Below are 57,132 nucleotides of genomic sequence, written 5' to 3'. Positions count from 1 at the left end.
CCGCCCACGGCATCCGTCCGGCCGGGCGGCCGTCGCACCGACCGCTCCCCGTGTCCCGGAAGGCCCGCCCCCATGCGCACGTCCCCCCGCCCCCGGCGCCGCCGCGTCCTGACCGCCGCGGCCGTCGCCACCCTCGCCCTGGCGACCGCCTGCGGCGGCGGCTCCGCCCCCGAGGCCGTGGTGCAGCCGCTGCGGGTGCTCGCGCAGACCGGTACCGGGCAGGCGTCGCAGCTCACCTACGACCTCGGCGACCGCGCGTACGCGCCGCCGGGCCTGTCCGGGCAGCTCACCGAGCTGCGGGCGGAGGTCACCGCGCCGCGCCGGCTGACCGGGGCCAAGCACCCCCTGGTGATGGTCCTGCACGGCTGGGGCGACGTCTGCGCCGCCGGTGACCGGCCCGACCGCCCCGCCTCCTGGCCGTGTACGAAGGGCTCCCGGCCGGTCGACAACTACCTGGGGTACGGGTACCTCGCCCAGGCCCTGGCCGCCCGGGGCTACATCGTGGTGTCCGTCTCGGCCGACGGCATCCAGGCACAGGAGAAGGACCGGGGCAACGTCGCCCGGGCCGCGCTCCTCGACAAGCACCTGGAGATGTGGCGTGACCTGGCGCAGGGCAAGGGACCCCTGAAGGCCCTGAAGCAGTTCACCGGGCACGTGGACCTGACCAGGGTCGGCACCGTCGGCCACTCCCGGGGCGGCGGCGGAGTCCTGACCCAGGCTCTGGACGGCCATAAGGGCGTCCCGGGCGTGACCCTGCGCGGCACGCTGGCGCTCGCCCCGGCCATGAACGGCATCGACACCGCGAAGGAGCACCTGACCCGGGTCCCGCTCGCCGTGCTCGCCGGGACCTGCGACGCCATGTGGGAGGACAGCAAGGTCGCGCTCACCCTGGCCGCCGGGAACCCGCACGCCGAACACCAGGACGTGACCGGCGGCAACCACAACGCCTTCAACACGGTCTGGACCCCCGGCACCGGCCCCGCCTTCGCCACCGACGACGTCGCGGTCGAACACCGCGACCGCCCCGGCGGCCGCTGCGAGAGCACCAACGGCACCGGCACCCCGAAGCGGCTGACCCCGGCCGAGCAGCAGGCCTTGGCGGTCCGGTACGCGACGCGGTTCTTCGACCGGTACCTCCGCTGACGCGGCGCCGGCCGTCGAGCGCACGGACCGCGCGCACACGGCGAATCCGGTGTGATCTCATGCCTGGTGACCATCCGTCATGAGCCGCCGACCGGGAGCCCGCCGCCGTATGAGCACGTCCTCGCCCCGCACCCCGACCGCGCCGGACTGGCCGCACTGCGGCGAGGGAGCCGATCCGGCCGGCGACCCCATAGGGTGCACCGGCATTCGTGTCCTCGGGTTCGCGGCCTGCCTGGCCCACCTGGCCGAGGGCGAACGCCGGAGGTACCTGAGGAGCCTGGCGCCGGGGGCCGCGGTCGACCACCGCGGCACACGGGTCAGTGGCCTGCTCCTGACCGGGATCCTCGATGCCCTGACGGATCCGGCCACGGGGAACGCGCGGTTCGGCGCCGCCCGGTTCGAGGAGGCCGTCTTCCCCGAAGAGGCACGCTTCTGCGATGTCCGCTTCTCGGGACGGGCCGATTTCAGCGGCGCGCAGTTCGCCGGCGCCGCCCAGTTCGACCAGGCGCAGTTCGAAGGGAGGGCGGGCTTCCGGGACACCCGGTTCGGCGGCCAGGCGGTGTTCCGGTCCGCACGGTTCCATGACGGCCTGTGGTGCGACGGGGCGGCGTTCTCCCGGCAGGCCCTGTTCGACCGGGCGGAGGTCTCGGGACCGGCCGTGTTCCGGAGCACGGAGTTCGCCCACGACGTCCGCTTCCAGGGAGCGCGCTTCTCGGACGGCGCCTACTTCGAGCGGGCCGTGTTCACCGGCGGCGACGCGAGTTTCGCCGATGCCGTGTTCGACGGCGAGGCCCTGTTCCAGCAGGCGCGCCTGGCCGACGTGGCGTTCGACAGGACGCGGTTCGGTGCCGAGGTCCGCTTCAGCCAGGCACGGTTCGAGGGGGACGCCCAGTTCGACCGGGTGCGGTTCGCCGGCGAGGCCTGGTTCGACAAGGCGCGCTTCGGTCACGCCGGTTCCTTCCTGTGGACCCGCTTCGAGGACGAAGCGTGGTTCCCTGAAACGCATTTCACCGGCCACGCCCAGTTCCACGAGACCCGGTTCGCCGGCCGGACCTCCTTCCGGGGCGTGCGCTTCGGCTCCGACGCCTGGCTCGACCGCGCCGTGTTCGCCGAGGAGGCGACTTTCGAGGAGGTGTACTTCGCGTCCTCCGGGTCGCTCGCCGAGGCCCGCTTCGCCCTGCTGCCGCGGTTCGGTCCGGTGGTGTGCCGGCAGGACCTCGACCTGTCCGGCGCGCTGTTCGAGGTACCGCTGACGCTCGAGGTCGCGGCGCGGGAGGTGCGCTGCCTGCGGACGCGGTGGGAGGCGACGGCGACGCTGCGGCTGCGGTGCGCCACCCTCGACCTGGGCCAGGCGGTGCTGTCGGCGCCGGTCGCGGTCATCGCGCACCCCGCGCCCTTCGCGGTGCGCGGCAGGACCCTGCCCGAGGGCCCGCTCGCCGGGTCGCCGGAGGTCCGGGTGGCCTCGGTCCAGGGCGTGGACGCCGCGCACCTGGTGCTCACCGACACGGACCTGACCGACTGCCTGTTCACCGGCGCCTTCCACCTCGACCAGCTCCGTCTGGAGGGCCGCTGCACCTTCGCCGGCGTCCCCACCGGCTGGCACCGGCGCGGTGCCTGGCCGGCCCGCTGGACGCGCCGCCGGACGCTGGCCGAGGAACACCACTGGCGGGCGCACCGGGCGGGCGCGCCGGTCCCGGCCGCGGGCGAGGCCCCGTCGCCCGCCGCCTGGCGCACCGGGCCCCACCACGCCGACGCCGGTCTCACCCCGGACCCGGAGGACGTGGTCGCCACCTACCGGCAGCTGCGGAAGGCGTTCGAGGACGGCAAGAACGAGCCGGGGGCGGCCGACTTCTACTACGGCGAGATGGAGATGCGCCGCCACGACCGGGCCGGCACCCCGGCCGGCGAGCGCGGTCTGCTGCACGGCTACTGGCTGCTCTCCGGCTACGGCCTGCGCGCCTCGCGCGCCCTGGGCTGGCTGGCCGCCGCGATGCTGACGACGGTCGTGCTCCTGATGGGCTTCGGCATACCGGGGGACTCCCCGAAACAGCGGGCGACCGGCACCCTCCCGGCCGCCGGGGGCCGGCTTGCCCTGACCGTCGACACGGCGGATCCGCGGAATCCGACCGGGGCGCGCTTCACCGGCAAGCGGTTCGACAAGGCCCTCGGGATCACCCTCAACTCGGTGGTGTTCCGCTCCAGCGGACAGGACCTGACCACCGCCGGCGGCTATATCGAGATGACCTCCCGGCTCCTCGAACCCACGCTCCTGGCCCTGGCGGTCCTCGCGGTCCGAGGGCGCGTCAAACGCTGACCACCGCCCGCCGCAGACCGGTCCAACGGCGTTGTCAGTGGCGGCTCGTAGCGTCTGGGGCATGACGCGAACCGCACACACCTTCGCCTACGCGGGGGCCTCCGCGCTGTCCGGGACCGGCTCCGAGCGGCTGCTCGGGCTGGAGACGGCCGGCGGCCTGACCCCGGCGGGCGCCGAGGCGCACCCGCAGTTCTTCGCCGGCTTCCTGAGCGAGCCCCAGGCCGCCGCGCGGGGGCTGCTGGCCGTCGCGGACGTCGCCGCGGCGCGCTACGTCCGGCGCACCCGGCCGAGCTCCCTCGACCCGGTGGTCACCGGCAACGGCGACCGGCTGCGCTTTGAGTCGTTCTCCGGGTGCTGCGGGGTCTACGCCCGGCTCGACGTCCTGCCCGAGGGGCTGCTCGGCGCCGACACCGGGCACGGCACCACCAACGTGGACGTCAACCACCCGCTGCGCGAGGCCCTTTCCCGGCTCACCGGCGACGACCCGCTGCACCTCCGGGTCGGCCCCGACGAGCTGGCGGTCACCACCCTCGAGGGTCCGGTCGTGGAGAAGAAGGTGCCGCTGCCCGACCGCTGGCTGCGCGGCTTCGCCGAATCCCAGGCCATCACCGCCGGGTTCGACCAGCGCGCCGAACTGCCCGCCGCCGAGGCGGTCCGCTTCCTGCGGTCGCTGCCGCGCGCCGGCGCCGGCGGAGCGGTCGGCGGCCCCCTGTGGGTGGTCCCGGCGGGCCGGACCCTGCGGCCCGCCACCCGCCCGGTGCCCGGCGCGGTCTGCCTGCCCGGCCCGGAGCGGCTGGCCGCCCTCCAGCGGGTGCTGCGGCAGGCCACCGGCCTGCGGGTGTACGGCCCGCTGCCCGACGGTCCGGCCCCCACCGCCTCCGCCTGGGAGGTCACCCTGCCCGGGATGCGGCTGACGCTGACCCTCTCCCCGGAGGCCGACCGCGGCTTCTCCGGCGAGGGCGCCGTGCTGGAGGCCCTGGCCGGTGACACCGCGGGCGAGGACGCCGAGCTGGTCGCCGTCCTGCTGGCCTGGGAGCCGCGCATCGACCCGGCCGACCTGGCCGAGCAGTCGGGCCTGCCGGTGGCCCGGGTCCGCGCCGCCCTCACCCGCCTGGGTACGGCCGGCCGGGTCGGGTACGACCTCGCCGAGGCGGCGTACTTCCACCGCGAACTGCCCTACGACGCCCGGCGCGCGGAGCGGCACAACCCGCGCCTGGCCGGCGCCCGCACCCTCCTGGCGGCGGGCGCCGTCACCTTCGACGGCCCCGCCACCGCCGTCGTCGCCTCGGGCGAACGGCACTACCGGGTACGTGAGTCGGGCGGCGCCGCCAGCTGCACCTGCCAGTGGTGGGCCGACTACCGGGGCCGCCGGGGCCCCTGCAAGCACGCCCTCGCCACCCGCATGGCCCGCCGGGCCGCAGCCCTGACCACCGCCGGCGCGCACAGCGCCACCAGCACGGGAGACGCCCGATGAGCACCGCACCCGACATCCTGGCCGTGGTCCGCACCGGCCGTACCAAGGAACTGCCCGTGCTGCTCGACCCGTTGGACCGGGCCGGTCGCCGGGAACTGCTCACCGGCCTGAAGGAGCTGCGCGCCGAGCTGCGCCGCGGCGGCTGGGAGCGCTGGCGGGAGCGCGAGCGGGCCACCCCGGCGCTGCTGGTGGCCGGCGCCGCCTGCCAGACCGGGGCCGCGGCGGTGGCGTCCTGGATCGGGGCGCGCGGCGAGAGCCGCTGGCAGCGCCGGCCGTACGACGTCCTCCTGGGCATCCTCGCGGACCGGGACCCGGCCTGGCTGGGGGACCTCGCCCACCGGCTCGCGGCCCGGCCGTCCGGTGCGGCGGTGGACTACCCGCTGATCCTGGCGCTGGTCGAGCGGGCCGGGTGCCCGATGCCCACCCCCGACGGCTGCGTCGAGGGCTGGGCGACGGCCGTGGAGGGCGCCGGCCTCCCCCTGACCGAGGCGCTGCGCCGGGCCCCGCACCTCACCGCCTTCGTCCCGAGGCTGTTCGAGACGCCCGCACCGGTGGCCGGCCTGTCCTGGCGCTGCGGTACCGAGGACCCCGACCACTGGCCCGCGGCGCTGGCGACCCTCGCCGCCGAGGGCCTGCTCGACCGCGCGGCGCTGCTGGACGGGTGCACGGCCCGCCTGGTGCGCGGCGGCGTCGCCAACCACCTCAAGCCGTACCGGGCCGTGCTGGCGGCGCTGCGGCCGACGGGGGAGGAGGAGCGGGCGCGGACCGCCGACTGGATCGCCATGACCGCCGACGCGCCGCCCGGCCTGGCCGGGTACGCCCAGCAGGTCGTGGCCCGGCTCGCCGCGGCCGGCCACCTCGCGCCCGGGCAGCTGGCCGAGATGTCCGCCGCCGTGCTCTTCCGCCCCGAGCGGAAGCTGGTGCGGGACCAACTGACCCTGCTCCGCAAGGAGCTGGCGCGGGACCCGGCCGCCGCCCCCGGGCTGCTGCCGGTCCTGGGCGAGGCCTTCGGCCACCCCGACACCGACATCCAGGAGCGCGCCCTCGAACTCGCCGCCGCCCACCTGGGCGAGGACGCGGCGCTCCGCGCCGAGCTGGCCGACCGCGCGCACCTGCTCAGCCCGGGCCACCGGGCGCGGGCCGTCGCCGTCCTCGGCGCCGACGCCGCCCCCGCGGCGGACGACGCCCCCTACCAGGAGCTGCTGCCCCCGCCCCCGCTCCCGGCCCCGCTCGCCCCCGCCCCGGCGACGGTCGAGGAGACCGTCGAGCTGGTCGCGGCCGTGGTCAACTCCCGCACCGAGAGCGCCGAGGAGTTCGAGCGGGCCCTGGACGGCCTGGTCCGGCACGCCCACCGGGACCGCGCCGCGCTGGCCGCGGCGCTGGCGCCGGCCATGGCCGGCCGGTACTGGCTCGACCCGGAGCGCCGGCACTTCCACGACGGCGACCTGCCGGGCCTGGAGCACATCGCCGCCGCCGTCCTGGACGTCCGCCCCTCCGGGCGGCGCCAACCGGCCCTGGTGACCTGGCGCAGCGACTGCCACCACAGCGACGCGGCCGAGGCCCGGCACGCCCGGCTGGTGGAGGCCGCGTGGTACATCCGCACCCGCCCGCTGCCCTTCCTGCTCGCCACGCCCACCCTGGCCTCCGGCAGCCTCGACCCGCAGGTGCTGGTGGCCCGGCTGGCCGAGTACGCCCGCCTCGGCGTCCGGCGGGCCGGCCCCGCGGACTTCGCCCAGGCCCTGCTCCGGGTCCGGCGCGATGCGGCGGCCGTGCCCGCCGCGATCGCGCTGGGCACCCCCGAGGGGGAGCGGCTGGCGGCCTGGCTCGGTGCGGCCGGCCGGCCCGCCGCGATCACCCGCCGGACCCTGTCCGCCGACGACGGGGTGTACGGCGGCGCGCCCGGCCGGGTGGTCCTGGACACCGGCGAGCGCACCGTCCTGCGCACCGGCTTCCCGCAGGTCTTCCGGTCCCTGGGCCGGGCCCGCCCGGCGGGCGGGCGCTGCTGGGACGGCCTGCCGGAGGAGGAGACGCTGCTCGCGATGTTCCCCGAGGACCGGGAGCTGCTGGCCGCCTGGGTGCTGCCGGTCCTCACCTCCTGCGCGGTGGCGGGCGCCCGGCGGGGGACCGGGGTCCTGCCGGGGCTGGCGGCCGCCGGGGGGCCGGCCGGGGAGGCCCTGCACCTCGCCGTGGCCACCGGGCTCGGTGCCCGGCACGCCGAGGACCGGCTCCAGGCGGTCGACGCGCTGCTGACCCTCGCCGCCCGCGGCGAGTTGGACACCGGGCGGCTGGGGGCCGACCTCGGCGCGCTGCTGGCGGAGGGCACCGTCAAGCCCGGCCGGCTGGCCGACGCGTTGCGCACCGCCGCCGACACCGGCGCCCATGCGACGACCTGGGCGGTGCTGGCCGGGCTGCTGCCCACGGTGCTCACCGGCGGAGCCGACCCCCGCGGCACCGGCGAGCTGCTGGCCACGGCGGCCGAGTGCGTGGAGCAGTGCGGGTCCGACGCGCCGCTGCCCGCCGGCCTCACCGAGACCGCCGCCCGCCCCGGCCGCTCCCGCCTGGCCACCCAGGCGGCCCGGCTCCGTGACGCCCTCCAGCGCTCCCAGGCCTGCTGAGACCGCCCCGTACCCAGTGGCCGCCGAACAGGCGGTTTGCGGATCGCCGTCACCTCGCCTTTAATAAATGAACAGGCATTCATTAACGCGAGGTGGCGACGATGGCACGTCCCCGAGGGGTGGACGATGCGGCGATCCTGCGGGCCGCGGCCGAGGTGATGGGACGGGTGGGCCCGGCCGGGCTCACCCTGGCCGCGGTGGCGAGCGAGGTCGGGCTGGTGCCGGGGACCCTGGCGCAGCGCTTCGGCTCCAAGCGGGGCCTGCTGCTGGCGCTCGCCGACCGGTCCGTCCAGGACGCCGGAGAGCTGATCGACCGGGTCCGGCAGGCCCACACCTCCTCGCTCGGCGCGCTGCGCGCCCTGGTGGCGGAGCTGACCGCGCCCATGACCACGCCCCGGGCCTTCGCCAACCACCTGGCGTTCCTGTGCGCGGACCTCGCCGACCCCGAGCTGTACGAGCGCGCCCTGGCCGTCCACCACGCCCAGGCGCAGGCCATCGGGGACCTCCTCGCCCAGGCCGTCGACACCGGCGAACTGCGACCCGGTACCGACCCGCCGGCGCTGACCCGCACCCTCCAGACCGTCATCGCCGGCACCGGCCTGACCTGGGCCCTGGACCGCGAGGGAGACCTCGGCCACCGGCTCGGCCGGGAACTCGACGCCGCGCTCTCCCCCCACCTGCCCACCCGCCCTGCCCACGCCCCGGAGGAATCATGACCACCGACCCCCGCCCGCTCGTCGGTCAGGTCGCCCTCGTCGCCGGAGGCACCCGGGGCGGCGGCCGGGGCATCGCCCTCGCGCTCGGCGCCGCCGGCGCGACGGTGTACGTGACCGGTCGCAGCAGCGCCGCCGGCCGCTCCGACCTGGACCGCCCCGAGACGATCGAGGAGACCGCCCGCCGGGTCACCGAGGCCGGCGGGCACGGCATCGCCGCCCGGGTCGACCACAGCCGGCCCGCCGAGGTCGAAGCGCTCGTGGCGCGGATCGCCGCCGAGCAGGACGGCCGGCTCGACGTCCTGGTCAACTCGGTCTGGGGCGGGGACCCCCTCACCGACTGGGCGCACCCCCTGTGGGAACAGGACCTCGACACCGGCTTCCGGCTGCTGCGGCAGGCCGTCGACACCCACGTCATCACCAGCCGGTACGCGCTGCCCCTGATGGTCGCGCGCCGCAGCGGGCTGGTCGTCGAGGTCACCGACGGCAACACCGCCCGCTACCGAGGCTCCTTCTTCTACGACCTCGCCAAGTCCTCGGTGATCCGCCTCGCGGTCGCCCAGGCGGCCGAACTGCGGCCGTACGGCGTCGCCGCCGTGGCCCTCACCCCCGGCTTCCTGCGCTCGGAGGCGATGCTGGACCACTTCGGCGTCACCGAGGACACCTGGCGCGAAGGCATCGCCCAGGACCCGGACTTCGCCCACTCCGAGAGCCCCGCCTACCTCGGCCGGGCCGTGGCCGCGCTGGCCGCCGACCCGGACGTGCTCGCCAAGTCCGGCCGCGCGCTGGCGACCTGGGGCCTGTACGAGGAGTACGGCTTCACCGACGCCGACGGCAGCCGCCCGGACTTCGCCGCCCACTGGGCCGCGCACCTGGTGGCCGAGCACGGCCCCCTGGGAGACCCGCTGTGACCTCCTGACCGTGCCGGAGGGGGCGGATTCCGGCCAATCCGTGTGTTCTGGGGACCGGTCGGGACGGGTCCGGCAGGATGGCGCCCGAGTACGGCGGGCGGGTGCGGAGGAGCGGGGATGCAGAGCGGCGGTACGGTCGCGGTGGTCGGCGGGTCCATCGCGGGCTGCGCGTTCGCGTCGGCGGCGGTGCGCGCCGGGGCGGAGCGGGTGGTGGTGCTCGAACGCACCGGCGGGCAGTTGTCGGACCGGGGCTTCGGCCTGTGCATCCACGACGACCGGGCCGCCGAACTGGCCGCGGCCGGCTCGCTGCCCCCGGGCATCGCGGCCCACCCGCTGACCCGGCGCCGCTGGGTGGTGCGCGACGGCGTCGAGGACGCCGGCCGGCTCTTCTGGGAGCAGCCGTTCCCCTTCCACTCGTACCACTGGGGCCTGCTCTGGCAGGGCCTGCGCGCCGCCACCCCCGCCGCGGTGTCCTACCGGCAGGGCGCGGCCGTCACCGAGGTCACCGCCGCGACCGGCACCGACCGGCCCCGGGTGACCCTCGCCGACGGCAGCGCCGAGCGGTACGACCTGGTGATCGGCGCCGACGGCTACCGCTCGGTGGTCCGCGGCGCCGTCAGCTCCGGCTCCCGGCCCCACTACGCCGGATACGTCTGCTGGCGGGGCCACTTCGACGCCCGCGCGATGGCCGGGCTCCCGGACGTCTGGCCCGCGGACTCGGTCACCACCGTCTGCTTCCCCGGCGGCAGTTGCGTCATCTACCGGATCCCCGGCCCGGCCGGCACCACCCGCGTGAACTGGGTGCTGTACGCGGTGCCGCCGCAGGACGGCACGCTGCGCTTCGACGACCCCACCAGCTTCCCGCCCGGGCACGTCACCGCCGCCTTGGCCGGGGCCCTCGCCGAGCTGCTGGAGCGGGAGTTCCCCCCGTACTGGGGCCGGCTGCTCGCCCTCACCGCCCCCGAGGACACCTTCGTCCAGCCCATCTACGACCTCGAAGCCCCCACCACCGCCGCCGGCCGGGTGCTGCTCGCCGGGGACGCCGCCACCGTGGTCCGCCCGCACAACACCAGCGGCGTGGCCAAGGCACTGCAGGACGCCACCGCCTTCGAGGACGCCTGGCGCGCCGCTGGCTCCTGGGACGACCTGGTGGCGCGGTACCAGGACGCCCGCGGGCCGGCCGGCCGCGCCCTGGTCGCGCTGGCCCGCCGGCTCGGCCACGCCCAGGTGGAACGCACCCCCGATTGGGCCGCGATGGACCCCGCCCGCACCGCCCTCTGGTGGCAGGACGTGCTGGCCGGGGCGGCCGACATCGGCGGCCAGTCCCTGACCGGCGCCCGGCCGGCCCCCTGATCGCCCACCGGAGGAGACGACCTCTTTGACCAGTGACCGAACGCCCCCGTCCCGGCGGGGGATCCTCGCCGCGGGTTCCGGAGCGACCCTGGCCGCCGCCCTGGCGACGGGCGGCACCGCCCGCGCCTGCTCCCCGGGCGAGTTCGAGGTACGGCTGCGGGACCTCGAGCGGCGACACGGGGCACGGCTGGGCGTCCACGCCCGGGACACCGGCACCGGACGGACCGTGCGCCACCGCGCGCACGAACGCTTCCCCCTCTGCTCGCTCTTCAAGACCCCGGCCGTCGCCGCGGTCCTGCGCGACCTCGACCGGGACGGCGAGTTCCTGGCCCGCCGCATCCGGTACACCGAGCAGCAGGTCCGGGACTCCGGCTACGCGCCGGTCACCGGCCTGCCGCAGCACCTCGCCGACGGCATGACCGTGGCCGGACTCTGCGCCGCCGCGATCTCCTCCAGCGACAACGCCGCGGCCAACCTCCTGCTCGAAGCGCTGGGCGGACCGGCCGCCGCCACCCGCTTCTGCCGCTCGCTGGGCGACCCAGCGACCCGGCTGGACCGCTGGGAGCCGGCCCTCAACTCCGCCGAGCCGTGGCGCACCACGGACACCACCACCCCGGAGGCCATCGGGGAGACCTACGCGCAGCTGGTGCTGGGCACCGCCCTGGAGCCCGCGGACCGGACCCGGCTCACCGGCTGGCTGCTGGCCACCACCACGGGCGCGGCGCGGCTCCGGGCCGGTCTGCCCGCCGGCTGGAGCGTCGCGGACAAGACCGGCAGCGGCAAGTTCGGCACCGGCCACGACGTCGCCGTCGTCCGCCCGCCGGGCCGGGCACCCCTGGTCCTGGCCGTCCTCACCACCAAGCCGCTGCGCGACGCCCCGCCCGACGAGGCCCTGATCGCCGAGACCGCCGCCCTGCTCGCCGCGGCCCTGGGCTGACCGGCCCGGCGGGGCGCGCCCCGGTGGTTCAGCGGCCGCCGAGGAGGGCGCAGGCGAAGTCCTCCTGGACGGTGCGGAGCCGGGCCAGCAGGGCGGGCTTGGCGGACTTGCTGGTCTGGGTGTTGATCGAGAAGGTCAGCGAGCGGCGGCCGTCCGGGGTGGTGGCGGCGAGCTGGGTGTAGCCGGGGAAGTTCCCGGTGTGGCCGTACAGGACCCCGCACCGGGTCGTGTACTGGAACACCGCAAGGCCCGCGGCGTTGGTGCCGGGTCCGGCCGGCTCCGAGGCGTCGCCGGCTCGGAAGGTCTGCTCCTTGCGGGTCTTCGCGGTCAGCAGTGTGGGGCCGGCGTAGCCGCGGATGAAGGCGCCCAGTTCCCGCGGGGTGGAGACGATGCCGCCGGAGGCCCAGACGCCCGAGGTGCCGATGGCCTCACTGATGTCCTCGGGCGCGGCCGGCGGGCTCACGTCGTAGCCGTGCAGGTAGGGCTGGGGGAGCCGGTAGCCCAGCGGCAGGCTGGTCTCGCGCAGCCCGAGCGGCCGGTACACGAGCTCCTTGAGCAGGTCCTCGTAGCGGCGGCCGGTGACGGCCTCGGCCATGAGGGCCACCGCGATGTTGTCGGAGTTGGAGTACTCGTACAGGCTGCCCGGGCGGAAGAGCAGCGGCTCGTCCGCGACGAAGCCCAGGAGCGTGCGCGGGTCGAAGACGTGGCGGGGGTCGGCCTGCAGGATCTCCAGGAAGGCCGGTGCGGCGGAGAAGTCCGGCAGGCCGCTGGTGTGCTGGAGGAGCTGGCGCAGGGTCACCGCGTGCCAGGCGGCGGGCTGGCCGGGCAGCACCTCGCCGATGGTGTCGTCGAGGGTGAGGGCGCCCTGGTCGACCAGCCGGAGCGCGACCGCCCCGCTGAAGGCCTTGGCGATGCTGGCGATGCGCATGTGGTCGTCGAGCCGGGGCGGGCGGCCGGTCGCCAGGTCGCCGACCCCCGAGGTGAAGACCTGGGGCTTGCCGTCCCGGGTGAGCACGGCGATCGCCCCGGGCGGTCCGTCGGCCTGGGCGACGAGCAGGTCCAGCTGCCGTTGCAGACGCCGCGCGGGGGAGGGGTGCCCGCCGTCGGGACCGGCCGCCTGCGCGGGCGGCAGCAGCCCCCCGATCGCGACGGCGGCGAGGGCGGCGGCGGACAGCGCGGCGCGCAGGGTGCGGGTGGGCACGGAGGTCTCCCGGGGTGCGGTGGACCGGCCGGTGGGGGCCTGCCGGTACTGCCTGCCTAGCAGCGGGACGGACCGGCCGGCCGGGCGACGCGCACGGCCGGGGCCGGTCGGCGGACGGGTACGCCCCCGCACGGGGCGTGTCGCGCGGGGCGGCCCACCGGCGTGTCGCCGGTGTCCGGCTCGAATGCGGCCGGACCCCGCCCGCCGCGCGGCAGTCGGGTGCGGGCCCGCGGCCGCGGGTGCGTAGGCTCGGCCTCGGCGCGATCCACGACGAGGAGGATTCCATGAACCCCGCCGGCGAAGACCCGCAGCAGCTGGACTCGGGCAGTCTCCTCAATGCGAGGGCGACGCTCGTGCAGCTCCTCGGCCGGGCGGGGGTCTCCCCGGGCGGTGCCGAGGAGCTGATCGGGCTGGTGGAGGCCGGGGTGTTCGCCGTCGCCTACCGGGAGGTCGACGCCGCCGAGCGGACCGCCCCCGGTGAGAAGGGCGAGCTGTACGCGGCGGGCTGGCTGGACGGCGCCCGCGCCGTCGCCGACGAACTCGGCGGCATCGCCGAACGCGCCCTGCGCCAGGTCGTCGGCGCCGACCCGGCGGAGGAGTCACCGGACGCCCGGCCGCGGGTGCGGAAGATGGAGGTGGAGCGGGCGAGCGTCGCGGTCACCCCGCTGTACCTGGCGTTCAGCGTGGTCTCGGACCTGGACCCGGAGGTCTCCGAGCAGGTGCTCACCGCGGTCCTGGCGACCATGACGGCCCGTCAGCGCGACGGGTACCCGGGCCGGCTCGCGCAGTTCGCCGAGGCCCACCGCGGGCGTCTGGAGGGCCTGTACGCGCAGTACGGGCCCAGCAGCGACATCGCGATCCACGGCCGCTACTCGCTGCTGCACTCGCCGACCAGCGTGGCCGTCCTGGAACGGCTGGTCACGGAACCGGCGGCGCTGCGCCGGGCGTGGGACACCGCCGAACTGCCGCCCGCCTGGCTCGACGGACTGGCCGCCACCTGGGAGGAGCACGCCTGAGGCGCGGCCCGCACGGCGGGGGACGGCCGTCAGCCGCCGTCGTCGCGGCGCGCCCCGGGGAGGACGCCGGCGGCGGGGGCGGCCGGGTCCGGGCTCAGGTCGTGCCCCGGCGGGTCGCGGTCGGCGTCCGGCTGTGTCGCGTACCGGCGGGCCGCGCGTTCGCGTTCGGCGTCCAGTTCCAGCCCGAGCAGGATCGCCAGGTTCGTGATCCACAGCCAGACCAGGAAGACGATCACCCCGGCGAGGGTGCCGTAGGTCTTGTTGTACGAGCCGAAGTGCGCCGCGTACACGGCGAAGCCGGCCGAGGCGGCCAGCCAGATCAGCAGGGCGAGCAGGCTGCCGGGGGTGACCCATTTGAAGGCCCGGTCGCCGGCGTCCGGCGCGGCCCAGTACAGCAGGGCGGTCATGAAGGTCACCAGCAGGGCCAGGACGGGCCACTTGGCGATCGACCAGACCGTCACGGCCGTGTCCCCGGCCCCCAGGGCCGCCCCGGCTCGGCGGGCCAGCGTGCCGGTGAACACCACGATCACCGCCCCGGTGCCGGCCAGCGCCATCAGGACCAGGGTCAGCACCAGCCGGAGCCGGGTGAGCCGCCAGAACGGCCGCTCCTCCGTCAGGTCGTAGACGGCGTTCGCGGACCGGATGAAGGCCCCGACGTACCCCGAGGCGGACCACAGCGCCACCAGCAGGCCGGCGACGGCCAGGACCGAACCGGTGCCGCTGCTCGCCCGGAGCTGGTCCAGGGCGCTCTGGACGACGTCCCGCGCCGAGGCGGGGACGAGCTGCGGCAGGTCGTCCAGGAGGCTGCCGGCGGCGCCCCCGCCCGTGAGGCCCAGCAGGGAGACGAGGACTAGCAGGGCCGGGAACAGGCCCAGTACGCCGTAGTAGGTCAATGCGGCAGCGCGATCGGGCAGTTCGTCGTCCGCGAACTCGCGGACCGTCCGGCGCAGGAAGGCCCGCCAGGCCGAGGCCTCTCTGCGAGCGCGCCGTCGGTGCCGGGGCTCAGCTCGCGACGCGCGTGTACAGGGCACGGCGTTCCGCCTCGGTCAGTCCGCCCCACACGCCGTACGGTTCCTGGGTGCGCAGCGCGTGGCGCAGGCACTCCACCTGGACCGGGCACAGCGCGCAGACCTCCTTGGCCGCCTCCTCGCGGTCCGTGCGGTCCTCGCCGCGCTCGCCGGCCGGATGGAAGAACCGGTCCGTGCCGAGATTGCGGCACGCGGCCCGCTCCTGCCACGTCCAGTGGTGTTCCGCCCGGCCGGGCAGCCGTGTCAGGTTCGCCATGTGCCCTCTCCCCTCGATGCGTTGGCGGGTCCTTCGCCGCTCTGTCCCTCGTCTGACCCCGATGTCTGTTCCAAAACCCCTCCGTTCGTGGACGGGGGCGGGAGCGCGCCCCGGCATGCCGGTGCCCGGTGCGGGTACGCGCGGACAGCACGGATCCGTACGGATCTGCGCGGACGTCAGGCGAAGGGCCAGGTGAGGAAGTTGAAGCTGCAAGCGGTGGGCTGGGCGCGGTCGTTCCCGGTGCGCAAGGGTGCGCGGGCGGCCCGCGAGTGGACCTCCTGGCACCTGTCGGCGCTGCCCTGGACCCGGCAGGCGCCGGACACCGTGCACTCGGTGCTGCTGACCGTCTCCGAGCTGGTGACCAATGCGCACCTGCACGCCGCGAGCACGGCGCAGCTGGTGCTCACCTGGGACGGCGGCTGCCTGCACGTCAGCGTGGCGGACGCCGACCCGCGGCTGCCGATGCCCCGGGAGGCCGACCGGATGGCGACCTCGGGGCGCGGGCTGGGCATCGTCGCGGCGCTGGCCGACAGCTGGGACGTGCACGCCTGGCACGGCGGGAAGGCGATCACCGCCTGCTTCCGCCCGCCGGGGAGCACCGGCGGGCACGGCGGCCCCGGGTAGGCCGCACCGCCGGCGCGGCCTACCCGGGGCGCGGGGTCAGGCTTCCTGCGGTCCGGCGACCGCGGGGGAGGTGGCCACCCGCGGCAGGGCGTACGGGTGCTTCTCGGCGAGCCAGCCCACCAGCCGCTCGCGCACGTCGCAGCGGACGGTCCACAGGTCGTCGGGGTCCTTGGCGGTGACCACGGCCCGCAGGACGACGGTGTGGGGGGTGGTGTCGGTGACCGCGAGGCTCCAGCCGCGGCCGTCCCAGGCCTCGCAGCCGTCGAGGACCTGCTTGAGCTGCTCGCGGATCAGCGGCACGGGGGCCCGGTGGTCGCAGTGCAGGAAGACGGTGCCGGTCATCTGGATCCCGCCGCGGGACCAGTTCTCGAAGGGCTTGCCGGTGAAGTAGGAGACCGGCATGGTGATGCGGCGCTCGTCCCAGGTGCGGACCGCGAGGAAGGTCAGGGTGACCTCCTCGACCACGCCCCACTCGCCGTCGACCACGACGGTGTCGCCGATCCGGACCATGTCGCCGAAGGCGATCTGGAAGCCGGCGAAGAGGTTGCCGAGGGTGGACTGGGCGGCGACGCCCGCGACGATGCCGATGATGCCCGCCGAGGCCAGCATCGAGGTGCCGACGGCCCGGAAGTCGGGGAAGGTGAGGAGCATCACGGCCGCGGCCACCACCGCCACGACGGCTGTGACGATCCTCATGATGAGCGTGACCTGGGTGCGGACGCGGCGGACCCGGGAGGGGTCGCGGGTGCCGGTGGCGTAGCGGGCGTAGGAGGACTCGACCACGGCGGAGGCGAGGCGCACCACGAACCACGCGCTGGCGCCGACGGTCACCAGGGTGAGGGCCTGGCCGGCGGCGGCCTGGTGCTCCTCCAGCGGCCGCCAGCCGATCTGCCGGTACGAGCCGCGCAGCAGCGCGGTCAGCAGCAGGAGCCGGAAGGGCAGCCGGCAGCGGCGCAGCATGTGCCACAGGGGGGTCTCGGGGTGGCGGTCGTCCACGCGTCGCATCAGCAGGTCGACCAGGGCGCCGGCCGCCGCGGTCAGCAGGAGGGATCCGCCGACGACGGCCAGCAGTCGCAGAAGGCTGTTCATGACTCCTCGAGGTGGGTCGGGAACGGGGCCGCTGGGACCGCATCCGGACGGGCCGTGACGGCACACCGAGGGTGATCACGCAGCACCGGGCGGTCATGGCGACCGCCCGGTGCGCGTGCGAGGCAGGTGTCGAGCAGGCGCTCAGTCCTCGCGGAGGAGCTGGGCCCGCAGGTCACGCAGGGTGCGGGAGAGGATGCGCGAGACGTGCATCTGGGACAGGCCGATCTCGGCGCCGATCTCCGCCTGGGTCATCTCCTGGCCGAAGCGCAGCCGCAGGATCAGCTGCGAGCGCTCGTCGAGCTCGGCGAGCAGCGGGGCCAGGGCGTGCCGGTCCTCGACGGCCTCCAGGGCCGGGTCGATGTCGCCCAGCACCTCGGAGAGGCTGTGGGCGTTGCCCGCACCGGGGCTCGGGGAGCCGGCCGAGGCGCTGTCGTGCGGGGCGTCGATGGACTGGGCGGAGTAGCCGTTGGCGGCCACCAGGCCCTGGCGGGCCTCGTCCTCGGTGATGCCGAGGTGGTCGGCCAGCTCGGCGGGGGAGGGGGCGTGGCCCAGGACCGAGGTCAGCGCCTCGGTGGACTTGGCCAGCTCCACGCGGAGTTCCTGGAGGCGGCGCGGCACCCGGACCGCCCAGGTGGTGTCCCGGAAGTGCCGCTTGATCTCGCCGGTGATGTACGGCAGGGCGAGGGTGGTGAACTGGGTGTTGCGGTCCGGGTCGTACCGGTCGATCGCCTTGATGAGACCGATGGTGCCGACCTGGATGATGTCCTGGTTCTCCGGACCGCCCGGACGGTCCCGGAAGGGCCGGGCGGCGAAGTTCACCAGCGAGATGTTCATCTCGATGAGGGTGTTGCGGACGTACTGGTACTCGCGGGTGCCCTCTTCGAGGCTGTGCAGCCGCTCGAAGAAGACGCGGGTCAGCTGGCGGGCGTCGTGCGGCGCCAGTTCCCGCGGGCAGGGTACGTCGGGCAGCCCGGGCAGGATGCTGCTCGCCGGGGCCGGGGCCACCGCGTACGGGGCCGCCTCGGTCGCGGCCTGGATCGTGGCCTGATCGGTGGTCTCGGTCGGGGCCGTGAAAGTCATTGTCTCGCTCCCTGGGCACGGATGCTTGCGGCGCGCTGCTGGATCGCTTCGGACGTGCGGAACGCCCCCGGTCATTCGGAGGCGTGCTTCCGCTTGCCCTCTGACCCTGCCTGCCGGAGGGACACACGTCAAGTGATACCGGAAATGCAGTTCGGGATTTGTGTTTCGCGAGTCCGCACTCAAGAATGGTGCGGTGGACACTGAGCACACGAGTTCCCGACGCAACAGATGGACCTTCCTGACGAACCACGCGAGGGTCCTGGTCACGATCGCCCGCGACCCGGGGGTGCGGCTGCGCGACATCGCGGTGGCCTGCGACCTGACCGAGCGCACGGTGCAGGCGATCGTCACGGACCTGGAGACGGACGGCTACCTCACCCGCACCCGGGACGGCCGCCGCAACCGCTACGAGATCGCCCCCGGCGCGCGCTTCCGCCACCCGGCCGAGGCCGGGCTGGAGATCGCCGGCCTGTTGGCCTACCTCGCCTCGCCCCTGACGGGCGCCGCCTCCGGCGCCCCGCTCGCGGAGCACAACATCCCCGCCTCGTAAGGCGATTCGCCCTCCGGGCCGTTTCGCCCGGAGCCGGCCGGGTAGCCGCGCGGACACAGCGACATCGTCCGACGAGGAGGCAACACCCATGACCGGCATCGGCGGTTGTATCGCCCTGATCGTGGTGGGGGCCGTCCTCACCTTCGCGAGCGACTGGCACATGCAGGGCGTCAACCTGGACGTGGTGGGCCTGATCATGATGGCCGCCGGACTGCTCGGGCTCGGCGTCTACGCCAGCGTGCTGCGCCGCCGCCGGACGGCCGCGCTCCCGGTGGTCGACGAGACCCGCGACCGGTACTGAGCGGCCCGGCGGATAAATGGGTGGGACGGCGCGCGGAGTCCTGGTAGCGTCCGGAGCACCGTGACAGGACGTGAGGAGGTGGGACCCGTGAACGCTGTATCCAGGTGGGTGCTCCCTCCTTTCCTCACGGTGTGCGACTGACTCAGGGTGTCGTCGGGAGCGCCTCAACAGGCACTTCCGAAAGGCGACAGCCATGAACACCTTCACGATCACCCGCCCGGCGGACACCTGCTGGGAGGCCGTGGCGGACGACCTCGTCGTCGGCCAGGGCGACCTCTCGCACCGCACCGACGGGCGCCGCTTCATCAGCATCGACGTGTGGCAGGACGCGGCCTTCGAGCCGCTGGCCGCCGCCATGCTGGCGGAGCTGCCGGCCCCGCTGCACACCCTGGTCCGTGAGGACGACCACGCCCTCGCCCTGCGCTGGGAGCGGGCCGGCTTCACCCCCGGCCGCCGCGAGGGCGAGTACACCGTGCCCACCGACCCGGCCGCCACCGGCCTGGACGCCGTACCCCCGCCCCCGGGGGTGGCGTTCCTGCCCGGCGCCGAGGCCGATCCGGACCTGCTGCGGGAGCTGGACCGGGCCGTCCGCGCCGAGGTCGACGCGGCCGCCGGCTGGCAGACCATGCCGGCCGAGGTCGTCCCGCTGCCCGTCGGCGACACGCTGGGGGACCCGGCGAAGTACACCGTGGCCGTCCACGACGGCCGGTACGCGGGACTGGTCCGGGTCGTCCCGGTCCGCAGCAGGGCCCGGATCGGCCTCATCGCCGTCCGGGCCGACCAGCGGCGCCTCGGCATCGGGCGGGCCCTGCTGGGCCACGCGCTCGGCGCCCTGCACCGGGCCGGCACCGGCTCGGCCTGGGCCGAGGTGGACGCCGCCAACGGCCCGGCCGCCGCCCTCTTCGAGGGCTGCGGCGCCCGGCGCACCGGCGGCTACCTGGAACTGGTCCGCCCCTGACCCCGGTCCGGCTCCCGCCGGCCCGAGACCCTGCACCACCCGACACCGCAGCATCCGACACCGCACCATCCGACGCTGCACCCTTCGACAGAATGAGAAGCGACACACCTTGCCCAAAACAGCGAACGGCCTCGAATTCGAGGGCACCGTCACCGAGTGCCTGCGCAACGCCACCTTCCGGGTGGAACTCCCCAACGGGCACCACGTGCTCGCGCACATCAGCGGGAAGATCCGCCGGCACCACATCCGCATCCTCCCGGAGGACCGGGTGCTGGTGGAGCTGAGTCCGTACGACCTCACCCGCGGCCGGATCCTCTACCGCTACCGGTGACGGCACGGGGTGCGCCCCGGCCGGGGCGCACCCCGTGTGCAGCCGGACACTGCGGGTAGACGGGGGTCATGACGGTAGCGAAGACTCCCGAACTCGCCCTGGACTGCGCCGAACCCGAGACCCTGGCGCGGTTCTACGCCGAACTCCTCGACGCGGAGGTACGGCCCGGCCCGACACCGGACGACGTGGAGGTCGTCGGCCGGTCCGGCACCCGGCTCACCTGCCGCCGCGACCACGGCTACGCGCCACCCAGCTGGCCCCGGCCGGAGGACTCCCAACAGGCCCACCTGCGCATCCTGGTGGCCGCCGCCGACCTCGACGAGGCCGAGCGGGAGGCGGTCTCCCTGGGGGCCCGCCCGCTGGAGACCGGCGCCGAGGACGGCCCGCACCGGGTACGGCGGATGGCCGACCCGGCGGGCCACGCCTTCGTCCTGACGGCCCTCGATCCGGGCGGCGAGTACCCGCCGTCCGACTGAGCGGTGACCGTCCCGGTCCCGGCCGGGGTCAGCGGTGCAGGGTCGCGGAGGGCGGGCAGCCGTACTGCCGGCGGTAGGCGGCCGAGAAGCGGCCCGGATGGGCGAATCCCCATCGGGCCGCGATCGTGGTGACCGTGCTCGTGGCCGGGTCCGCGCGGCGCAACTCCGCGTGGGCGCCGGCCAGTCGGACCCTGCGCAGGTACTCCAGCGGGGTGCTGTCGAGCTGCCGGCGGAAGGCGTACTGCACCGCGCGCGGGGTGACCGGGACCGCGGCGGCGATGTCGGCCAGGCCGATGTCGAGGTGGGCGTGGGACTCGATGTAGGCGATCGCCCGCCGCAGCGTGTCGCTGCCGGCGTCCCGGCCGTCGAGCCGGCCGGGTGCCTCCCCGGCCGCTGCGTGGGGCAGGGCGGCGAGGGTGGCGGCGGCCAGATGGCGGGCGGCGGTGTCCACCAGCAGGCTGCCCGGGCCGGCGTCGGCGTGCGGGACGACCTGGTCGCGCACGTAGACGACGGCGGCGCCGAGCGCGCGGTTGGCCTCGCGGCTGACGGGCCGCTGCCCGGTCAGCTCCACCGGCCCCCGGAAGCGGTCGCCGGCGACCTCCCCGAGCAGACCCGGGTCGAACATGGTGATCGTGTAGCGCGCGGCGCGCACCTCACCGCGGTACGGCCGGTCGTGCGGGGCCAGCAGGAAGGTCTCGCCCGGCCCGTAGAACTCCTCGCGGCCGTCGGTCGTGTCGGCGAAGGTCCCGTCGTGCAGGGTGATCAGGCAGACGCGGTTCAGGCAGTCGGCGTCGTAGGCCATGGTGTAGCCGAAGTCCAGCCGGTCCACGATCAGGGGGCCGGCGGTCCGGCGGGCGATCCGGGCCCGGGAGTCCTCGGGTCTGCCCCCGATCTTCATGGGGGTGTACGCCGCCGACAGGAACGCCTCGGTCTCCGCCAGGCAGTTGCTGTCGAAGGTAGCCGTCTCCATCACGCCTCACGCCTCCGGACGAGTCCGCACTTCCGCCACCGGTCGGACCCCATCCTCCCGCATCAGGGCCGGTCCGACGGAAGGCCTCCGGTGGGCGCGCGTCAGGAGACCGGTACGCCCGGGCGCAGGAAGTACAGGCCCAGGAGCTTCCCGTCGGGGTCGAAGGTGACCCGGAAGTCGCCCGGTTGCTTCGCCATCACGAGCGGGATGTCCACCACCGTGCCCGCGGTGGTCCGGGTCTCGGCGGGGTCGCCGTGCGACTGGTAGTCGCCGAACTCCTGTTGGTACGTGGTCCAGGACTGCTGGAGCACGTCTGCGGTGGCCTGTTGCCGCAGGGGTTCCGCGAACCGTCCCGAGACCGCGGCGAAGTCGCCCTGGACGACCTCGTCGAGGGTGTCCAGGGCCAGCTGTCCGTAGGAGGGCGCGGCCGGCGCGGTGCTCACCAGGGGTGCCCGGTCGGGTGGTTGGGCCGGAGCCGCGGCCAGGGCGGAGCCGGGTGCGGCCAGCAGGGCGCTCGCGGCGAGCGCGGCGGCGGCCAGGCCGCGGAGCGACCTGCCGGTGTGCGGATCCAGGGCCATGGTCTGCTTCCTTCCCTCGCGCCGGAGCGCGGTGGGCGCGCAACCCGGCGCCGGCAGCCACCTTTCAGGCTAGGCCGCCCGGCCCCGGGCCGCACCTCGGTCGGGAGCCCGTCGGAAGGCAGCATGGACCGCCGATCACTTTCTACTTGCGGAAGTGGAAAGTAATCGGATAGCTTTCCGGTATGGAAAACGACTTCACCCCGCAGGAAGCCCTGGCCATGGCCGAGCGTGGCGCCACCGCCCCCTGGACCAGCTACCCCCGCACGCCCGACTGGTACTACCCCGCCGCCGGAGCCTGGGCCGCCGGTCTGGTGCTGACCGTCATGGAGCTGCACGGGCCCGCCCGCGCCGCGGCCCTGGTCGGCCTGATAGCGCTGAATACGGCCTTCGCGACCTGGTACCGCAAGGTCCGCAGCGCCTGGCCCAAGATCTCCACCGCCCCGGCCGAGTTCAAGCCCGCCATCCGCGCCTTCGTGCTCGGCGCCGTGGTCCTCCTGCTCCTCGTGGCCGCGCTGGGCTACCTCGCCGGCGCGGTGGTCGCCGCCCCGGTGGCGTTCGCGGGCGTCGCCGGCGGTCTGTACGCCTACGAGAAGGCCTACGAGCGCGCCGCGGCCCGCACCCGGGTCCGGGTCGGGGGCCCGGCGTGAGCCTCGCCGACCTCGACCCGGTCATCCACGCCCCCAAGCGGCTGGCGGCCATGTCCGTGCTCGCCCACAGCGACCAGGTGGACTTCGGTTTCCTCCGCGACCACCTCGGTATCAGCGACTCGGACCTGTCCAAGCAGATGACCGCCCTCGAAGCCGCCGGCTACGTCAAGATCAACAAGACCGGCCGGGGCCGGGGTGCCGCCACCTGGTACCGCATCACCACGGCCGGCCGGGACGCCTACCGCCGCCACATCGCGGCCCTCACCGCCATCGTCGCGGGCCCCGGCCCCGCCGCCCCGCAATAATCCCGGCGGCCCGCCCCGGCGCACTGGCAGGATGCGGCCATGATCCTACGACCGCCGTTCGGTGCGGAGTTGAGGGCTGCCCTGGGGCGGCCAGGTCGGTCCGAGAAACTGGGCAGCAGCCCCCGCTCACGGGTCTGGCGCATCGAACTCCCCACCGGGACAGCTGTGTTGAAACAGCTCGTCGAGGGACCGGGCGCCGAGGAGCGCTACGCCCGCGAGGTGAGCGCCCTGCGGCTCGCGGCCCGGGCCGAGACCCCGGTGGTGCCCGCCCTGCTCGCCGTCGACCCCGCCGAGCGCGTGCTGGTACTGGAGCACCTGGAACACCGCAGCCCGCCCGAAGGCTGGATCGTCGGGTACGCCGCCGCACTGGCCCACCTGCACGCCACCACGGGACCCGCCGACGAGGGGTTGCTGCCCCGGTGGCAGGGGCCGGACCGCTCCGACGCCGACTCCTTCCTCCAGCTCGCCGACTCCCTCGGCGTCCCCGTCACCGCCGGAGTCCCCGGCGAACTGCACGACCTGCTCGACCGGTTGGGCCGGGCCCCCGGACAGGCCCTGCTGCACGGCGACCCGTGCCCCGGCAACGACCTGCACACCCCCGCGGGCATCCGGTTCGTGGACTTCGAGCAGGCCTCGCTGGGCAGCGGGCTCACCGAACTCGCCTACCTCCGCGTCGGCTTCCCCACCTGCGCGTGGGTGACGGCGCCGGCGGGGCACCTGCTGGCCCGCGCCGAGGAGGCGTACCGCCGGGAATGGCGGCAGCTCACCGGCTCGGCGGTCGCCGACGGGCTGGTCGACGCCTGCGCCGGCTGGCTGCTGCGCGGCGACGCGCTGGTCCCGCGCGCGCTCCGGGACGGTAGGGACCACCTGGCGCGGCTGGCGGCGGAGGACTGGAGCTGGGGCACGGCCACCGCCCGGCAGCGGCTCGCCCACCGGCTCGGTGTGGTCGGCCGGATGGCGGCGGGCCACCCCGGGCTCGGCGGGCTGAGCGTGCTGGCCGGGGCCATGGGCCGGGCGGCGCGGGACCGCTGGCCGGGGCTGGGGCCGGTACCGGCGCAACGGCCCGAGTGACCCCGGCGGGGAGCGGATTGATTGCGCTGGACCGCAACTGGCTTGCGTTTCTTGCGCTACTGTTGCGTACATGACGCGACGACTTGCTCAGGTGGCGAAGAAGGTGGGGGTCAGCGAGGCGACGGTCAGCCGGGTGCTCAACGGCAAACCGGGTGTCTCGGACGCGACCCGCCAGTCGGTGCTCACTGCCCTGGACGTGCTCGGTTACGAGCGGCCCACCCAGCTGCGCGGCGAGCGCGCCCGGCTCGTCGGGCTGGTACTGCCGGAGCTGCAGAACCCGATCTTCCCCGCCTTCGCCGAGGTGATCGGCGGCGCTCTCGCCCAGCAGGGACTCACCCCCGTGCTGTGCACCCAGACCAAGGGCGGGGTCTCGGAGGCGGACTACGTGGACCTGCTGCTCCAGCAGCAGGTCTCCGGAGTGGTCTTCGCCGGCGGCCTGTTCGCGCAGGCCGACGCCCCGCACGAGCACTACCACCGGCTGGCCGAGCGCAACATCCCGGTCGTCCTGATCAACGCCTCAATCGAAGGCCTCGACTTCCCGTGCGTGGCCTGCGACGACGCGGTCGCGGTCGAGCAGGCCTGGCGCCACCTGGCCTCACTGGGCCACGAGAAGATCGGGCTGGTGCTGGGCCCCGGCGACCACGTCCCCTCCCGGCGCAAGCTGGAGGCCGCCCAGGTCGCGGCCCGCGCGGCCGGCACGCCGCTGCCCGAGGAGTCCGTCGTCCGGTCGATCTTCTCGCTCGAGGGCGGCCAGGCCGCGGCCGCACAACTGCTGGACCGGGGGGTCACCGGGATCGTCTGCGCCAGCGACCCGCTGGCCCTCGGCGCGATCCGGGCGGCCCGCCGCCGCGGCCTGTCGGTGCCGCAGGACGTCTCGGTCGTCGGCTTCGACGACTCCGCCTTCATGACCTGCACCGAGCCGCCGCTCTCCACGGTCCGCCAGCCCATCGAGGCCATGGGCCGGGCCGCCGTCGAGCTGCTCAGCGCCCAGATCCAGGGCCGCCAGTCGCACACCGGCGAACTGCTCTTCGAGCCCGAGCTCGTGGTCCGCGGTTCCACGGCGCCGCCGCCCGCCCGCTGACCCGCTTCCACCCCCTTTCCACCGGCACCGGCCCCTCATGGGGCCGGTGCCGTCGTCATTTCCGGTTCGTCACGGCGCAATTGCCGAGCTGTCTCTCCGCAAGCAATCTGGTCACATCAGTAGACGATGCTCCAATCCTCTGCAACTCTCTGAGCGTTCCACGCAAAGTCTGGATAACAGACAGCCGAATGTTGGACGAGCTCACCTGATCCGCCTCCCGTCACCTCGTACCGCCGCCCGGTACGAGGCCCGAGGCGTGAGGCCGAGAAGCGAGGACAGAGAAGAGATGACAACCCCCACCCGGCGATCACGGTGCCTGAGCGCCCTGATCGCGACGTGTCTCCTGGCACTGGGCGGTCCCCTGCTGACCGCCCGTGCGGCCGGCGGACCGAACCTCGCCCTGGGCGACAGCGCCGCGGCGAGCAGCGCGCTCGCCGAGTACGGCGCGGGCAACATCACCGACGGCAACCAGGGCACCTACTGGCAGAGCGCCGGCTCCAGCCTGCCCCAGTGGGTCCAGGCCGACCTCGGCACCGCCACCGCGGTCGACGAGGTCGTGCTCAAGCTCCCGGCGGGCTGGGAGAGCCGCAACCAGACCCTCTCCCTCCAGGGCAGCACCGACGGCACGCACTTCAGTACCCTGAAGGCCGCCGCCTCCTACGCCTTCACCCCCGGCGCCGGGAACACCGTCACCGTCTCCTTCCCGGCCGCGCAGACGCGGTACGTGCGGGTGGACATCACCGCCAACAGCGGCTGGCCGGCCGCCCAGCTCTCCGAGCTGGAGGTGCACGGCGCCGCCGACGCCTCCGTGAACCTGGCCGCCGGCCGGACCCTGACCGCCAGCAGCTCCACTCAGAACTACACCCCTGCCCAGGCCAACGACGGCAACCGCACCAGCTACTGGGAGAGCGCCAACAACGCCTTCCCGCAGTGGCTCCAGGCCGACCTCGGTTCCTCCGTCCGCGTCGACCGCGTCCTGCTGCGCCTGCCGGCCGGCTGGGACGCCCGCAGCCAGACCCTGAAGATCCAGGGCAGCACCGACGGCACCGCCTTCACCGACCTGACGGCGGCCCGGGCGTACGCCTTCGACGCGACCGACGACCGCACCGCGACCATCTCCTTCGACGCCGTCACCACCCGGTACGTGCGGGTCCTGGTCACCGCCAACACCGGCTGGCCCGCCGCCCAGATATCCGAGCTCGAGGTCTACGGCCCGGCCACCGGGGACACCACCGCCCCCAGCGCCCCCTCCGGCCTCGCCCTCACCGAGCCCGCCGCCGGCCAGATCCGGCTCACCTGGAACGCCGCCACCGACAACGTGGGCGTCACCGCCTACGACCTGTACGCCAACGGCGCGCTGCTCACCAGCGTCGGCGCCGGCACCACCGCCTACACGGACAACCGGCCGGCCGGCCAGACCGTGCGGTACTTCGTCCGGGCCCGGGACGCGGCCGGCAACCAGTCGGGCGACAGCAACACCGTGACCCGCACCGGCGACACCGGCGACACCCAGGCCCCCACCGCCCCGGCGAACCTGGCCTACACCGAGCCCACCGCCGGCCAGGTGAAGCTGACCTGGACGGCCGCCACCGACAACGTCGGCGTCACCGGCTACGACGTGTACGCCAACAACGTGCTGCGCACCAGCGTGGCCGGCAACGTCACCGCGTACACCGACACCCAGCCGGTGAGCAGCACCGTCACCTACCGGGTCCGGGCCAAGGACGCGGCGGGCAACCAGTCGGCCGACAGCAACGCCGTCACCCGCAACGGCACCGGCGGGACCGGCTCCAACCTGGCGGTCGGCAAGCCGATCAGCGCCTCGTCCACGGTCTTCACGTACCTGGCCGAGAACGCCAACGACAACAGCCTGGCCACCTACTGGGAGGGCGCGGCCGGCGCCTACCCCGGCACGCTCACCGTCAAGCTGGGCGCCAACGCCGACCTCGACCGGCTGGTGCTCAAGCTCAACCCGGACGCCGGCTGGTCGACCAGGACCCAGACCGTCGAGGTGCTGGGCCGCGAGCAGGACGCCACCGGCTTCACCGGACTGGTCCCGGCGAAGAGCTACACCTTCGACCCGGCCGGCGGCAACACCGTCACCGTGCCGCTGACCGCCCGGGTGGCGGACGTGCAGCTCAAGTTCACGTCCAACACCGGCGCCACCGCCGGCCAGCTCGCCGAGTTCCAGGTCATCGGCACCCCGGCGCCCAACCCGGACCTCACGGTCACCGGACTCACCGTCTCCCCGGCCGCGCCCGTGGAGTCGGACCAGATCCAGGTCACGGCCACCGTGCGCAACGCCGGCCCGGTCGCCGCCGCGGCCAGCAGCCTCGCCGTGCGGCTGGGCGGCACCGAGGTCGCCACCAAGGGCGTCGGCGCGCTCGCCCCCGGCGCCGAGACCCAGGTCACCGTCCCCCTCGGGGCGCGCGAGGCCGGCTCGTACGAGCTGAGCGCGTTGGCCGACGAGGCCGGCACGGTCATCGAGCAGAACGAGACCGACAACACCTACACCAGCCCGGCCGCGCTGGTGGTCAAGCCGGTGGCCAGCTCGGACCTGGTGGCCACCGCGGTGACCACCTCGCCCTCCAGCCCGTCCGCCGGGCAGGCGGTCACCTTCAAGGTGGCCGTCAAGAACCAGGGGACCGTGGCCAGCACGGGCAGCCAGGACGTGACCCTGACCCTGCTCGACGACAAGGGCGCCACCGTCAAGACGCTGACCGGCAGCCACAGCGGCGCCCTCGCCGCCGGTGCCTCCGCCGAGCTGTCCCTCGGTCCGTGGACCGCGGCCAACGGCTCGTACACGGTCCGGACGGTGCTCGCCGACGACGCCAACGAACTGCCGGTCAAGCGGGCCAACAACACCGCCACCCAGGCGCTGTTCATCGGACGCGGCGCGCACATGCCGTACGAGATGTACGAGGCGGAGGACGCGGCCGCCGGCGGCGGCGCGGCCGTGGTCGGCCCGAGCCGGGAGGTGGGCACGCTCGGTGGCGAGGCCTCCGGGCGCAAGGCCGTCACCCTGGACGCCAACGGCGAGTACGTCGAGTTCACCACCCGGGCCGACACCAACACCCTGGTGACCCGCTTCTCGATCCCGGACGCCCCGGGCGGCGGCGGCATCGACTCCACCCTCGACGTGTACGTCAACGGCGTGCTGACCAAGGCGATGCCGCTGACCTCGAAGTACGCGTGGCTGTACGGGTCGGAGACCGGGCCGGGCAACGCCCCCGTACCGGGCCAGCAGCGGCACGTCTACGACGAGACGCAGCTGATGTTCGACCGGACGGTCCCGGCCGGCAGCCGGATCCGGCTCCAGAAGGACGCCGCCAACACCGCCGCCTCCTACGCGATCGACTTCGTCAACCTCGAGCAGGTCGCGCCGGTGGGCAACCCGGACCCGGCGACCTTCACCACGCCCGCCGGCTTCAGCCACCAGGACGTGCAGAACGCCCTGGACAAGGTCCGGATGGACCCGGCCGGCAAGCTGGTCGGCGTCTACCTGCCGCCGGGGGAGTACGAGACCTCGAGCAAGTTCCAGGTCTACGGCAAGAAGGTGCAGGTGATCGGCGCCGGACCCTGGTACACCCGGTTCCACGCGCCCTCGACGCAGGACAACACCGACGTCGGCTTCCGGGCGGAGGCCACGGCGAACGGCTCGGTGTTCAAGGGGTTCGCGTACTTCGGGAACTACGTCACCCGGATCGACGGTCCGGGCAAGGTGTTCGACTTCTCCAACGTCGCGGACATGGTGATCGACGACGTCTGGGCCGAGCACATGGTCTGCCTGTACTGGGGCGCCAACACCGACCGGATGACCATCAAGAACTCCCGGATCCGCGACACCTTCGCCGACGGCGTCAACATGACCAACGGATCCACGGACAACCTGGTGGCCAACAACGACGCCCGGGCGACCGGTGACGACAGCTTCGCGCTGTTCTCGGCGATCGACGCCGGCGGCGCGGACGAGAAGAACAACGTCTACGAGAACCTGACCAGCACCCTGACCTGGCGGGCCGCGGGCATCGCCGTCTACGGAGGCTTCAACAACACCTTCCGCAACATCTACATCGCCGACACCCTGGTCTACTCGGGGATCACCATCTCCTCGCTGGACTTCGGCTACCCGATGAACGGCTTCGGGACCGACCCCACGACCTTCGAGAACATCTCGATCGTGCGGGCCGGCGGGCACTTCTGGGGCAACCAGACCTTCCCCGGCATCTGGATCTTCTCCGCCTCGAAGGTGTTCCAGGGGATCCGGGTGAACCACGTGGACATCGTCGATCCCACCTACAGCGGGATCATGTTCCAGACCAAGTACACCGGCTCGCAGCCGGAGTTCCCGGTCAAGGACACGGTCTTCACCGACATCTCCATCACCGGGGCCCGCCGCAGCGGTGACGCCTGGGACGCCAAGTCCGGCATGGGCATCTGGGTCAACGAGCTGCCCGAGCCCGGTCAGGGCCCGGCCGTCGGCGAGGCCACCATCAACGGCCTGCGGATGAGCGGCAACGCGGAGAACATCCGCAACACCACCAGTACGTTCCGGCTCAACGTCAACCCGTAACCCCGTCCGGCACGAGGTCCGCCCCGGGAGTGCCCGGGGCGGGCCTCGTGCTGCCCTCCTTCCGGAGGGTCCTGAAATGCCCTCTGACCAGCAGTTGTCAGAGAATTGCGAAATCGAGACGACATCTTGCGTTCGCTTGTCGGCGGTGGTTGAGTGTGCCGCACCCCACCACGACGCACCCCGCGATGCATCTGTGCCGGGGGCGACCGCTCCGTTCATGCCCGAAGGGGATCACCCATGAGAAGTGCCCGGTTCCGCCGTTCCCGCCGCGCCAGCGCGGTCGCCCTCGCCTCGGCCCTGACGCTGACCGCGCTCGCCGCCTGTGGCACCAGCAGCAGCGACGACAACGGCGGTGGATCCCCGGCCGGCGGCAACTCCGACCCGGCCGCCCCGCTCGACCCGAAGACCAAGGTGAGCATCACCATCGACTGCATGCCCCCGGCGGCCAAGGCGGCCGAGCTCAAGGAGTGGAAGGAGGACGTGACCGCCTTCAACAAGCTCTACCCGAACGTCACGATCGAGGGCCGCTCCACCCCCGGCCAGTGCCTGGAGCCGCCGCGGTTCACCGCGATGCTCAAGGCCAAGTCCCAACCGGACGTCTTCTACACGTACTTCACCGACCTGCCGCAGGTCCTCGACAACGCCGGCGCCGCGGACATCACCGCCTACGTCAACGACAGGACGGTCCCGCTGCTGAAGGACATCGACCCGGGCGTCCTGGGCTCCCTCAAGAGCGACGGCAAGCTGTACGGCCTGCCCACCAGCAACTACACGATGGGCCTGCTGGTCAACCGCAAGCTCTTCAAGCAGGCCGGGCTCGACCCCGACGCCCCGCCGCGCACCTGGGAGGAGGTGCGCGCCGCCGCCAAGAAGATCGCCGGACTGGGCAAGGGCATCGCGGGCTACGGCGAGTACAGCGCCGGCAACACCGGCGGCTGGCACTTCACGGCGGCGGCCTACAGCCTGGGCGGCGACGTGGTCGACGGCACCGGCAAGAAGGCCGCCTTCAACGACACGGTCGGCCACCAGGTCCTGGCGAACCTGCACGCCATGCGCTGGCAGGACGACAGCATGGGCAAGACCCAACTGCTCAAGTGGGGCGACCTGCAGAAGCAGATCGCCACCGACAAGCTCGGCATGTTCCTCGCCGCCCCCGACGACATCGCGTACATGGTCCAGCAACTGGGCGCGCAGTACGAGAACTTCGGCATGGGTCCGATCCCCGGCGGGCGCAACACCCTGGCCGGCGGCAACAACTACATGATCAAGAACGGTATTTCGCCGGACAAGATCAAGGCCGCGATCGCCTGGCTGAACTTCAAGAACCTCTCCGTCGGCAAGGGCCAGTTCCAGTGGTCCCGCACCAAGGCCGACGGCCTGCCCGTCGGCGTCCCGCAGCCCAACTTCTGGCTGGGCGCCTCCAAGCAGCAGGACGACGCCGCCCGGACCCAGAACGCCACCATGCCGGTCGCCAACTTCAAGACCTTCATGGACAACCCGGTCCCCGGCAAGGCAGAGCCGCCGAAGGCCCAGGAGATCTACAAGGTCCTCGACAACGTCATGTCCGCGGTGCTCACCAACGAGCACGCCGACCTCGACAAGCTGCTGTCCACGGCCGAGGCGCAGGTCGACCAGGTCCTCGCCACCCGGTGACCGGTGCCCGGCGGGCGCGGCTCCCTGACCGCCGCCCCCGCCGGGCACCCCCCCGCCCCACGTGCCGGGCCCGTCGCCCCGTGCCCGGCACCACCCGCACCTGAGGAGAAACGATGTTCGGCATGCGCCTGCGGCGCCAGCTCACCGCCCAGGGGTTCCTCCTCGGCGCGGTCGTCTGCTTCGCGGTGTTCTCCTGGTACCCGATGGTCAGGGAGTTCCTGCTGGCCTTCCAGCGCACCGAGGACGGCCGCACCAGCTGGGTGGGCCTGGACAACCTGCGCACCGTCGTGAACGACCCGGCCTTCTGGCAGGCCTGGCGCAACACCGCGCTGTTCACCGTGCTCGCCCTGGTCTTCGGCTTCGTCGTGCCGTTCGTCGCCGCCGTGGTCATCAACGAGTTCCGGCGCGGCCAGGGATACCTGCGGCTGCTGGTCTACCTGCCGGTGATGCTCCCGCCGGTCGCCTCCGTGCTGCTCTTCAAGTACCTCTACGACCCGGGGTACGGGCTCCTGAACGACCTGTTCCGCCTCCTGCACCTGCCCGAGCAGCAGTGGCTCCAGGACCCGGACCTCTCCATGCTCTCCGTCGTCCTCGCCGCCACCTGGATGAACATGGGCGGCGCGGCCCTCATCTACCTGGCCGCCCTCCAGGGCATCCCGGGCGAGCTCTACGAGGCGGCCGAGCTGGACGGGGCCGGACTGCTGCGCAAGATCTGGCACGTCACCATCCCGCAGACCCGCCTGGTGCTCTCGCTGATGCTGCTCATGCAGGTGGTCGCGACCATGCAGGTCTTCGTGGAGCCCTTCCTGCTCACCGGCGGCGCCGGCCCCGAGGGCTCGACCACCACCGTCGTCTACCTCATCTACCAGTACGCCTTCAACTTCAACGACTACGGCGCCGCGGCCGCCCTCGGCCTGCTCCTGCTCGTGCTGCTGGCCGGGTTCTCGGCCCTGTACGTCAAGCTCAGCCGCGCCGAGGACCAGTAGGACCGGGGGAGACACCATGTCCACACGCACGCTCATCTCGCCGGCCGCCCTGGCCACCCGCCGCGGCAAGGCCCTGTACCGGACCGTCTTCGCGCTGGTCACCGGCGGCTTCACCCTGGTCTTCCTCGGGCCCCTGTACTGGCTGCTCTCCAGCGGGTTCAAGGACGCCCAGGAGGTGGTCCGCACCCCGCCGAGCCTGGTGCCCGGCTCCTTCACACCCGGGAACTACAGCCGGGCCTGGGAGGTCATGGACCTCTCCCACCTGCTGCTCAACACCCTCTTCTACGCCTTCGGCGCGCTCGCCTTCCAGCTGGTCCTGGACGTGGCCGCCGCCTACTCGCTCTCCAGGCTGCGCCCGGTCCTCGGCAAGGCGGTCCTCGGCATGATGCTGGCGACCCTCATGATCCCGGCGACCGTGCTGGTCGTACCGCAGTACCTGACCGTGCTGGACGTACCGCTCGTGCAGCGCAACCTGCTGAACACCCCCTGGGCGATCTGGCTGCCGTCCGTCACCAACGCCTTCAACATCTTCCTGCTCAAGCGGTTCTTCGACTCCATACCCGGGGAACTCCTCGACGCCGCCGCCATGGACGGCGCCGGCCCGCTGCGCATCCTGTGGTCGATCGTGCTGCCGGTCTCCCGGCCCATCCTGGGCGTGGTGTCGATCTTCGCCGTGGTCGGGGTCTGGAAGGACTTCCTCTGGCCGATGCTCACCTTGCCCGACCCGGCCAAGCAGACCCTGAACGTCGGCATCTACTCGCTCTCCAACGGCGTCCCGGTGAACGTCCTGATCGCCGCGCTGACCATCGCGGCGCTGCCGACGCTGCTGATCTTCCTGGTCTTCCAGCGCAACATCATGAGCGGTCTGACCGCCGGCGGCCTCAAGGGCTGACCGCCCGTCCCGCCGCCTCCCGCACCTTCGCCGCCGCCCCGTCCTCCACCCGCCCCGCCGCCCGCGGGGCGGCGGCGAAGCACTTCCTCCTGCCCGAAAGGACCCTCACGTGGCAGCCCCTCGACCGCCCCGCACCGACACCTGGTGGCGCGACGCCGTCATCTACCAGGTGTACCCCCGCAGCTTCGCCGACGGTGACGGCGACGGCACCGGCGACCTGGCCGGCGTCCGGGCCAGACTGCCCTACCTCGCCGAACTCGGCGTGGACGCGCTGTGGTTCACGCCCTGGTACGCCTCCCCGATGGTGGACGGCGGCTACGACGTGGCCGACTACCGGGCCGTCGACCCGGTCTTCGGCACCCTGGACGAGGCGGAGAAGCTGATCGCCGAGGCCGCCGCGCTGGGCATCCGGGTGATCGTCGACATCGTGCCCAACCACGTCTCCGACCGGCACCCGTGGTTCCGGGCCGCGCTGGCGGCCGGCCCCGGCAGCCCGGAGCGGGAGCGCTTCCACTTCCGGCCCGGCCGGGGCGAGCGGGGCGAACTGCCGCCCAACGACTGGCCCTCGCAGTTCGCCGGCAGCACCTGGACCCGGGTGCCGGACGGCGAGTGGTACCTGCACCTGTTCACCCCCGAGCAGCCGGACCTCAACTGGGAGCACCCGGAGGTCCGCCGGGAGCACGAGGACGTGCTGCGCTTCTGGTTCGAGCGGGGGGTGGCCGGCATCCGCGTCGACTCCGCGGCCCTGCTCGTCAAGGACCCGGCCCTGGCCGACTTCCGGGAGGGCGTCGACCCGCACCCCTACATCGACCAGGACGGCATCCACGAGGTCTACCGCGGCTGGCGGGCGGTGGCCGACGCGTACGGCGGGGTCTTCGTCGGCGAGGTCTGGCTGCCGGACGCCGAGCGGTTCGCCCGCTACCTGCGGCCCGACGAGCTGCACACCGCCTTCAACTTCGCCTTCCTGGCCTGCCCCTGGGAGGCGGACCGGCTGCGCCGGGCCGTCGAGGACACCCTCGCGGAGCTGGCCCCGGTCGGCGCCCCGGCCACCTGGGTGCTGTGCAACCACGACGTGACCCGTACCGTGACCCGCTACGGCCGCGCGGACACCGGCTTCGACTTCGCGGCCAAGGAGTTCGGCACCCCTACCGACCTCGCCCTCGGCACCCGGCGGGCCCGCGCGGCGGCCCTGCTCACCCTGGCGCTGCCCGGCTCCGTCTACGTCTACCAGGGCGAGGAGCTGGGCCTGCCCGAGGCGGAGGTACCGCTGGACCGGATCCAGGACCCGATGCACTTCCGCTCCGGCGGCACCGACCCCGGCCGGGACGGCTGCCGGGTCCCGCTGCCCTGGCAGGCGGCGGAGCCCTGGTGCGGCTTCGGTGCCGGAGCCGGGCCGTGGCTGCCGCAGCCCGAGGGCTGGTCCTCGTACGCCGTCGACGCCCAGAGCACCGACCCCGGCTCGATGCTCGCCCTGTACCGGGAGGCGCTGCTGGTGCGCCGCTGCGAGCCGGGCTTCGGCGACGGCCCGATGACGTGGCTGCCGGCCGCCGAGGGGGTGCTGGCCTTCCGGCGCACCCATGGGGTGAGCTGCGTGGTCAACCTCTCGGACGCGGCGGTGGCGCTGCCCGCGCACAGCCGGGTACTGCTGGCCAGCGGTCCGACGGCGGCCGACGGGACGCTGCCCCCGGACACCGCGGTGTGGCTGCAGGCCTGACGGCGGGCGGTGCGGGCCCGCGGGGCTGGTCAAAGGTACGGACCATCTGCGATGATCTTGGTGCCGCGCCCCGCGCAGGGCCTGTCTGTCTGTTGCGCGGGGTGCGTGTCGCCGGCCCTCCACCCCCCGCGGCGTGGAAGCGTTCGCGCATGACCGAAGGATCAGCACCCCACCTCTCCCGCGCCCGGATCACCGTCCTCGGCGTCCAGCCGGGCCAGCCGCCGTTCCGCATCGTGGAGCTCGACGGCGAGTACATCGGCAAGGCGACGTCCATGACGGACCTCCTGCTGCTGGCCGCCGACGCGGGGATCACGGTCCACGACCTCGACGACCTGGACGAGATCACCTGGGTGGGAGGAGGCAAGTTCGTCTGGACCCTGCACTGAGGCCGTGCGGCCGGGACGGATCCCCGACCGGCCGGTGCGGGGCGGCGCGTCCGCGGTCGCAGGACGGCCGGTCGGTAGGCTGCGCGGGTGATGAACGAACCCGTGGCCGCGCTCGGGGAGGCGGAGTACCACCGCGTGTGGGACCGGTTCTCCGCGGAGTTCGCCTTCCGCCCGAGCGTGTACGCGACGCAGTGGCCCGGCATCGAGGAACCCGAGGCCTCGCTCACCTGGAGCCTGGCCGCCCTGGACGACGACCCGGGCGACAAGCGGCTCGACCGGCTCGTCGAGGTGGTCCGGCAGGCGCTGCGCGACTGCGTCGCGCCCGGGGACACGCTGCTGGCGCTCGACTGGCAGCACGAATCCTTCCGCTTCGCGCCCCACCTCGCCGGGACCCCCGGCCGGCCGCGCTGGCCGCTGAGCGTGTACCCCGACGGCGACTACTACGCCTACCTCACCGAGGACTTCCGGACCGGCAGCTTCGGCCACCCCTGGGAAGGCACGCTGTGCCTGTTCGGCCCGCCGCTCCTCGAAGCGGCGGCGGTCCGCGTCGAGGAGATCCTGGGCCCGTCGGTCCGCCGCGCCGGCCGGCCCGTGTCGGGCCGGTGAACCGGGGCCCTGCGCCGGGCGGTTGCGGGGGCCGTCAGGGGGTGGGGGAGCGGAAGGTGCGGCGGTAGGTGTCCGGGGGGACGCCCACGGTGCGGTGGAAGTGGCGGCGCAGGGTGGTGGCGGTGCCCATGCCGGTGGCGGCGGCGATGGCGTCGACGGTGTCGTCGGTGGCCTCCAGCAGCTCCTGCGCGTGGCGGATCCGCTGTGTGTGCAGCCACGCCAGCGGCGTGGTGCCGGTGACCTGCCGGAAGTGCCGGGCCAGGTGACGGGAGCTCATGCCGGCCCGGCGGGCCAGGTCCTCCACGGTGAGCGGTTCGTCCAGCCGCCCGAGCACCCAGGGCAGCAGCTCGCCGAGCGGGTGGTTGCCCGGGGCGGGCACGGGAGTGGCGATGAACTGCGCCTGCCCGCCGTCCCGGTGCGGGGGGACCACCAGGCGGCGGGCGATCCTGTTGGCGTTGGCCGAGCCGTGGTCGAGGCGTACCAGGTGCAGGCACAGGTCCATGGCTGCGGCTTTGCCGGCCGAGGTCAGCACGTCGCCGTTGTCGACGTAGAGGACGTCCGGATCGACCGTGACCTGCGGGAAGCGCCGGGCCAGCGCGGCGGTGTGCGCCCAGTGGGTGGTGGCCCGCTTGCCGTCCAGCACGCCGGCGGCGGCGAGGACGAACGCCCCCGTGCAGAGCGAGACGATGCGGGCCCCCGCCCGGTGGGCCGCCCGTACCGCCTCGACCAGCTCGGCCGGCGGCTCCCGGTCGGTGTCCGCCCAGCCCGGCACGATGACCGTGTCGGCCCGCGCCAGGTGGTCGAGGCCGTGGTCCGGCTCCAGGAGGAAGCGGTCGACCCGGACGGCGCGCGGTCCGCAGACCGCGAACCGGTACCAGGGGTCCACGACGTGCGTCAGGTCCGAGCCGAAGACCTCGACGGCCAGGGAGAGCTCCAGGTGGAGCATGCCGTCGGTGACGGCCAGCGCGACGGAGTGCATGTCGGAAACTGTACGGGTCATGTCGTTCCGGACACTCGTGCGGGGTCCCCTCCGCCGGTGAGGATGAGCGGGACGGAGCGCGGCGGCCCACCGGGGACGCCGCGCGACATGCGAGTGCAGGGGAGCGGGTCATGGGATCGGGACAGCAGATCGCGGTGTTCGGTGCGTACGGACACACCGGGCGGTTCGTCGTCGCGGAGCTGGTCGAGCGCGGGTACCAGCCGGTCCTGTCCGGCCGCGACGCCGGCAAGCTGGCCGGCCTGGCGGCGGAGACGGGCCTGGAGGACAGGGCCGCCTCGGTGGACGAACCGGACCTGCTCGACCGGGCACTGGCCGGCTGCGCGGCCGTGATCAACTGCGCCGGGCCCTTCGCCTCGACGACCGCACCCGTCATCGAGGCGGCCCTGCGCGCCGGGATCCCGTACCTGGACGTGGCCGCCGAACTGGAGGCCAACCTGGACACCTTCGCGCACTTCGCCGACCGGGCCCGGGAGGCGAAGGCCGTGATCGTGCCGGCCATGGCCTTCTTCGGCGGTCTCGGCGACCTGCTGGCCACCGCGGCGATGGGCGACTGGACCCGGGCCGACTCCGTCCACATCGCCTACGGCCTGAGCGACTGGCACCCCACCGCCGGTACCCGCCGCTCCGGCGCGGTCTCGCGGGAGCGGCGCGGCGACGTCCGCATGCGGTACACCGGCGGGCAGTGGGAGTACCGCACGGACGCCCCGCCCACGCTCGACTGGTCCTTCCCGGAGCCGCTGGGAGTCCGGCCGGTGATCGGTGAGTTCACGATGGCCGACGTGGTGACCGTGCCGACGCACCTGTCCGTCCCCGACGTGACGACGTACATGACCACCGAGGCGGTCCGGGACATCGCCACGCCGGACACGCCGGCGCCGGCCGCCGCCGACGACCGCGGGCGCTCCGAACAGACCTTCGTCGTGGACGCCGTGGTCCGCTCGGGCGGGACCGAGCGTCGGGCGACCGCCCGGGGCCGGGACATCTACGCCGTCACCGCGCCCCTGGTCGTGGAGGCCCTCGACCGGGTCCTGTCCGGCCGTACCCGGGCCGTCGGCGTCACCGCCGCCGGCGCGGTCTTCGAGGCGGTGGACTTCCTCCGGGCGCTGGCCCCGCACATCACCGTGCAGGTCTCGTGCTGAACGGCGCGGGCGCGGTGTCCGTCAGTCGGACGCCGGCCGCCAACCGGTCATCTCCTCGCGGAACTTGGGGCAGTTCACGATGTCCGGTTCGCTGCACTTGAGAGCGTGGGCCATCAGTTCCTGGGCGCGGGTGAGGGCCGTGCGGCGCTCCTCGATCTCGGCGATCTTGGCGCGGATCATGGCCGCGCGCCGGGGCCGCTCCTCCTGGAGCTCGCGGATCTCGTTCAGAGTCAGGCCGGCCTGCTGGCAGGTGCGCAGGACCGTGATGCGGTCCGCGGCCTCCGGGGGATAGCGGCGCTGGCCGCTGCGCCGCTCGGGTACGGGCAGCAGGCCGTGCCGCTCCCAGAAGCGGATGGCCGAGGCGGGCACGCCGGTGATCTCGGCGAGCCGGCCGATCGTGATGCGCACCGTCGTGCCCTCCCCTGTGCGCGGCATTTGACTTGAACCTTACTTCAAGTTCCACAGTGGTGGTCATCGGGGCGGCGGTGAACGAACCGCCGCCACAACCCACTTGGAGGTACCGCCATGCATGACGCACACGCACCCGAGGACCGGGCCGGGCAGCTGGTCGCGGCCGCGGCGCAGCTCTTCGCCGCCGGCGTGATGTCCCACTCGGGGCACGCCAACCTGAGCGCCCGGCTGGACGGCGAGCGGATGCTGCTGACGCCCGGCTTCGTCCGCGGCCTGCGCCCCGGGGACCTGGCGACCGTCGGCTTCGACGGCCGGGTCCTGGCCGGCGCGCTGCAGTCGGTCAGCGCCGAGATCATCGCCATGCACAGCGCCGTCTACCGGGCCCGCCCCGGCGTGGGTGCGGTCATCCACACCCACTCGCCCGCCGCGACCGCCTTCGCCGTGGCCCACCGGCCGCTGCCCTGCCGTACCGAGCCGATGCTGCGCTTCGGCCAGGCCGAGGAGGTACCGGTGGTCCCGTGGGGGCCGCGCGGCTCGGACGTGTCGGTACGCGGCATCGCCGCAGTGCTGGAGCAGCGGCCCACCACGGCCGCCGTCCTGCTGGCCAACCACGGCCTGCTGGTCTTCGGCCCGGACGCGGCGGCCACCGCGCACCTGGTGGTGGCGGTCGAGGAGAGCGCCGAGGCCGAGATCGCGGCCGCGGCGATCGGCGGGGCCGTGGACTTCCCGCCGGGCGCCCAGGAGGCGGTGCGCGCCGCGATCGCCCGGAGCGCGTCGTGACCGAGGACGTGCGCGAGCGCTACCGCGCCACCCTCGGCACCGTGCCCGCGGGCGTGCAGGAACGCCTCCGCCTGGCCGAGCGGTACGACCGGCTGCCGACCGAGGAGGCGCTGGCGGCCCTGCGCCACATCGTGCTCACCGCGAACCCCCTCGGCGCCCGGGTCCAGCAACTCGTCCACTTCGGCCAGCTGCTGGCCCTCGGCCGCCCGGAACCGGCCCGCATCCACGCCCGCGGCGCCCTCCACGCCGGCGCCACCCTCCCCGACCTCATAGGCGTCGCCGAAACCGCCCTCATCACCACCGGCGTCCCCGCCTACGCCCTCGGCACCGAAATCATCGCGGAACTCGCCCCGGGCGAGGCCGTGCCGGAGGTCAGCGCGCGGTGAGCGGGGCCGCCGTGAGGGTCACCACCGGGTGGTAGGGGTGGTCGGGGCGGGCTGGGGAGGTGGTGAGGCGGAGGGTGGGCTCCGTGGGGTGGATGGAGAGTCCGCGGAGGGCGTGGTCGTGGATGAAGCCGAGGTCGGGGGCGGTCTCGGGGCCCTGGGGCAGCCAGGCCAGGACGCGGGCGGCGTGGTCGGCGGACAGGAGGACTTCGCCGTGTTCGAGCAGGGCGGTGAGGGCTCCGGCCGGGAGGGACAGGTGGGTCCACCAGGCGGTGAGGGTGGCGCCGCCGACGAGGGTGCGGCCGTCCTCGGCGGGGCGCTGTTCGCCGGTGTGCCGCCGGGCCAGGTACTCCTCGCTCAGCCGCACCGGTTCCGCCTTCGCCGCGAACCGCGTGCCCGTGCCGTCCCCGACCATCTGCCGCCGCCTCTCCGTCCGGCGCCCCGCGCGGGGCCCGGCGGCCAGCGTCACCCGCGGCCGTGGACTCCCGCTCGACCAGTGGCGGAGCCCGACGAGGAGTCCGAGCAGCAGCCCGGGGTAGAAGCCGAGGGCAGACGCCGGGCCGAGCCCGGGACGGAAACCGCGACATGACCCGCGGTCGGTCCGGGAGCAGGCCGCCGCCCGCCTGCCGACCTGCCGGTACGCCGCTGATAGCGTGCCGAGAGGCACACCAGAGTGAACACCCACGGACACATCGGTCGAACAATTGATACCCACCGCATCACGGGACGGCGGCTCCCGGCTGAGCCGCACCCTCGCAGCCGCCGCGCGACGTGAACCACGGACGTACCTGTGGGCCGCCGTCGCCCTGGCGACGCTCGGCTTCCTCGTCGTCATGGAGATCGCTGCCCGCCGACTCACCGGCCAGCCCGGTCCGCTGACCGTCCAGGCGAGAGAGGTGGTCCTCCCTCCCAAGCCGGGCCCGCTCTACGCCGGTATGGCGCTGATGATGGTGGTGCTCACCTGGCGGCAGCGGTTCATCGCCCTGGGCGCCGCGGTCGGCATCGACCTGGTCTTCGTCCTCGGCCGCTGGGCGGCCGGCGTGCAGGTCACCGAGGGGCGCTACTTCGGCAACGGCGCGCTGTGGGTGATGCTGGGCTGCGCGGTCATCGCGCTCACCCGCCGCACCGGCCGGGAGCGCAGCCTGCTCCTCAAGGGCGTCGGCCTGGGCCTGCTTCTGGTGGCCGGCCGCAAGACCGGCGAGACCTGGCTGCTGATCACCTCCAAGACCCGCCCCACCGTGCTCGACCAGTACGTGGCCACCGCCGACCACGCCCTGGGCAACCCGTCCTGGGTGATGGGGCGGCTGGTCCGGGCGAGCGGGCCGGTCGGCACGCACCTCCTGGACTCGGTCTACAACCAGCTGGCGATCGCCGCGGTGGTCTTCTCGCTCTACCAGCTGCGGCACGTGGCCGCCCGGCGCCGCTTCCCGCGCCACCACCTGGTGCGCACCTTCCTGGTGATCGGTCTCCTGGGACCCGGCATCTACATGCTCTTCCCGGTGGTCGGACCGGTCTTCGCGTACGGGCCCGGCGCCAGCGGCACCGGGGGCCTGCACTGGGCGGTGGCCGACCTGTGGCCGGACGTGGCCAGCCCGCTGCTGCCGCCGCACGCCATGCCCTACGACGACCTGACCCCGCGCAACTGCATGCCCAGCCTGCACACCGCCTGGGCCACGGCGATCTTCATCCACTCCCGCCGGGCGCCCCGGGCGCTGCGGTGGGCGGGGACGTTCTGGCTGGTGGCGACGCTGTCCGCGACCCTGGGCTTCGGCTACCACTACGGCGCGGACCTGCTGGCCGGGGTGGTCTTCACCCTCACCGTCGAGACCGCGCTGCGCGCCCTGGACCGGGGCTGGGACCGGGCGGGCGTCCTGCTGGTCGGCTACGGCGCGACGGTCTTCGCGCTGCTGCTGACCTCGTACCGGTTCCTCGCCACGGAACTGGCCGCGCACCCCTGGGCGTACGGGCCGCTGCTGGTCCTCTTGATGGCGTCCGTGATCCATGGCTACGTACGCACCACCCGGCGCTGGGAGGCCGAGCCGGTGGAGGCCCCGGTGCCGGCCGAACACTCCGAACCGGTACCCGCTGCCTGACGGCACGCGAAGGGGGCCGCGGACTTCTGTCCGCGGCCCCCTTTCGCGTGTCAGGCGGTCAGTCTGCCGTGGCCCTCGGCCAGGGGCCATTCGCGGTGCAGCGAGCCCAGCGGGATCCGCTTGGTGAAGAGCGGGGTGCCGAAGACGGAGAGCTGCAACCGGAGGGTGCCGGCGAGGTCGAAGCCGCCGTGCAGGGCCCAGGAGCCGGTCACCGAGGCGCCGCCGCCGGTGTCCGCGTCGGCGCGGGCCTCGGCCTCGGCGCGCAGGTACGGGGCGAAGTCCGCGGTCAGCCCGACCATGCCGTACAGGCCGACGGAGGCCTCGGCGCCGAGGGCCGTCGAGGCCCGGCCGGCTGCGGTGACGGTGGCCTTCACGGGGGTGCTGGTCACCTTCGAGTCGGAGACCGGGGTCCAGCCCGTGCCGCGTGCGTAGCGTCCTCCGACCCGGAAGTCGCCCTGGACGTCCTGGCGTACGTCCAGGGTGATGCGGCCGTCGGCGCCGACCTGGAGGTAGAGGGTCAGGTCCAGGTTGACGACCACCGGTACCGGTCCGATCTGGATCACCGGATCGGCGTGCAGCCTGGCGAAGGGGATCCGCTGGGTGCCCTTGGCCGCGGCCCGGCCCTTGAGCGCCCACTGGGCCGACCAGTCGCCGCTCATGCCGAGGAAGGCGGTGCCGGGCAGGGCCTTGCCGGCCCCGGTCGGGGACGTCCCCTCGTAGGCGAACTCCACCTCGGGGGACAGCTCGACGAAGCCGTCGAGCGAGGCCGCGGCGGAGAGCGGGGCGTCCTCGGCCGTGGCGATCGAGGTGCCGACGTCGACCCGGAGCCGGCCGGCGTCCACCGTGGCGCCGTGCGGTCCGACGTGGACGCCGCCCGGCTTGCTCCAGGAGAACGAGACCCCCGCCGTCAGGGGTTCGACGGCCAGGGCCGAGGGGTCCACGGCCACCTTGCCCTCGGCGGTGTCGTCGGCGAGGACGGCGCTGAGCGGCGCGGGCCGGGTGGTGACCTCGGCCCGGTCGCCGCTGCTCCGGACGATCCCGGTGACCTCGGCGAGCAGGCCCTGGGGGGCACCGGGCGCGGGCGGGCTGGCGATGACGTCGCCCACGCGCAGGGGTGCCTCGTGACCGGTCCCGGCGGAGGGGCCGGGGGCCGGGGCGGGGGAGCGGTGGCCGGTGGCTATGACGGCGTGCCGGGTCCGCTTGTCGTAGGAGGCCACCGTGAGCGTGGAGCGCCGGGCGGACGCGCCGTCGGCGGCGGGCCGCGCCACGGCCGAGGGGGTGGCCTGCGGGGCGGCGGCCACCTCGAGCCGCCGGGGCCGGTCGGCCGCCGCCGGGGCGGCCGCGGCCGGGGCGTCGGCGACGGCGATGGTGGTCGTGGTGGCGGGCCGTGCCGTGGCGTCGGTCCCGCCGGCCGAACAGCCGCTGGCCGCCAGGGCGAGCGCGGTCAGGGCGGGTACCAGGACGCGCCTGGTGGGATTGCGCACGGGGGTGTCCTCCGGCGTCGAGCGATGAGGGGGTGGCTGCCGCGACGATCCCTACTCGGGAGTAACGGCAGCCGAATCATGACATGAAGGCGTCAAGCTCACCGAATCGACGAATCGTCAAAGTCACTGCAAACTTGGACAGTTGAGGATTCGATCACCTGGGGCCGCGCCGGTCGTTCTCGGTCACGTCCGCCCCGCGGGGTGTGCCGGGGCGCCGGGCGGGGCACGTCCCGGCTGCCCCACCCGTATCCCGAGAGCAGGTGACCGTGCTCGATCCGTCCCCGAGCGACCCCCCGGGCCCGCGCGCCGGTACCCGTGCCCGCCGCGGCCTGCGCCTCACGTCGGTGCTGGCCGCCGCGGCCCTGGCCGTGCTGGTCCCGGCCGCCACCGCGCACGCCGACCCGCCGCACAACCTCCCGCAGAACGCCGACGGTTGGGAACAGAGCTTCTCCCCGGCCTACGACTACGACGGCGACGGCTGCTATGCCACTCCCGCGATAGGCCCCGACGGGACGCTCGCCCCCGGCCTCAACACCAGCGGAGCGGTCAACGGCAGCTGCCGGGACCGCTCCGACCTCGACAACTCTCAGACCTACGCCCGCGCGAAGTGCAACAACGGCTGGTGCGCGATCGTGTACGCCAGCTATTTCGAGAAGGACCAGGCCGTCGCGGGCAGCGGACTGGGCGGCCACCGGCACGACTTCGAGCACGTGGTGTCCTGGGTGGAGGTGGCCTCGAACCAGGTGCAGTACGTCTCCACCACTCAGCACAGCACCGTCAAGACCTACCCGCGCTCGCAGGTCCGCTTCGACGGCACGCACCCCAAGGCCGTCTACCACAAGGACGGTGCGGGCACCCACTTCTTCCGGCTGGCCAACGGCAACGACGAACCGCCGGAGAACCACTACCACACCTGGCGCTACCCGCCCCTGGTCGGCTGGAACGGCTGGCCCTCGACCTGGCTGCGGGACCGGCTGATGGCCGCGGACTTCGGCGCCGCCACCATCAAGATCACGGACAGCCGCTTCCCGGCCCTCCTCAACTCCGCCAAGCCCGCCGGGATCCCCTTCGACCCCTGGGGCTGACCGGCCCGAACGCACAAGGGGGCCAGGGCCGTTCGGCCCTGGCCCTCCTCATGACGCGGTTCCGGTCAGCAGCGGCCCGCCGGCCGGGCCCGGGTCACCAGATCGGTGTGGCCCGTGGTGCCGTCCAGCCAGACGGTCCGCCGGCCGGTGTCGGCCGCCAGGCCCAGCTGCTCGCCGCGGTTGCAGGAGATCCGCTGCAGGCCCCGGCCGTCCGCGTCGGTCTGGACGACCTTCGGGAGCTTGTCGTTGGCCCACCGCGGCCCCGACTGCGGGCCGGTGTCCGGCTTCCAGTACTGGAGGCTGACCGCCGTGTCGGTGGCGTCCAGGTTCCAGAAGTGCGCCGCCGGGTCCTGCTCGCCGATCAGGTCCGTCCGGCCGGTGCCGTCCAGGTCGGCCCGGCGCAGCAGCATCCGGTTGTCGTCCGGGATGTCGTCCACCAGCCAGTAGACGTGCCGGCCCGTGACCACCGGCGAGGCCAGCCCGTTGAAGCCGCCCTTCGGCGCCACCAGCACCTTGCGCCCGGTCCGCACGTCCGCGATCTCCACGCTGATCTGCTGGTACCCCTCGGCATCGGTGTACAGCTTGGCGTAGGCCAGCTTGGAGCCGCTGAGCGTGGGCAGCGCGGTGGCGACCGCGTGGCTGCCGCCGTCGACGTACACCGGCTCCCGGTCACCCGGCCGCAGGTACCCGACCCGCTGCTGTCCGTTGGGCGACACCTCCTGGAAGGCGATCACCCCGCCGGAGACCCGGACGTTGCCGATCGCCGCCGGCTCCGACCACACCGTCCGCACCGGACCGCCGGCCAGCGGACGGGACAGCACCGAGACGCCGTCCGGTCCGTACGCGGCCCACGCCACGGTCTTGCCGTCGGTGTCCGGATACACGTGCGCCCGGCCGTCGTTGGGGCTGATCCGCTTGACGCCGCCGGTCCCGTCGGTGCGGCCCGCGGAGACCGAGTACGCCTCCTGGCCCGACTCGTCCGAGGAGGAGGACGCCCACCAGCCGCCGCCCGCCCCCGGGTTGGTGCCGGTGGTGTTCACGTCGCCCAGCAGGCGGTCGGTGTCCACGCCCAGGGCCTTCTCCCAGCCCGGCACGATGCCGTGGGCGTCGAAGGCCCGGACCACCGCGCGCCGCCCCGCCGCGCTCACCTTCAGGTCCCGGGCCGCGGCGAGCACCGCCGCCCGCCCCTGGGTGAACCCGTCGAGCGGGGTGAGGTACCGGGTCAGCGCCCGGTAGACGATCCGGTCCGCGAGCCGGGCGCCCAGGTCCTCGCGGACGTCCCACAGGGCTCCGGAGAAGATGGTCGAGTTCAGGTGCACGCCGCCGTCGTCGGTGCCGTACGTCGCCCCGAGGAAGTCCTTCGCGGTGGTGCGCCCGTCGTTGAGGTCGCGCAGGGCGCACTCGCGCGGCCCGCGGGTGCGGCACAGGTCCTCGCCGAGCAGGCCCGCGTCCGGGTCGCTCATCGGGGTGCCGGAGACGGTGACGTCGATGGCGTTGCCGAAGTAGTCGGCCACCGCCTCGTTGAGCGCCCCGGACTGGCCGACGTAGACCAGGCCCGCGGTGTGCTCGACCACGCCGTGCGTCATCTCGTGGCCCACCACGTCCAGGTCCGCGGAGAGCGGCCGGAACTCGTCGTCACCGGTGCCGTACACCATCTTGGTGCCGTCCCAGAAGGCGTTGACGTACGGCAGGCCGTACTGGTCGCGCACGCCCACCAGCGAGTTGATCGGACCGCCGGCGCCGTCGAGGCTGTCGCGCCCGAACTTGCTGCGGTAGTAGTCGTAGACCTGGCCGGCCGCCCAGTGCGCGTCCACCGCACCGGAGTCGGTCGCGGCCTTCCCGAACTCCTTCGTGGCGGAGGCCACCGGCGCGATGCCGCTCGGCCAGGTGCCCGCGACCTCGTCCACGCGCTTGCCGCTCGCGTCGTAGGTGGTGAGCGGGCTCTTGCTGGTCGACCAGGTGCGGCCGTAGTCCGTCAGGGAGTAACCGGTCTTCTCGCGGTGCACGTTGAGGGCGGTCCGCGCGCCACCGAGCCGGGTGCCGGAGCCGACGGTGACCGGTGCGGCCTCGATCCGCTGGACGGCCGAGTACGTCAGCACCGGGAAGCCGGAGCGGGCGTCGAGGTAGACCTCCTGGCGCACCGGATCGCCGGTGGCCGGGTCGCTGCCGGTGACCGTGACGTGGCGGGTCAGTACCCCCTTCCCCTGCGGCAGGACGACCAGCCCGCGCGCGGTGGCCGACAGCCGGGCCGTCAGCGGCCCCCGGGCCCGGGCCCGGTCGGCGCCGGTGCGCGCCGGGGCCAGCTTCTGCCGGGCCAGCTGCTCGCGCACGGCGGCCACCGCCCGCTCACCGGCCAGGGCGGCGGTCACGGCCGGCCGGGTGTCCACGGTCAGACCGGTGAAGTACCGGCCGGAGGTGCCGGTCACGACCCGGCGGCCGTCCCGGTCCGCCATCCGCACCAGGTACTCGCCGCCCAGCACCGGCACCCCGCGGTGCCGTTGGCGCAGCCGTACCGTCTCCTCGGCGCCCTCCCGCACGGTCGCGGCGGCCGTCAGGTCCCGCCGCGGCTCCGGGATGGCGTACCGCCCCCGATGGGCGGCGAGGTGCCCGAGGGCGGCCTCGGCCGCCGTCCCCCGGGCCGGGGCCGCCTCGGCGATCCCCTCGACCAGGGCCGGGGTGGCGGTGCCCGTGCCGGGCACCACCTCGACGGCCGGCGCCGCCGGGGCGGCCGTGGCGGTGGCGGGCAGAAGGCCGGACAACAGGGCCGCCGCGCCGAGGAGCGCGGCGGCACCGGATATCCGGGCCGTCGTAGCGGATGTGGTGGACCTGCTCACAGGTGCGTTCCCCTCCGTGTCGTCGGATCGCTGCCATGCAACGCGTTGCACCGATGTGGATCAAGGAATAAGCGCTGGTCACAACTGTGGGAGCACACTTGTGGGCAGAATGCGCGGATGCCGAGAATCCCCTCATGACCACGAACAGCACATTGGGGGAACTCGGTCCGGGGGCCGATGCGGAGCGGGTGTACCGGGCCCTGGCGCGCCGCGGCGAGGCGGACGCGGACCGGCTGAGCGCCGAACTGGCGATGTCGCGCGAGGAGTTCGACCGGAACCTGGCGCTCCTGAGGGAGTACGGATTCGTCTCCGGCGACCTGCCGGCCACCGGCGCACCGGGGGAGGGCGGTCCGGGGGGACTGCCCCGGCCACTGCCGGCGGGCCCGGCGATCCGCGCCCTGGCGCACCGCCGGTCCGCCGAACTGCACCGGCGGGCCGAGGAGCTGGAACGCATCCGGATGACCGCGGATGAGCTGGCCCTGCGGCTCGGGCCCGACGCCCCGGGCGGCGGCGAGGGAGCCGGGTGGGAGACCGTCGGCGGGCGGGACCGGATCGTGCACCGGGTGGCCGGGCTGCTCGCGGAGGCCCGCCACGAGGTCGCCTTCCTGGACCGCCCGCCGTACGCCATGCCCGACCGGCCCGAGGAGTACCTGCCCGGGCACGGCCTGGACGGACTGCTCGCCCGCGGGGTGTCGGTCCGCATCGTGGTGGGCCAGGAGGCACTGGACCGGCCGGGCCGGTGGGAGGTGCTGGCCCCGCTGATGGCCGCGGGGGTGCGGATCCGGGCGGCCGCCGCCGTGCCGACCAAGCTGCTGGTCGTGGACGGGCGGACCGCGCTGCTGCCGCCCACCGGGGACGCGGACCCGACCAGTTCGGCGCTGCTGGTCTCCGAGGGGCTGCTGGCCCCGGCGATGGTCGGGCTGTTCGAGGCGGTCTGGCAGGGCGCGCTGCCCTTCGGCGGCCCGGAGGGACCGGCGGGCACCGTGCCCGAGGGCGGCCGCGCGCTGCTCGGGCTGATGGCCGGGGGCCTCAAGGACGAGGCCATCGCCCGCCAGCTCGGGGTCCACGTGCACACCGCCCGCCGCCGCATCAACGCCCTGCTCGGCGAACTGGGCGCCAGCACCCGCTTCCAGGCCGGCGCCCGGGCGGCCCTGCGCGGCTGGCTCTGAGACACGCGCGACGGGAGGCGCGGACCGGCCTCCTCGGCCGGTACGGGACCGGCGCCGGCCGGACGAGGAGGCCGGTCAGCCGCGTCATCGGGCCCCGCCCCGCCCGTCGGGGAGGCGATCCGGCGGAATCGGCGTAGCGTCGGTACCGGAGAGGTACCCGCCGGACGCCGGGACCCGTACCGACCGGTACGGATGCCAGGGCGCGCCGGGCCGAGCGAGGAGGACCGCGTGGACCGTGCAGCTACCGGACGCCCCCGCGGCCGGGCCCGCCGGCGGACCGCACTGGTGGCGGTCCTGACCGCCACCGCGCTCCTGCCGTTCCTGGGGCCGGCGGCCGCTGCACCCAGAACCTCCCCCGTGGGCCGGACCGTGATCGTCGACTGCTTCACCAAACCGCAGGTGCGCCCCGGAGACTTCCTCCTCGCCTGCGGCGACGGCAACAACCGGCTGACCGGACTGCACTGGACCAGCTGGGGGCCCCAGGAGGCGGTCGCCCGCGGCACCGACATGGCCAACGACTGCCGGCCCTACTGCGCGGCCGGCACCTTCCGCTCGTACCCGGTCACCGTGACGCTCAGCCGCCCCGAGCCCTGGCCCGGCCACCCCGGCGTCCAGCACTTCACCCGGCTGCGGATGGTCTTCACCGGCACCTCCCCGGACCCGCTGCCGGCGGCCATCACCTACGAGCTCTGGGACTGAACCGGGCAGGGCGGGGGAGCGCCGGCGTTCGCCCCCCGCGGGCGCCGGTGGCGCCGTATCCTGGCGCAATGGAACGGGCCGAGATCATCAAGCGCGTCATCGGCATCCTCACCGAGGCCCAGGAGATCCGCCGGGCGGCGGAGGCCGGCGAGGACGACGAGCCCGGCGCGCCGGACTCCTCGGTCGCCACCGAGATGCTGAACGAAATGCTCCCCTCGATCCGGGTCCCGGCCGACGCGGCCCCGCAGGAGGTCGCCCACCTGCTGGCGGCGGCGCTCGGACCCGCGCTGCAGACCATGGTCGCCGGCTTCAGCCTGGCCTTCAGCAGCCTGGCGGCCGCGCACGACGGCGGCCAGGACGACGTCAGCTCCGCCGAGGTGCTGCGCACCCTCGCGCTCCAGGTGGAGGCGGGGTACTTCGACGCACGGGGCGGCGACGAGGACGACGACGAGGACGACGGGTACGACGGTCACGCAGGGAACGACCAGGACGGCGACGGCGTCTGACGGGTCGTCCCCACCCGGTACGGCGATCGGATCCGGCCGATTCCGGAGTTCCGGCCACCACGCGCCGATCCGCCGGTAGCGTCCCCTCACGGAAGATCCGGTGCCGACGACGGCACGCACAGTGGGGAGGACGGCCATGGCCAATGTGGAAGTGTCGCTCAAGGAAGCGATGACCGCGATCGAGGGCGCGCTGGGGGTGGCGCTCGTGGACTACACCAGCGGCATGGCCCTGGGCACCCTCGGCGGCGGCAAGGAACTCGACCTGACGGTCGCCGCGGCCGGCAACACGGACGTGATCCGCGCCAAGGTCCGCACGATGGAGATGCTGGGGCTCCAGGACGACCTGGAGGACATCCTGATCACCCTGGGCACCCAGTACCACCTGATCAGGCTGCTGCGCAGCCGCACCGGCAGCGGGCTGTTCCTCTACCTGGTGCTGGACAAGCAGAACTCCAACCTGGCCATGGCCCGGCACCGGCTCCGCCGGATCGAGGCCGACCTCGAGGTCTAGCCATGCCCGTGAGTTGAAGACATCTTCAACTCGGCACATCCGAAACCGGTCAACTGCGTGCGTGGGCGGGCCGGTCGGACGCGACGATGGAAACCGGAGGCCGCGCCGGCGCAGGGTGTGCGGGCGTGGCGACGGTCCGAGGAGCAGCAGGAGTCCCGTGGGTATGCAGGTGCCGCTGTACCAGGCGAAGGCCGAGTTCTTCCGGATGCTCGGCCACCCGGTGCGCATCCGCGTCCTGGAACTCCTCCAGGACGGACCGATGCCGGTCCGGGACCTGCTGGCCCGGATCGACGTCGAGCCGTCCAACCTCTCCCAACAGCTCGCCGTGCTGCGCCGCTCGGGCATCGTGGTCTCCACCCGCGAGGGCTCCACGGTCACCTACGCGCTGGCCGGCGGGGACGTGGCCGACCTGCTGCGCGCCGCCCGCCGCATCCTCACCGAGATGCTGGCCGGCCGCAACGAACTCCTGGCGGAACTCCAGCAGCCGCAGGCGTAGCCCCCCGACCGGGCGCCTCCGCCCGCCCGCCGCTGGAACCGGCGGGCGGGCGGAAGCGGTTCACCATCCGGTGATCAGCAGCCGCTGACGCATTTGCCGCTCACCCAGGTGCGGTCGACCCTTCGCCAGGCCAGACCGGGGGCGGAGTCCAGACCGGTCGTGCTGGCCATGGAGTCCTGGGCGATCAGACGCGGTTCCATCCCCCTGCGGTACTGGAACACTTCCATGTCCGGATAGGCGTCACCCTCCCGCCTGATCCGGACGTCCGTCTTCGTGGCCTCGACGGTGAGACGGTTGTCCACGGCGAAGAGCCGCAGCCGGCTGTTGACGCCGTGGATGCCGATGTCCAACTTCTCCGGTGACACGCTGTTGTCCGAATAAGGCAGTTTGGTGTGCAGATTGACGACGTTGTATCCCAGGAGCGTGTCGCTGGACTGTGCGTCCACCTCGATCGGACGGGCCGGGATCGTTTCGCCGGGGACCTGGGTGGGGTGGTCGTAGTCCGGAACGGGATTCCGGCCCGCCTGCCGCCACGGGTACTTCACGCTCGGGGGCGTCTGCGACTCCGCGACGGTGAAGGTGCACTGCCCCGTTGAGGTGTCCCAGAAAAGCGTCATCCGGTACGGCGCGTTGGGATTCTTCGAGACCCCGCGGTTGTCGCCGACCAGCATGCCGAGGGCGGCATCGGGCGTGTGGATGTAGAAGCGGACCATGATGATGCCGCGGTCCTCGCCCGCCCCCACGGAGAACGACACTCGCTGGGCGAGGGGCGAGTAATCTCCGAAGGCCTCCTCCAAGGCCTCGTCCACGTAGTCCTCGACCGGGTCCGGGTCGGGGGTGTCGTCCTTCGGCTTGTCTCCGTCGCAGGCGTCCTTGTTCTTCGTGCAGTAGTCCCGCAGGTCCGGGTCGTACAGGCCCGTCGGGTCGCTGGAGGCCAGCGGGTTGTTGTGGGCGTAGGCGTAGCCGTTGATCTGCTGGGTGTCGCTGAGGTCCATCACCGGGTCGGCGGAGACGAAGCGGCCGGTGGCCGGGTCGTACTCGCGGGCGCCGAGGTGGGTCAGGCCGGTGGACGCGTCCCGGGTGCCGCCGACGAAGCCCCGGTCGCCGGTCCAGCCGGTGGGCTGCTGGCCCCGGGCCGCACCGAAGGGCGTGGTGCGCCGCTTGGTGACGGCGTGGGTGGCGGAGTCGACCTGGATCGTGCCGGTGCCGTGGTGGTCCGACAGGACGAAGGACAGCTTCGCCCCGGTGCGGACCGCGACCGTGGATCCGTTGTGGCTGTAGTAGCGGGTACCGACCAGCGTGGTGTTGTCCGGCTTGAGCAGCAGCTCGGTGCCGCCGGGCAGGGTCAGCGTGGTGCCCGAGGCGTCCTTGCGGATCAGCCGTTGGCCCTCGCTGTCGTACAGGTAGGACGTGGTCTTCGTGCCTTCGGTGACCTTGGCGAGGTGGCCCTCCTTGTCCCAGTCGAGCTTCTGGTCGCCCGCGGGCAGCTGCCGCCGGACGGTGTTGCCGGTGTCGTCGTAGGTGTAGTTCTCGGTCTTGCCGTCGTCCGGGCCGCCGGTGGTGGTGACGGACGGCAGCCGGCTGCCGGTGACCGGCGTGCCGTAGCTGCGGGTGACGTCGGTGGCCGGACCGCCCGGGGCCTTGTGCTGGACCTCGGACCTGCGGTTGCCGATGGCGTCGTAGGTGTACGAGGTCCAGTACGCGTCCGGACCGCCGACGGTGGTGCCGGACGGGGCGGCGGCGCAGCCGTCGGTGGCGGTCCAGGCCTCGGTGATGCGGCGCAGCCCGTCGGTGCCGAAGCACTGGGTGTCGGTGCTCAGCTGGGCGTCCTGGCCGGAGGCGGTCGTCACCTTGGTGATGTTGCCGGCCGGGTCGAAGCCGTACCGGGTGTCGTCCAGCCGCTGGGGAGCGGTCTCGCGGTCGGTGACCGTGCGGGTGAGGTTGCCGGTGTGCTGGTCGTACTCGTTGCTCTGCCAGACCTTCTTGCCGACCTCGCCCAGCTCGGTGCGCAGCACGCGCCCGTAGTGGTCGTAGGTGGTGGCGCCGGCGAGCATGGCGCCGCCCACGGTCGTGGCGAAGGGCAGGCCGTCGGCGTCGTAGCGGGTCCCGACCCGCTCCTTGGGCAGGCCGCCGACCGCGGGCTCGTCGGAGTACTCCGGCTTGCCCGTGTTGGCGTTGAAGCCGGCCGTCCACTTGTAGACGCCGGCCAGCGCGCCCTCGGTGGCCGGGACGGTGAGCTGGGAGGCGGTGGCCTGGTAGCGGTTGTTGTACCAGGTCACCTCGGAGACGTAGGCCTGCCCGTTGACGTAGTGCTTGGCCGCGGTCTGCTTGCCCTTCGCGATGGTGTCGAAGACGTACTCGGTGGTCAGGACGCCGTTGACCTTGACCGCGACCTTGCGGCCCAGGGCGTCGTAGTCGGTGTGGTGGACGGTGCCCAGGGCGTTCTTCGTGTCGGTCTCGCGGTCACCGATGTCGTACGTGAGGGTGGTGGTGCCGGTGTCCGGGTCGGTCACGGAGGTCTTGCGGCCGCGGACGTCGTAGCCGTACGTCCAGTTCCGGCCCGCCGCGTCGGTCACCTTGGCGAGGCGGCCCAGCCGGTCGTAGCCGTAGCGGGTGGACTGGTAGGCGGTGCGCGCGGCGTTCGTGTACTCGCGGGTCTCGACGGTGCGGCCCTGGTTGTCGGTGAGGGTGGTCCGGGCGGTGCCGCCCTTGGGCGGGATCACGGTGGTCCGGTCGCCCTCGTCGACGGTGGTGGTGCGGCTCTGCTCGTCACCGAACTTCTTGGAGATGACGGCGGTGGTGCGGCCGGCGCCGTCGTACTGGGTCTCGGTCGAGGCGGGGTAGCTCAGCTCCGCTCCCGTGACCAGCACGTCGGAGGGGGCTCCGGTGGCGTAGAACTTGCCGGAGTTCTTCCAGTTCTGGCCCAGCGTGTTGAAGAAGGACTCGGTGACCAGCCGGCCGCCGCCCGGGGACGGCTCCTGGATCTGCCGGCTGCGCAGCAGCCCGTCCATGAACTCGTACTTCGTGAGGTAGCCGCCGTTCTCCGACAGCGTGCTGGAGGTGACGACGACGGGGCCGTCGGTGCGGACCAGGTAGCTGTACGAGAGGTGCGGGCTGTCCGGGTAGGTGGCGGCCGCGCGGCCCGGCAGCCAGACCTTGGTGACCCGGCCCAGGGCGTCGTACTGGGTGGTGGAGACCTTCTTGTTGAGGTCCTCCTGGACGACCGGCAGGGCGCGCAGCGGGTCGAAGGTGGTGGTGGCGACGAAGTCGAGCGGGTCGGTCACCACCGTCTTCGTGGCGACCTCGCCTGTGGGAGGCGTGTACGCGGTGCGGGTGCTCTTGCCGTAGGGGTCGGTGACGGCGGTCTGGCGGCCGTACAGGTCGTACGCGGTGCTGCCCTTGGCCGAGTAGCCGTTGCCGTCGGGGTTGATCACCTCGGTGCGGGTGACGTCGCCCTGGGTGGGGGCGTCACCGAAGGCCCCGCCGTCGTAGACGTTGCGGGTGTCGGAGATGACGTCGGCCGGGCGGCTGACGGCGGCCTCGCAGCCGACCGCCACCGTCTCGACCCGGGCGACCTTGTCCATCAGGTTCAGGCCGGTGTTGCGGGCGTAGTCGGTGCGGGTGCACTTCTCGTCGCCGGTCTTGGACTCGTCCCCGGAGTCGGTGGACGTTGCCTCCATGCCGACGTCGTCGAAGGTGCGGGTGGTCGAGGCCTTGCGTTCCCCGGTGGCCGTCCTGACCCGGGTGGTCTCCTTCTCGACCCCGCCGAACCGGGCCTCCAGGGCGGGCAGCCCGTCACGCTGCCGGGTCGCGGTGACCCCGGAGCGCCAGGGCACGTTGGAGCTGGCCTTGACCCAGGGGCCGCCGTCGCCGTCGTACTCGACGCTCTCGCGGACCTGGCCGGCGAACTCGGGACGGTCGGTGACGGTGGCCCCGGTGGAGTCGGCCACCTCCGCGCCGTCGATGCCTCGGAAGTAGCGGGATTCGGCCAGGCTGCGGCGGTCGAGGCCGTCGCCCTTGCGGACCTGGACGCGTCCGTAGCCGCGGAACTCGCTGTAGGTGCGGTCGTCCGCTTTGGTGAACTCGTCGTCGCTCTTGGCCCAGGCAGCGCCGTCGAGGAAGCTGTAGCGGGTCACCACGTCCGGGGTCTCGGCGAGGTTGTCGCCCTCGTCGACCTCGGTGACCAGGTACTTGTTGAACCAGTCCAGCTTGGCGGTCTCGCCCTCGAAGGCCCACTTGACCGGGTAGCAGGTGGTGGTGTTCGTCGCGTCGGCCGGCGGGAGGGTGGTGGCGGTGCAGCCGGGGGCGGAGTAGGTGATGCCGATGCTGCCGCCGGTGTCGGTGTCGATCTGGTAGACGCGGTAGCGGATGAAGGGCGCGAGGCCGTCACCGGTCTTGTCGACCCGGTTGGCGAGCTGCTGGCCCAGGAAGGTCACCTTGGGCAGGGTGATGCTGCCGTTGGTGCGGCCGGTGCGCTGGATGGTGGAGAGCCACAGCGGGCGGGCGGTGCCGTCGCCGGTGGGCGGGAAGGTCTGCTCCAGCGCCCAGGAGTCCACGTCCTTGTACGTGCCGCCGGTGAGCACCTTGGAGGTGATGGTGGTCAGGCGCTTCTTCGACCAGAAGGTCGGGCTGTACTGGCCCTCGCACTTCGTGGCGCCGTCGGCGCAGTTGCGGTCGACGGGCACGTCGGGCCAGTTGTCGGAGTGGTCCTTGTCGAAGAGGGTGCAGTCGGCCGTGCAGCGGTCGGCGACGTCGAACTTCACCTGGGCCATCGCCGGGGCGGAGTACACCGTGTCCTTGCGCAGCCCGTAGTCGACGTGGTCGAGCCAGCCGCCGCGGGTGTACGGGGTGGGGGTGCCCTTGTCGGCGCTGGCGACGGCGCCGCGGTCGTAGTTGTTGGTCTCGGCGTTCCAGTAGTAGGCCTGCGCGTTGCCGTGCGGGTCGACCACGTGGTCGAGCTGCCAGCGCCAGGCCTGCTGGCACCAGCCGGCGGCGAAGGAGGCCTTGTAGCAGGGCTCGCCGGAGTGGTTGCCGTAGACCGGGACCGTCCAGGCGGACTGGGTCGCGGGCTTGCCGGCGGTCCAGCCGGGGAGGTGGTTGAGGCCGAAGAAGTACTGGGTGCCGTCGGTCGCGGTGACCTTCCAGTACTCGCCGTCGTCGTCGCCGTTGGAGGCGCCGGTCAGCTTCTCGATCCGGTCGCCGTTGTCGGACTGGGCGTGCCAGCCCTTGCCCTGCTCGTAGGCGAGTTCGGTGGTGCGGCCGCCGAGGCTGAGGGTGGCGTTGTCGGTGAACCAGCACTGGTCACCGGACTTCTCCTTGTTGGTGCCGCCGGTCATGTCGTCGTTGCAGGAGCGGTAGCGGCGCTCGATGAAGCCGGGCTCCATGGACCAGCCGTCGCCGACCCAGCCGGGCTGGTTGTTGGAGGCGGAGGTACGGCCGTCCACGCTCTGCGAGGAGTAGCCGAGCGACAGCTTCGGGGCGGCGCCGGCGGGGACGGCGGGGAAGGCGAGCGGGTAGGTCCAGTTGAACCCGCCCGAGGAACTGCCGGCGCTCCAGGAGCCGGAGGCCTGGAGGGAGGTGGCCTTGTAGTCGCCGTTGGCGCCGGAGCTGCCGGCCTCGGCGGCCAGGACCGTCGCGGCGTCGGCGGCCAGGAGCGCGCGGGCCGGCGCGGAGCCGGCCGCCGCCGCGGGTACCGGGGCGGTGGCGGTCAGGGTGCCCGTCTTGATGTCGTTGACCGTGGGCAGCGGGGTGCGGACCCGGCAGCGCGGTGCGGCCGGGGTGGTCAGGGCGCAGGCCGGCAGCTGGACCAGGCGCAGCCGGGCGGCCCAGTCGGGGCCGTAGGAGGCGCGCAGGGCCGCGTAGTCGACGCGGACCGTGGCACGGCCCGGGGCGCTCGCGGTGCCGGCCATGCTGAAGAGCAGCCCCTGGACCCCGGAACGCCGGGCGGCGCCCCGGTCCGCGAGGGTCACCTGCACGCGCCGGTCGGCGGCCCGTCCGGCCGGTGCGTGGGGCGCTCGGGCGGCGAGCGAGACGAGGGTGACGGGGAAGGACCGCGGGGTCCGGCCCGGGCCGGGGGCCAGCTCCGCGGAGTCCTGTTCCGCCGGAAGACCCCTCGAGGCCGGCTTGTGCGAGGCGGCCTCCTTGGCCAGGGCGAGGGCCGTCTGGTCCGGCCTGCTCAGAGCGGGGCTGTGGCCGTTCTTGACCGGACTGACGGCGATCGCCGAGGGCTGGGGGAGCCGCGGGAGCTCCCAGCCCGAGGGGGCCGCGGCCGCGGCGCCCGCCGGAGCGAGCCCGGCGATCGCCAGTGCGGAGGCGAGGACGGGCCGGACGGCCCAGTTCAGTGGTCTGCGTGGCCCCGGCGAGCCGCCCGCGGCGCGTCGTTCGAACCAGCTCAATTCAACTCCCAGGCAGTAACGGGTGGATGAGGCCGGGGAGGCTAACACCGAAATCGCAACCACAGATGAGTCCACACAACTGGAGTTGAATCACTCCGCTTCGGTGCAGGTCGAAAGCCCAACGCCCCTGCCGTGAGCGGTGGTTATGGTCTGCCGGACATCGCCGTCCACCCAGAACATCGCCGTCCACGAAGGAGCAGAAGGTGTCCGCCTCACGAGAAAGACCGTCCTTGCCTGCGGGAGGTGGAGACGACCCGGCCCATCAGTTCGGCGGGGACGACGGCCTGCCGCAGGGAGGGGGCGAGCACCATCGTG

Annotated in this window: 48 protein-coding genes and 1 pseudogene; 36 read left to right on the top strand and 13 right to left on the bottom strand. The window is 73.8% G+C overall.

All coding sequences use genetic code 11. The features are described 5' to 3' along the window. Positions 1–72: 72 nt before the first annotated feature. The 8 genes from AB0O40_RS20365 to bla all read left to right on the top strand — a co-directional run bounded on the left by AB0O40_RS20365 (position 73) and on the right by bla (position 11,460). Positions 73–1,143, top strand: a complete 1,071-nt coding sequence (locus tag AB0O40_RS20365; protein ID WP_365043257.1) for a hypothetical protein — start codon at positions 73–75, stop codon at positions 1,141–1,143. 109 nt (positions 1,144–1,252) lie between these two features. Then, positions 1,253–3,457: a pentapeptide repeat-containing protein gene (locus AB0O40_RS20360; RefSeq protein WP_365043254.1), complete on the top strand. Its 2,205-nt coding sequence runs from the start codon at positions 1,253–1,255 to the stop codon at positions 3,455–3,457. Positions 3,458–3,518: 61 nt separating this feature from the next. Continuing rightward, a complete protein-coding gene (locus tag AB0O40_RS20355) occupies positions 3,519–4,931 on the top strand; it encodes an SWIM zinc finger family protein (protein WP_365043251.1) in 1,413 nt (470 codons plus the stop codon). Next, a complete protein-coding gene (locus tag AB0O40_RS20350) occupies positions 4,928–7,546 on the top strand; it encodes a DUF6493 family protein (RefSeq protein ID WP_365043248.1) in 2,619 nt (872 codons plus the stop codon). The genes AB0O40_RS20355 and AB0O40_RS20350 overlap by 4 nt, the downstream gene beginning before the upstream one ends. 101 nt (positions 7,547–7,647) lie before the next feature. Then, entirely contained in the window at positions 7,648–8,262 is a 615-nt protein-coding gene (locus AB0O40_RS20345; protein WP_365043245.1) for a TetR/AcrR family transcriptional regulator, read from the top strand. Further along, positions 8,259–9,170, top strand: a complete 912-nt coding sequence (locus AB0O40_RS20340; protein ID WP_365043242.1) for an SDR family oxidoreductase — start codon at positions 8,259–8,261, stop codon at positions 9,168–9,170. The genes AB0O40_RS20345 and AB0O40_RS20340 overlap by 4 nt, the downstream gene beginning before the upstream one ends. A gap of 117 nt (positions 9,171–9,287) precedes the next feature. Next, a complete protein-coding gene (locus AB0O40_RS20335; RefSeq protein WP_365043239.1) occupies positions 9,288–10,523 on the top strand; it encodes a monooxygenase in 1,236 nt (411 codons plus the stop codon). A gap of 25 nt (positions 10,524–10,548) precedes the next feature. Next, entirely contained in the window at positions 10,549–11,460 is a 912-nt protein-coding gene (gene bla, locus AB0O40_RS20330) for a class A beta-lactamase (protein WP_365043236.1), read from the top strand. A gap of 28 nt (positions 11,461–11,488) precedes the next feature. Here bla and AB0O40_RS20325 read toward each other — a convergent pair whose 3' ends face one another. Next, positions 11,489–12,661: a serine hydrolase domain-containing protein gene (locus tag AB0O40_RS20325; protein WP_365043233.1), complete on the bottom strand. Its 1,173-nt coding sequence runs from the start codon at positions 12,659–12,661 to the stop codon at positions 11,489–11,491. Positions 12,662–12,945: 284 nt separating this feature from the next. Between AB0O40_RS20325 and AB0O40_RS20320 the strand changes: the two genes are divergently transcribed. Beyond that, entirely contained in the window at positions 12,946–13,677 is a 732-nt protein-coding gene (locus AB0O40_RS20320) for a hypothetical protein (protein ID WP_365043230.1), read from the top strand. A gap of 164 nt (positions 13,678–13,841) precedes the next feature. On the opposite strand, the pseudogene AB0O40_RS20315 reads toward AB0O40_RS20320, so the two are convergent. Then, a pseudogene (locus AB0O40_RS20315) lies at positions 13,842–14,627 on the bottom strand (YihY/virulence factor BrkB family protein); the annotation flags it as partial. A 52-nt stretch (positions 14,628–14,679) separates the two neighbouring features. Further along, complete coding sequence (locus AB0O40_RS20310; RefSeq protein WP_365043227.1) at positions 14,680–14,961, bottom strand: WhiB family transcriptional regulator; 282 nt, start codon at positions 14,959–14,961, stop codon at positions 14,680–14,682. 192 nt (positions 14,962–15,153) lie between these two features. Between AB0O40_RS20310 and AB0O40_RS20305 the strand changes: the two genes are divergently transcribed. Next, a complete protein-coding gene (locus AB0O40_RS20305) occupies positions 15,154–15,585 on the top strand; it encodes an ATP-binding protein (protein WP_365043224.1) in 432 nt (143 codons plus the stop codon). Positions 15,586–15,621: 36 nt separating this feature from the next. Here AB0O40_RS20305 and AB0O40_RS20300 read toward each other — a convergent pair whose 3' ends face one another. Continuing rightward, complete coding sequence (locus AB0O40_RS20300; RefSeq protein WP_365043221.1) at positions 15,622–16,674, bottom strand: mechanosensitive ion channel domain-containing protein; 1,053 nt, start codon at positions 16,672–16,674, stop codon at positions 15,622–15,624. Positions 16,675–16,815: 141 nt separating this feature from the next. Next, positions 16,816–17,754, bottom strand: coding sequence for a SigB/SigF/SigG family RNA polymerase sigma factor (locus AB0O40_RS20295; RefSeq protein ID WP_365043218.1), 939 nt, complete (start codon positions 17,752–17,754; stop codon positions 16,816–16,818). 193 nt (positions 17,755–17,947) lie between these two features. Between AB0O40_RS20295 and AB0O40_RS20290 the strand changes: the two genes are divergently transcribed. The 5 genes from AB0O40_RS20290 (at position 17,948) to AB0O40_RS20270 (ending at position 20,370) form a co-directional block, all read left to right on the top strand. After that, positions 17,948–18,304, top strand: a complete 357-nt coding sequence (locus AB0O40_RS20290) for a helix-turn-helix domain-containing protein (protein ID WP_365043215.1) — start codon at positions 17,948–17,950, stop codon at positions 18,302–18,304. 88 nt (positions 18,305–18,392) lie between these two features. Further along, positions 18,393–18,605 (top strand): hypothetical protein, encoded by a 213-nt coding sequence (locus AB0O40_RS20285; protein ID WP_365043212.1) that lies wholly within the window; start codon positions 18,393–18,395, stop codon positions 18,603–18,605. Between the two features lie 193 nt (positions 18,606–18,798). Then, entirely contained in the window at positions 18,799–19,563 is a 765-nt protein-coding gene (locus AB0O40_RS20280; protein ID WP_365043209.1) for a GNAT family N-acetyltransferase, read from the top strand. A 109-nt stretch (positions 19,564–19,672) separates the two neighbouring features. Further along, the gene (infA, locus tag AB0O40_RS20275) at positions 19,673–19,894 is read left to right on the top strand and encodes a translation initiation factor IF-1 (RefSeq protein WP_365043206.1); all 222 of its coding nucleotides are present in this window, start codon (positions 19,673–19,675) and stop codon (positions 19,892–19,894) included. 68 nt (positions 19,895–19,962) lie between these two features. Continuing rightward, on the top strand, positions 19,963–20,370 hold the full coding sequence (locus tag AB0O40_RS20270) for a VOC family protein (protein ID WP_365043203.1): 408 nt from the start codon (positions 19,963–19,965) through the stop codon (positions 20,368–20,370). A gap of 28 nt (positions 20,371–20,398) precedes the next feature. On the opposite strand, the gene AB0O40_RS20265 is transcribed toward AB0O40_RS20270, so the two are convergent. Continuing rightward, entirely contained in the window at positions 20,399–21,340 is a 942-nt protein-coding gene (locus AB0O40_RS20265) for an AraC family transcriptional regulator (protein ID WP_365043273.1), read from the bottom strand. A 101-nt stretch (positions 21,341–21,441) separates the two neighbouring features. Further along, on the bottom strand, positions 21,442–21,918 hold the full coding sequence (locus AB0O40_RS20260) for a DUF3887 domain-containing protein (RefSeq protein WP_365043200.1): 477 nt from the start codon (positions 21,916–21,918) through the stop codon (positions 21,442–21,444). Positions 21,919–22,100: 182 nt separating this feature from the next. On the opposite strand from AB0O40_RS20260, the gene AB0O40_RS20255 reads away from it, so the two are divergent. From AB0O40_RS20255 to AB0O40_RS20205, 11 genes are all read left to right on the top strand, one after another. Further along, a complete protein-coding gene (locus AB0O40_RS20255; protein ID WP_365043197.1) occupies positions 22,101–22,565 on the top strand; it encodes a hypothetical protein in 465 nt (154 codons plus the stop codon). Next, positions 22,562–22,870 carry a transcriptional regulator gene (locus AB0O40_RS20250; protein WP_365043194.1) on the top strand — a complete coding sequence of 103 codons (309 nt, stop codon included), beginning with the start codon at positions 22,562–22,564 and terminating at the stop codon, positions 22,868–22,870. The genes AB0O40_RS20255 and AB0O40_RS20250 overlap by 4 nt, the downstream gene beginning before the upstream one ends. Positions 22,871–22,909: 39 nt before the next feature. Next, positions 22,910–23,941, top strand: coding sequence for an aminoglycoside phosphotransferase family protein (locus tag AB0O40_RS20245; protein WP_365043191.1), 1,032 nt, complete (start codon positions 22,910–22,912; stop codon positions 23,939–23,941). A gap of 70 nt (positions 23,942–24,011) precedes the next feature. Beyond that, entirely contained in the window at positions 24,012–25,022 is a 1,011-nt protein-coding gene (locus AB0O40_RS20240) for a LacI family DNA-binding transcriptional regulator (protein WP_365043188.1), read from the top strand. A gap of 286 nt (positions 25,023–25,308) precedes the next feature. Next, the gene (locus AB0O40_RS20235; protein WP_365043185.1) at positions 25,309–29,595 is read left to right on the top strand and encodes a discoidin domain-containing protein; all 4,287 of its coding nucleotides are present in this window, start codon (positions 25,309–25,311) and stop codon (positions 29,593–29,595) included. Positions 29,596–29,832: 237 nt separating this feature from the next. Further along, a complete protein-coding gene (locus AB0O40_RS20230; protein WP_365043182.1) occupies positions 29,833–31,248 on the top strand; it encodes an extracellular solute-binding protein in 1,416 nt (471 codons plus the stop codon). A 113-nt stretch (positions 31,249–31,361) separates the two neighbouring features. Next, positions 31,362–32,234: a sugar ABC transporter permease gene (locus AB0O40_RS20225; RefSeq protein WP_365043179.1), complete on the top strand. Its 873-nt coding sequence runs from the start codon at positions 31,362–31,364 to the stop codon at positions 32,232–32,234. Between the two features lie 16 nt (positions 32,235–32,250). Continuing rightward, a complete protein-coding gene (locus tag AB0O40_RS20220; RefSeq protein ID WP_365043176.1) occupies positions 32,251–33,126 on the top strand; it encodes a carbohydrate ABC transporter permease in 876 nt (291 codons plus the stop codon). 109 nt (positions 33,127–33,235) lie between these two features. Next, positions 33,236–34,840, top strand: coding sequence for a glycoside hydrolase family 13 protein (locus tag AB0O40_RS20215; protein WP_365043173.1), 1,605 nt, complete (start codon positions 33,236–33,238; stop codon positions 34,838–34,840). A 149-nt stretch (positions 34,841–34,989) separates the two neighbouring features. Next, complete coding sequence (locus AB0O40_RS20210; RefSeq protein WP_365043171.1) at positions 34,990–35,226, top strand: hypothetical protein; 237 nt, start codon at positions 34,990–34,992, stop codon at positions 35,224–35,226. 90 nt (positions 35,227–35,316) lie between these two features. Further along, complete coding sequence (locus AB0O40_RS20205) at positions 35,317–35,832, top strand: DUF2716 domain-containing protein (RefSeq protein ID WP_365043270.1); 516 nt, start codon at positions 35,317–35,319, stop codon at positions 35,830–35,832. Between the two features lie 34 nt (positions 35,833–35,866). On the opposite strand, the gene AB0O40_RS20200 is transcribed toward AB0O40_RS20205, so the two are convergent. Further along, positions 35,867–36,811: a helix-turn-helix domain-containing protein gene (locus AB0O40_RS20200; RefSeq protein ID WP_365043168.1), complete on the bottom strand. Its 945-nt coding sequence runs from the start codon at positions 36,809–36,811 to the stop codon at positions 35,867–35,869. Positions 36,812–36,942: 131 nt separating this feature from the next. On the opposite strand from AB0O40_RS20200, the gene AB0O40_RS20195 reads away from it, so the two are divergent. Further along, positions 36,943–37,971 carry a saccharopine dehydrogenase NADP-binding domain-containing protein gene (locus tag AB0O40_RS20195; RefSeq protein WP_365043165.1) on the top strand — a complete coding sequence of 343 codons (1,029 nt, stop codon included), beginning with the start codon at positions 36,943–36,945 and terminating at the stop codon, positions 37,969–37,971. Between the two features lie 21 nt (positions 37,972–37,992). Here AB0O40_RS20195 and AB0O40_RS20190 read toward each other — a convergent pair whose 3' ends face one another. Continuing rightward, a complete protein-coding gene (locus AB0O40_RS20190; RefSeq protein WP_365043162.1) occupies positions 37,993–38,406 on the bottom strand; it encodes a MerR family transcriptional regulator in 414 nt (137 codons plus the stop codon). 90 nt (positions 38,407–38,496) lie between these two features. On the opposite strand from AB0O40_RS20190, the gene AB0O40_RS20185 reads away from it, so the two are divergent. Both AB0O40_RS20185 and AB0O40_RS20180 read left to right on the top strand, forming a co-directional pair. Then, positions 38,497–39,162 (top strand): class II aldolase/adducin family protein, encoded by a 666-nt coding sequence (locus AB0O40_RS20185; RefSeq protein WP_365043159.1) that lies wholly within the window; start codon positions 38,497–38,499, stop codon positions 39,160–39,162. Then, positions 39,159–39,548, top strand: coding sequence for a carboxymuconolactone decarboxylase family protein (locus AB0O40_RS20180; protein ID WP_365043156.1), 390 nt, complete (start codon positions 39,159–39,161; stop codon positions 39,546–39,548). The genes AB0O40_RS20185 and AB0O40_RS20180 overlap by 4 nt, the downstream gene beginning before the upstream one ends. On the opposite strand, the gene AB0O40_RS20175 is transcribed toward AB0O40_RS20180, so the two are convergent. Continuing rightward, positions 39,535–39,960, bottom strand: a complete 426-nt coding sequence (locus tag AB0O40_RS20175) for a hypothetical protein (RefSeq protein ID WP_365043153.1) — start codon at positions 39,958–39,960, stop codon at positions 39,535–39,537. The two genes, AB0O40_RS20180 and AB0O40_RS20175, sit on opposite strands and share 14 nt — an antisense overlap. A gap of 373 nt (positions 39,961–40,333) precedes the next feature. On the opposite strand from AB0O40_RS20175, the gene AB0O40_RS20170 reads away from it, so the two are divergent. Continuing rightward, entirely contained in the window at positions 40,334–41,638 is a 1,305-nt protein-coding gene (locus AB0O40_RS20170) for a phosphatase PAP2 family protein (RefSeq protein WP_365043267.1), read from the top strand. Between the two features lie 50 nt (positions 41,639–41,688). On the opposite strand, the gene AB0O40_RS20165 is transcribed toward AB0O40_RS20170, so the two are convergent. Continuing rightward, positions 41,689–43,122, bottom strand: coding sequence for a hypothetical protein (locus AB0O40_RS20165; RefSeq protein ID WP_365043150.1), 1,434 nt, complete (start codon positions 43,120–43,122; stop codon positions 41,689–41,691). Positions 43,123–43,451: 329 nt separating this feature from the next. Here AB0O40_RS20165 and AB0O40_RS20160 point away from each other — a divergent pair, with 329 nt between their 5' ends. After that, positions 43,452–44,207, top strand: a complete 756-nt coding sequence (locus tag AB0O40_RS20160) for an NPP1 family protein (RefSeq protein ID WP_365043265.1) — start codon at positions 43,452–43,454, stop codon at positions 44,205–44,207. 65 nt (positions 44,208–44,272) lie between these two features. Here the strand turns inward: AB0O40_RS20160 and AB0O40_RS20155 are convergent, their stop codons facing one another. Next, positions 44,273–47,041 carry a M4 family metallopeptidase gene (locus AB0O40_RS20155; protein ID WP_365043147.1) on the bottom strand — a complete coding sequence of 923 codons (2,769 nt, stop codon included), beginning with the start codon at positions 47,039–47,041 and terminating at the stop codon, positions 44,273–44,275. Positions 47,042–47,175: 134 nt separating this feature from the next. On the opposite strand from AB0O40_RS20155, the gene AB0O40_RS20150 reads away from it, so the two are divergent. From AB0O40_RS20150 to AB0O40_RS20130, 5 genes are all read left to right on the top strand, one after another. Further along, complete coding sequence (locus tag AB0O40_RS20150) at positions 47,176–48,210, top strand: hypothetical protein (RefSeq protein WP_365043144.1); 1,035 nt, start codon at positions 47,176–47,178, stop codon at positions 48,208–48,210. 228 nt (positions 48,211–48,438) lie between these two features. Further along, the gene (locus tag AB0O40_RS20145) at positions 48,439–48,909 is read left to right on the top strand and encodes a hypothetical protein (RefSeq protein WP_365043142.1); all 471 of its coding nucleotides are present in this window, start codon (positions 48,439–48,441) and stop codon (positions 48,907–48,909) included. Positions 48,910–48,977: 68 nt separating this feature from the next. Continuing rightward, a complete protein-coding gene (locus AB0O40_RS20140) occupies positions 48,978–49,415 on the top strand; it encodes a hypothetical protein (protein ID WP_365043139.1) in 438 nt (145 codons plus the stop codon). A gap of 136 nt (positions 49,416–49,551) precedes the next feature. Further along, entirely contained in the window at positions 49,552–49,926 is a 375-nt protein-coding gene (locus tag AB0O40_RS20135) for a hypothetical protein (protein WP_365043136.1), read from the top strand. A 163-nt stretch (positions 49,927–50,089) separates the two neighbouring features. Continuing rightward, complete coding sequence (locus tag AB0O40_RS20130; RefSeq protein ID WP_365043133.1) at positions 50,090–50,422, top strand: metalloregulator ArsR/SmtB family transcription factor; 333 nt, start codon at positions 50,090–50,092, stop codon at positions 50,420–50,422. Between the two features lie 74 nt (positions 50,423–50,496). Here AB0O40_RS20130 and AB0O40_RS20125 read toward each other — a convergent pair whose 3' ends face one another. Further along, positions 50,497–56,817: an RHS repeat-associated core domain-containing protein gene (locus AB0O40_RS20125; protein WP_365043130.1), complete on the bottom strand. Its 6,321-nt coding sequence runs from the start codon at positions 56,815–56,817 to the stop codon at positions 50,497–50,499. Between the last annotated feature and the right edge of the window lie 315 nt (positions 56,818–57,132).

Origin of the sequence: Streptomyces sp. NPDC089919 (assembly GCF_040684615.1) — a bacterium.
In the GTDB taxonomy this organism is placed as follows: Bacteria; Actinomycetota; Actinomycetes; order Streptomycetales; family Streptomycetaceae; genus Streptomyces.
Note: the sequence above shows the minus strand (reverse complement) of the source record. Positions and strands in the feature narration are given on the sequence as shown.

Excerpts from the sequence above, each read along its gene's own strand:
- AB0O40_RS20340 (WP_365043242.1), top strand. The coding sequence starts at position 8,259 with ATGACCACCGACCCCCGCCCGCTCGTCGGTCAGGTCGCCCTCGTCGCC.
- AB0O40_RS20175 (WP_365043153.1), bottom strand. The coding sequence starts at position 39,960 with ATGGTCGGGGACGGCACGGGCACGCGGTTCGCGGCGAAGGCGGAACCG.
- AB0O40_RS20265 (WP_365043273.1), bottom strand. The coding sequence starts at position 21,340 with ATGGAGACGGCTACCTTCGACAGCAACTGCCTGGCGGAGACCGAGGCG.
- AB0O40_RS20135 (WP_365043136.1), top strand. The coding sequence starts at position 49,552 with ATGGCCAATGTGGAAGTGTCGCTCAAGGAAGCGATGACCGCGATCGAG.
- AB0O40_RS20195 (WP_365043165.1), top strand. The coding sequence starts at position 36,943 with ATGGGATCGGGACAGCAGATCGCGGTGTTCGGTGCGTACGGACACACC.
- AB0O40_RS20360 (WP_365043254.1), top strand. The coding sequence starts at position 1,253 with ATGAGCACGTCCTCGCCCCGCACCCCGACCGCGCCGGACTGGCCGCAC.
- AB0O40_RS20200 (WP_365043168.1), bottom strand. The coding sequence starts at position 36,811 with ATGCACTCCGTCGCGCTGGCCGTCACCGACGGCATGCTCCACCTGGAG.
- AB0O40_RS20320 (WP_365043230.1), top strand. The coding sequence starts at position 12,946 with ATGAACCCCGCCGGCGAAGACCCGCAGCAGCTGGACTCGGGCAGTCTC.
- AB0O40_RS20185 (WP_365043159.1), top strand. The coding sequence starts at position 38,497 with ATGCATGACGCACACGCACCCGAGGACCGGGCCGGGCAGCTGGTCGCG.
- AB0O40_RS20295 (WP_365043218.1), bottom strand. The coding sequence starts at position 17,754 with ATGACTTTCACGGCCCCGACCGAGACCACCGATCAGGCCACGATCCAG.
- AB0O40_RS20350 (WP_365043248.1), top strand. The coding sequence starts at position 4,928 with ATGAGCACCGCACCCGACATCCTGGCCGTGGTCCGCACCGGCCGTACC.
- AB0O40_RS20205 (WP_365043270.1), top strand. The coding sequence starts at position 35,317 with ATGAACGAACCCGTGGCCGCGCTCGGGGAGGCGGAGTACCACCGCGTG.
- AB0O40_RS20190 (WP_365043162.1), bottom strand. The coding sequence starts at position 38,406 with ATGCCGCGCACAGGGGAGGGCACGACGGTGCGCATCACGATCGGCCGG.
- AB0O40_RS20255 (WP_365043197.1), top strand. The coding sequence starts at position 22,101 with ATGGAAAACGACTTCACCCCGCAGGAAGCCCTGGCCATGGCCGAGCGT.
- AB0O40_RS20365 (WP_365043257.1), top strand. The coding sequence starts at position 73 with ATGCGCACGTCCCCCCGCCCCCGGCGCCGCCGCGTCCTGACCGCCGCG.
- AB0O40_RS20300 (WP_365043221.1), bottom strand. The coding sequence starts at position 16,674 with ATGAACAGCCTTCTGCGACTGCTGGCCGTCGTCGGCGGATCCCTCCTG.
- AB0O40_RS20210 (WP_365043171.1), top strand. The coding sequence starts at position 34,990 with ATGACCGAAGGATCAGCACCCCACCTCTCCCGCGCCCGGATCACCGTC.
- AB0O40_RS20150 (WP_365043144.1), top strand. The coding sequence starts at position 47,176 with ATGACCACGAACAGCACATTGGGGGAACTCGGTCCGGGGGCCGATGCG.
- AB0O40_RS20310 (WP_365043227.1), bottom strand. The coding sequence starts at position 14,961 with ATGGCGAACCTGACACGGCTGCCCGGCCGGGCGGAACACCACTGGACG.
- AB0O40_RS20335 (WP_365043239.1), top strand. The coding sequence starts at position 9,288 with ATGCAGAGCGGCGGTACGGTCGCGGTGGTCGGCGGGTCCATCGCGGGC.
- AB0O40_RS20140 (WP_365043139.1), top strand. The coding sequence starts at position 48,978 with ATGGAACGGGCCGAGATCATCAAGCGCGTCATCGGCATCCTCACCGAG.
- AB0O40_RS20230 (WP_365043182.1), top strand. The coding sequence starts at position 29,833 with ATGAGAAGTGCCCGGTTCCGCCGTTCCCGCCGCGCCAGCGCGGTCGCC.
- AB0O40_RS20285 (WP_365043212.1), top strand. The coding sequence starts at position 18,393 with ATGACCGGCATCGGCGGTTGTATCGCCCTGATCGTGGTGGGGGCCGTC.
- AB0O40_RS20355 (WP_365043251.1), top strand. The coding sequence starts at position 3,519 with ATGACGCGAACCGCACACACCTTCGCCTACGCGGGGGCCTCCGCGCTG.
- AB0O40_RS20245 (WP_365043191.1), top strand. The coding sequence starts at position 22,910 with ATGATCCTACGACCGCCGTTCGGTGCGGAGTTGAGGGCTGCCCTGGGG.
- AB0O40_RS20260 (WP_365043200.1), bottom strand. The coding sequence starts at position 21,918 with ATGGCCCTGGATCCGCACACCGGCAGGTCGCTCCGCGGCCTGGCCGCC.
- AB0O40_RS20225 (WP_365043179.1), top strand. The coding sequence starts at position 31,362 with ATGTTCGGCATGCGCCTGCGGCGCCAGCTCACCGCCCAGGGGTTCCTC.
- AB0O40_RS20270 (WP_365043203.1), top strand. The coding sequence starts at position 19,963 with ATGACGGTAGCGAAGACTCCCGAACTCGCCCTGGACTGCGCCGAACCC.
- AB0O40_RS20280 (WP_365043209.1), top strand. The coding sequence starts at position 18,799 with ATGAACACCTTCACGATCACCCGCCCGGCGGACACCTGCTGGGAGGCC.
- AB0O40_RS20235 (WP_365043185.1), top strand. The coding sequence starts at position 25,309 with ATGACAACCCCCACCCGGCGATCACGGTGCCTGAGCGCCCTGATCGCG.
- AB0O40_RS20240 (WP_365043188.1), top strand. The coding sequence starts at position 24,012 with ATGACGCGACGACTTGCTCAGGTGGCGAAGAAGGTGGGGGTCAGCGAG.
- AB0O40_RS20130 (WP_365043133.1), top strand. The coding sequence starts at position 50,090 with ATGCAGGTGCCGCTGTACCAGGCGAAGGCCGAGTTCTTCCGGATGCTC.
- AB0O40_RS20345 (WP_365043245.1), top strand. The coding sequence starts at position 7,648 with ATGGCACGTCCCCGAGGGGTGGACGATGCGGCGATCCTGCGGGCCGCG.
- AB0O40_RS20220 (WP_365043176.1), top strand. The coding sequence starts at position 32,251 with ATGTCCACACGCACGCTCATCTCGCCGGCCGCCCTGGCCACCCGCCGC.